Origin of the sequence: Fulvimarina manganoxydans, from assembly GCF_900176465.1 — a bacterium.
In the GTDB taxonomy this organism is placed as follows: domain Bacteria; phylum Pseudomonadota; class Alphaproteobacteria; order Rhizobiales; family Rhizobiaceae; genus Fulvimarina; species Fulvimarina manganoxydans.
Window position 1 is genome coordinate 519,045 of record NZ_FWXR01000001.1, and the last position, 50,322, is coordinate 569,366.

Below are 50,322 nucleotides of genomic sequence, written 5' to 3' on the forward strand. Positions count from 1 at the left end.
AAGCGCTATATCGCGACATCAATTAAGCGAGAGTATGCGAGCGAGAACGGTACGGAGTTGAACTCGATCCTGCCAAAAATGAGCCCCCTCAATCCGGACTATCTGACCAAGAAACGCGACGTGTTCCAGCGCATCTCTGCTTTCGTGGAGAAGTTTAAAGGTGTTGGTGGAAAAATCTAGTTGGTAGTAATCTTGGAGATGCCAGCCTTCGCCTGGGCATTTTGTGCCTGGTTTTAGGGGCCTGCGGCCCATCATCCATCAAGACCAAGCCCTTCGGGCGAGCCAGCGGTTTCCCCACCCTTCCGCTCCCGGATCAAGTCCGGGGTTGTGCAGGGCGGGTGATCCCCCTCCGCTGGCTGCGGTCTTGACGGCTTCCCCCGCTCATTGGCGCGGGCCTAGTCCGGTTGCAGGGCAACCGGCTGGCCAATTCATAGATGGGCAGAGGGGCAATGCGCGCACATCAACTGATATGCATGGCCGGGGCGAACCTGCTGAAATCGGCAATATGCGGCTGGCCGTCAGGCCAGCCGCACCGGCTTTAGAGCCGTGGAGCACGAGATGCCAGCTCATGCTCGATGTTGCGGATCGACTCCAGCGCATCGTGGCGCTCTTGCGAGCCGTAGACGGCGCGGGCGAAGGCGCGTTTTGCCTCTCCAAGCAGACCGTGCAATTCGGCGGTGCTGCGTGCTGCCGCTTCAAAACGTGAGACGAGTTTCATTGTATCCTCCTTCGTTTCAAGGAGGCCCCGAACCACTCAGGGCCTTTCGGCCCCGGCACACATCATCGGCCTGGGAAGGTCTGATGGTTCGGGATCGGATTGAGACGGATAGGAGGATGCAGAAAAGAGACGCCCTCACGTATTGAGGCGGTCAGCATCGCGGGCGGCAGGATTGTCAAAGGATGATGGGAGAGCGAGACGAGGCTTCGCCCGCGCTGGATGCGCGAGGCAGGAGCCACAGGAGCGAAGAGATCAGGCGTACATCAGTGGAGCTGTCGCGGCGAGACGGAAATCACGCGATCAAAGCCGGGATCGTCGACTATAACAACCCTCACATTTTCATCGACTTGGCGGCAATATTCGCCCATGAGGAAACGCCAGACTTCGGCCCACAGGTCGCGGCCAGATTGAGTCGGCCAGCTTGTCATGCGCCATTCCGCTTCGCCGATGGGTGAGGGCTTGCCTTCAGCATTTTCGCAGGCCGCTTCGAGGCGGCGGGCGGTGCGGTAAACGCGGCGCGGTACATAGGTCGTCCATACAAGCTCAGTCATCTTCGGCTCCTTTCTGCTTTGCTCATTCCATGCGGGGGCTGCGGGTTCGCCTGCGCCTGCCGGAGCGGCTGCGGCCCTCGCGTTCGGGTTTGTTGTCGTCGCGCTCCCGGTCCGGCGCCGCCATGTCGCGGTAGCGGCTGATGTCCTGGCGGAGCAGGAGCAGATCGGCCTGCTGCTGCTCGCGCTGGCCCTGTATTTCCTGTTCCAGGGCGCGGCGTTCATCGAGCTGCCGGATGATGAGGCTTTCGCGTTCGGCGCGGTCGCGCAGCGTGGCCTGCCAAGCTTCCTGCTCGTTTTGCTTTCTGATCCGGCCATAGCGGCCCGTGATCCGGTGCCAGATGCCGGAGAAGCCGCGCGGCAGGCGGGCGGCCCGCTCTTTGGTCTCAGCAAGCCAGCGCATTTCGTGCGCTTGTTTCAGCTCCTGCCGTTCATGACGGTGACGCCCGGTCATTTCGCTGCGGCGGAAAGCCAAGACCTTGAGGCCGCGCTCGGCCTCGCGTTCGGCGTCCTTGATGAAGCCCTGAAGCTGCTCGGTCATTTGCGCTGCCAGCGCGGCGCGGGCCTCATCGGCAGACGGCAGTTTCTTGGGGTCGCCAAGACGGGCGGCGACTTCCGTGGTTTTCGCGCCGGTCAGGCGGGTGAGGCTGTAGATTTCACCGCGATAATCGACGGCGACAAAGCCGCGCTGGTCGCCGCGCGCGAGCGTGAAGCCGCGTTCCTTGAGCGCATTCTGGAAGGCGACCCCGGAATCCGACTGCTTCCAGCATTTCTGGAAAAGCGCCTTGAGCTGTTTCGGGTCGAGCCCCACACGGCGGGCTTGCTGCCATTCGGCGCGCGTGAAGTTCAGCGGATCGCGCAGGCTGCGATCCTCAAGCCCGCGCGGCATGTCCCAGCCATGCTCGCGATAGAGCTGCTGCGACACGTCGCGCAGCTTGACCTTGTAATGCGCCATGTTCAGCGCGCGCATACGCTCGGCATCGATGCGCGACCAGACGACATGCGCGTGCCGCCGCCCGTCCTTTTCGTGGAAGACGATGGCGCGCGGCTGGTTCTCCAGGCCGAGCATTTCCTCAATCCGGGAAATCGCCTGCTCGAAGGCTTCGGCGCTGACATTCTCGCTCGCAGGCGGGTTGAGGCTCATCGAGAAGAGGTGCTTGCGGCAGCGCGTGCCGCTGGCGATGGCATCGGCCTCGTGGAAGGCCCCTAGCAGATCGTCGCTCGCAAAGCCGCGCACGTCATGCAGCTCGACGTGATCGTTGTCGCGCATGGCGAGCAGGTAGCGAGCGAGCTGCGGGCCGTCCCCGCGTTCCTTGGCCTTAAGGATCATGGCCCATCCCCCGGATTCTTGCCGAGGGCGCGCAGCAGATCGGCCCGCAGGGCGGATATGTCCCGGCAGGCTTGCTGGAGATCGGCTTCGGTTTCAGGGGTGACGGGCAGCGAGCCCGTATTCACGGCCTTAGCGAGTTGGTTCAGGTTCGAGGACAGGCGCGACTGGCCGAGCGCTGCCAGGACGCGCGCCAGCGCCTCGTGATCCTTGACTGGGCTGTTGCCTTGCCGCTTGCGCGGAACAGCATTCTGGCCGAACAGCCGCTCGCGGATATAGACGCCGAGCGGCTTGCGGCCTGCCTCCGCCAGCAACTGCGCTTTTTCGGCATAGGTCAGCCGCAGCGAGAAGGGCGAAGGATATTTCGCCGCTTTTTCAGCCTGTTGGTGAAACTCATGGCGAAGGATCGTCATGGCCGCACCTCAGACCCTTAGCCGGGTCTAGCTGTGCGAGATGACGCTCCCATTCATCCAGCACCTCAAAAAGAGTGTTCGAACTCTCTCCTTCGAGGTGCGCCATCAATTCTCAAAAAAACAGATTTTCGATTGGTGCGCAGAGGTGCTGCCCGATTACACGGGTCACTCCGCAATGCCTCTCGGCGTATGTTTGCGGACCACCGAACTTGCCTGCGAACGCTGCAGCTGCTTCGTGCTCTGTTCCTCAAACTCAATCGGTCTATCACTTCTGAGGCTCGGTTGGCGCGCTTCGGCCGCGATTCGTTTGAACACCTTCACCCAAACGAGCCCAAAGCAAAAAGCCCGGCGATCATCCTCATCGCCGGGCTTTTGTCATGTCTAACGGAGATGGCCAGGCGTCTCAGGCCGCGCCGTTGATCCAGGCTGCGAGCTTGGACTTCGATTGGGCGCCGACCAGCGTGTCCACATGCTGCCCGTCCTTGAACATCATCAGCGTCGGGATCGAGCGCACCCCGAACTTGACGGCGAGATCCTGATTCTCGTCGATATTCACCTTGGCGATTTCGACGCCGGAATTCTCTTCCGAAATCTCTTCGAGGCTTGGCGCGATCATCTTACAGGGACCGCACCATTCGGCCCAGAAATCCACGACGACCGGCTTGGACGAGCCGAGCACGTCGCTGTCAAAACTTGCAGTATCGACCTTTTTGGTGGCCATTGTCGTTCGGCTCCATTGTCTGAGTTCGCTTCTCAAGTAGACGCGGGGGCAGGCGAGTTCAAGCGCCGGCTCGACCCCCATCCTCGCCTGCTCGGACCGGCTCACGTCCGGCTAGGGTCTTGTCCATCAACTCCACCGGCAGTTCGATCCAATGCGGACCTTCCGTGAAATGGAGAACCGCGCGAACACGTCGCCCAGGATAGAGTGGTTCGAGCAAGGCTCTGTAGATTGCAAGCTGGGTCACATATTCGGCCGGGACAGCCTCGATCGTCGATGGCGGTGGGCGGTTCGTCTTGTAATCGACGATCAGCACCTCGTGCTCGCTGACGGCCAGGCGGTCGATGGTGCCGCTCACCTGATAGTCCGCCCCATGGAAACGCACCGTTCCGCCGATGGCGACCTCGGCGCGGCTCTGCGCTTTAAAGGCGATTGCAAAGCGCGGATCGTCCAGGACCTGCTCGACCGTGTCGCGGAGATAGGCCCGGTGATGGGCCGTGATATCGGACGCTGTGCGGGCGAGATATGCCTCGGCGACGCTGCGGCGCTCGTCGGGGTCGATATCCGGCAGATGCTGGAGAAGGCGGTGGACGATCAAGCCCCGCCGAATCGCGAAGGACGGCCCATCGACGCCGTCGAGGATGGGCGAAAGCGGCGGGGCGCCCTCCTGGCCGACTTCGCTGGCCGCCTCGCCGGCGCTGGCCAGATCGTCCGGCGTTTCGGTTTCCAGGCCCGCACCGGCCGAAGACGGCGTCAGAGGACGAGGGGGCAGATCTTCCGGCGCAAGCGGGGAAAGATCGAGCGCTGGCGCTACGTCGTCGAACTTCGAGAGAGGGCCGGCTGAAGGCGCGCTTTCTCTTCTGCCGCGTTCGCCGATCCGCCATGCGATCGGCTCTCCGTCCTGGTCCTCTATTGTGGTGGCGGTCTCTGCCAAGGCGTTCTCGACGCGGCTGCGCCAGACATCCGGTCCCGGTTTGCGCACGCCCCCCAGTCCGCAGACGACCAGCCGGTCGGCCGCGCGGGTCATGCCGACATAGAGAAGCCGGCGATATTCCTCCTCCGCCAGATGCCTTTCGCTTTCGCGCAGTTCTGTAAGAACAGCGGTCTCCACGTCCTTCGACGCGCGCCATAGAAAACCCGGCGCCTGGCCCGGATAAAGCGTGCCCGCCATGCCGTCCCAGCGCATCAGCCGGGCGCCATGGGTGTGGGAAAAGGGCGCCGAGCCCGGATCGACCAGAAATACGACCGGCGCCTCGAGGCCCTTCGAGGCATGGGCCGTCATGATCCGCACTTCGCGCCGACCTTGTTCCATCTCCCGCTTGATCTCTGGCGGTGCCGCTTCGAGATCGGCGAGGAAGCCGTCGAGACCGGAAACGCCAGCGGCTTCTTCCGCCAGCGCAAGATCGAGAAAGGCATCGACCACATCGGCCGTGTCGGGTCCAAGCCGCGCCATCAGCTGTCTGCGCCCGCCTTCGGGACCGAGAATGCGGGCATAGAAGGTAAAGACACTCTCGAATCCCGCGCGGTCGCGCAGGTCGTCGAGCCGCGCCATGGCCGCTCTGGCTTTCTCCAGGAGCTTGGCTGCCGGCGCGCCATCGGCGAACCATTCGGGAATGCGGGCAGAGCCTTCATCGCCCGCCAACCGGCGCAAGCCCAGCGACAGGTGTTCGCGCTCGCCACGCGACAGCGCTAGAGCCATGAGCTCGTCGTCGGTCAAGCCGAAAAGCGGGCTCTTGAGCACCGCCGCGAGCGAAAGATCGTCCTCGAAATTGGCAACGACGCGGCCGAGCGCCATGAGATCCTGGACCGCGATATGGTTGGTGATGACCAGCCGATCCGTGCCCGCGACGCCGATATGCTTGTCACGCAGGGCCGCTGCCATCGCCGAGACGAAGCCGGTCCGATTGCGAACGAGAATCAGAAAGTCGCCGGCATCCAGCGTCTTCGGTTCGCCGCGGTGAAGGATGGTGTCGCCGATCCAGTCGCCGATCTGATCGGCGATCCGCTTGGCCAGTCGGAAAGCGGGTGAGGATTTCGGCTCCTCGTCGATCGGCGTCGTCCAGTCCTCCGGCTCGACCTTCGATTCGGCCTGGATCACCGGCCAGACCTCGACGAGACCCGGCCCGTCGCGCCGGGCTGCATCATGGGTCGGCGCCTCGCCCGAGGCCGAAAGGCCGGCGCGGTTTTCCGGCACGGCAAAGACCGTGTCGACCGCCTGCAATATCGTCTCGACGGTTCGGAAGGACTGGTTGAGCGTGACGGTCGCAAAGCCGAGCCGGGCGTCTTCAGCCTTGGCCGCGACAGTGCGGCGCTCCTCGTCGAACATGTGCGGCGAGGCGCCCTGAAAGGAATAGATCGATTGCTTCTCGTCACCGACGGCAAAGACCGAACGCGGGCGATTGTGGCTGCCTTTTCCGGCGAAAAACTCGTCGATCAGCTGGCGCATCACCTGCCATTGGCGCGGGCTCGTATCCTGCGCCTCGTCGATGAGGATGTGATCGATGCCCTGGTCGAGCTTGTAATGGACCCAGGCCGAGGCTTCCGTTCGCAAGAGAAGGTCGGCGGTGCGGGCGATGAGGTCGGTGAAGTCGAGCTTGCCGCGGCGCCGCTTGAGCCGCGCATAATCGCGCTCGAAGGCATCGGCGATGACGAGGGCGGCGCGGCTGGCGCGAAAGAGGCGTAAGGTGGCGAGCCGGTCTTCGACGCGTTTCAGATGATCCTGCAGGGCTGACAGGCGCTCGTCGAAATCGGGAAATTTCGCTGCGACGGCCTTGGTCAGGACGCTGCTCGCCTTGCGCGGATCGCCTTTCTGGGTCTGGCAGAGGCGCTTTAGAAGCGCCAGCCGTTCATAGCCGTCCTGAGAATCGATCAGGCGCGACAGGATGTCGGCGGTCGTCTGATCGGTCTTCTTGTCGCTCGTTTCGGCCGCTGCCAGAACGGCGACGCGGAAGCTCGCATCGAAGCCGTCCGGTTCACCCAGATCGGACAGAAGCCGAGCCTCGTCGTCGCGCGGAGACAGGCCGAGCGCGCGGGTCAGAAGCGCGATCGCTCCGTCGAGACCGCCGCAGCTTTCCACATGGCGACGAATATCGTCACGCTTGGCGACGATCTCCTGAAGCAGGCGATCGAGCCCGAATTCCCCGCCAAGGCTCAAAGCCTCGCTGAATGCCGCCGTCAACTCGGCGGCAGCCTCTTCGCCGGCCGAGGCGGCAGCCGCGCCGGTAATGAGCCGGCGCCTCGCCTCGCCCAGCATCAGCCGGCTCTCGGCATCGTCGAGCACGTCGAAGTGGGCCGGAACATTGGCTTCCAGCGGGAACTGATGGAGGATCGCCTCGCAAAAGGCGTGGATCGTCTGGATTTTCAGCCCGCCGGGCGTCTCCAGCGCCTTGGCGAAGAGTTGCCGGGCGTCCGCGATCCGCTCGGGCGAGGGGGGGCGCTCTTCAAGCGTTTCCAACTCCTTCGCAAGCGCCTCTTGGCTTGCAATGGCCCAGGCGCCGAGCCGCTTGAACACCCGGTTCGCCATCTCCGCTGCCGCCGCCTTGGTGAAGGTCAGGCAGAGGATTTTGGATGGGTCGGAGCCGGAAAGGAGAAGGCGCACCACCCGCTCGGTCAGGACATGGGTCTTGCCGGAGCCGGCATTGGCGGAAACGAAGACCGACCGCGTCGGGTCGGTCGCAAGCCGCTGCTGCTCTTTCGTCCGCTCGCTGACGGAAAGCGCGCTCATTCCTCGCCTCCTTCGTCCTCGCCGCCGGCGATCACCCATTCACGAGCGCGGGAGAGATGATCGTAGGTGCCGGAGAAGTCGCCGGCATAAGCCGGCCGCGTTCGTGACGCGAAGGGGTGCTCCTCGCGCCGGAAGAGGGCGGCCAAGCCGATGAATTTGTCGATCGCCTGATCGGAGAGCTCGCCCGGATCGACGGGATCCTCGCCCTTGGTGCCGCCCGTCGCCAGCCCCTCTTCCACGACCTCACGTTCCTTCAGTCTGAGAAAGGCGAGATCGGCGATCGTCTCTCCGGCCTTGGTGTCCGCAAAACCGCCGCGCCGGGCGATGCCGCCCTCAAGGGCAAGTTGGGGGGCGAGCAGGATGCGCGCCTGTTTGACCGAGGGCGTGGCGCCGGTCTTGAAGTCTACGATATGCAGCGCTCCGTCCTTCAATCGGTCGATACGGTCGGCGCGGGCCGTCAGCCGCGTCTCGATCTCGGCAAGGTCGAGACCGCCGGAGATTTCGGCCGCCCGTGATGCGACACTGCCATGACGTGCCCGCTCCCAATCGAGATAGCCTGCGACCATGGTTTCCAGGCGGGGCCACCAGAGCGCCTCGATCTCAGGCGGCAGATCGGCTTCGGCAAAGAGACCGCGAGCGATTTCGATAAGGATATTCTGGGCATTCGGCGTGGCCGGATCATGACCGCCTGTGATGAAGTCCGAGAGGATCGCGTGATAGAGCGAGCCGCGCTCGGCCACATTGGGGGCCCGCATCAAAGGTGGCAAAGGCTCGAGATTCATGATGCGCGCGGCGTGGATCGTGTAAGGATCGCGGATCAGCGTTTCCACTTCCGTCACCGAATAACGGGTTGGGCGCTTCTCGACGGGCGGTTTGGGCCGCGGGCGTTCAGCCGGGGGCATGGTTTCAGCCCGCTCCAATCGGCGCGCCGCCTCGATGAAGACCTCGCCCCGGCGGCGAAGCTCCGATCCGCGTTCGTCTCCGGCGAGAGCCAGAACACGCTGCAGCCAGCGCGAGGCGATCGTCGGGGCGCCGTCCATGCGCCGCGAGCGGGTCATGACCACGGTCTTTGCGCCCATCGCCATCCAGAAGTCGTGGGCCGACAGACCGATGCGCCGTTCCGGAGGATCGAGCGTCAGATCCCGGCGCATCATCCGCGACAGAAAGGCGCCGGTCTTGGCGTTTGGCGGCCAGGTGGCTTCGTTCAATCCTCCGAGGATGGCCGTGTCGACGCTTTGGAGGCGTGCTTCCAATGTGCCCCAGACGAAGGCGCGGTTTGAAAGCCCGCCGCGCGGGCGGACCGTCGCGTCGGCCATCAAGGTGTCGGCGACATCGCCGAGTTCGCCAGATGGGAAGCCGAAACCGGTCTTTGGCGCGGCGGCGAGATTGGCCAGAAAGTCCTTCATGACGCGCCCAGGCTCTTCGGCATAGAGCTCGCGCGTATCGCGTTCCTCGTTACAGGCGAAGGCTTCCAAGCTGCGGATCAGGACGGATGCGTAGTCCGATAGTTCACGCTCCGTATCACCGCGCAGGGCGATCAAGGACGCGATCGCCTTGTCGAAGCGCGCCGCGAAATCGATGGCCCGTTCCAGCGCCTCGTCCGAGACGAGCCGCACCGGTCGGGCAAGGCGGATCGCCGTCGCCTCGCCGGAACGCGCCTTGCGGATTTCTCCAAGACGCGCCTCGACCATCGCCGACAGCCGCGCTCCATCGGCAATGTCGACCGTTCCACGGAGGACGAGAAGCTCGATCGTCCGCGCCGCGTTTCGGGCATCGCCCGCAGGAAGGCCGAGCCGGGTGAGAGGGTGCTTCAGCAGGGCAATGAGCGCGATCGGATCGCCAGGCTCGAAGGCGACGGACAGAAGCGTCGACAGAAGCGTGCCCGGCGCGGTGGCGCCGAGCGGGCGTCCGGCCGAATCGTTGGCAGTGATCCCGAAGCGCGCGAGCTCGACCACCACCCGGCGTGCGAGATTGCGGTCCGGAGTGATGAGGGCACAGCTTGCATTCGGATCGCTCAGCGCGGTCCGCATGGCGCAGGCGATCGCGAGCGCCTCCTCGCGGGGATCGGCTGCTTCGATGAGCGCAATCCCCTCCAGCGCGTCGCTTGGATGGGCGCCGGCGCTCGAACCCCAGCGATCTGTCGTCTCGGCGGGCCGCAGCGCATCGGAGAGGAAGCGCTCGCGTGCAGCAAGGCCGGCCTCGGTCGCCCCGAGCGCGATCACCGCGTCGCGGTCCGCAAGAAGGCCTTCCAGAATGCGCTTCAGCCCATATTGATGATGGCCCGGAGCCGCGATGGCCCGTTCTCTGTCAATCTTCGAAAAGCTCTCTTCGTCGAGATGGGTGTCGAGACCTGGCAGGATCACGGCGCCCTTTTCGAGATGGGCGATGACGCGCATCAAGGCGATGGTCTTCGGCGCGGTCGCAGTCGAGCCGGCGAGGATGACCGGTCCATTGGGCGGCGAGCGCGTCAGCCGGTCGGCCTCGGCCTGGAGCCACAGATTTTGCGCCCGGGCTTCGCTGATGCGATCCTGTTCGGACAGAACGGCCGGCCAGTGTTCCGTCACGATGGTCAGGAAAGTCAGTGTCAGCCGCCACCATTCGGCGAGAGCTTCCGGCGCGAGGCCCGCAAGCGCCGAGATCGTGACGTCTTCAGTCTCGATCTCGTCGAGAAGAGCGCCGAGATCGCGCGCCAGCGCCAAGGCATCGGCCGCCGAAGCTGGCAGCACCACATCTTCGCCGATGAGGGCGGTGAGTTCGGCCTCCCGGGTCATCGTTCGCCAACGCCGGGTTAGTTGGCCGAGCCTCAGCCGGCGTTCGAGCTCGCCCATGACCGGCTCCAGAACGGGCGTCGCGTTTCTCGCGGCGAGTATTTCCGCCTCGTCGCCCTCGCCGATCGGCCGGATCTGGGGCAGGATGGCCGATGCGCCGCCCAGAAGCTGCTGAAAGCTTCCTGCCAGGCTGCGGGCGGCGCGCCGGGTCGGGACGTAGATGAGCACGTCGGAGAGCGCGAGCGGGTCGCCATCATGGCGCCAGCCCTCGATCAAACGCCCTTCGAGGAGGCTTGCCGCGAGCGTCTTCGAAAACGCAATGCCGGGAGGAATCGAAAAAAGATGAGGCCGCATGGGGCGACCATAGACTGATCCATCCGCTCGCCACAGGGGGCGTGGCCTGCAAGCTCTGGACGGATCGGCCGGCAACCCTTGAAATGCCCTTCTTTTTGGCGAATGACGGGGCCCTGAAGTCGGCAGACGACCGCAACACGCGAGAAAGGAGCCCGAAGAGGGTTTCGCCATGAGTGATGAAACGATCCGCCAACGCCTTGTGCTGATCACGACACCGCTGTCCGACGATGGCGCGTTGGAAGCGCTACGCCGCGCGCTTTCCGGCGGCGACGTCGCATCCGTGCTGATCGACCCGGCGGGGCGGGAGAACGCCGCCTTCCAGGCCTATGCCGAGCCCCTCGTCGCTCTGGCACAAGAGGCGGGCGCGGCTGCCATCGTCATCGACGACACGCGCTGCGCCGGGCGACTGAAGGCCGATGGCGTTCATCTGACGCAAGGCGATGCGGCCGCCTTGGCCGAGGCGACGTCGTCCTATCAGCCGAAGCTGATTGTCGGCGCATCCGGTTTCGAGACCCGGCACGATGCCCTCGAAGCTGGCGAGGCGATGCCAGACTACATCCTCTTCGGACGCTTGGGCCAGGACGCCGACGAGGTGCCCCATGCCAAGACCTTGTCCATGGCTGAATGGTGGTCGGCGATGGTCGAAATTCCCTGCATCGCTCTTGGCGCGCGCGACGTGGAAAGCGTCGCCGACGTCGCGCAGACGGGCGCTGAGTTCGTCGCCCTTGGCGCGGCCATCTTTGCCGAACCGGGCAAGGAGGCCGAAAAGATCGCCCGAGCCAACGCCATTCTCGACGAATTCGAGGTTCCGGTGGAGGACGCGTGATGATCGGCTTGGTCCGCCCGCCGACTCGGCTGGTCCTTGCGGTCTGCGCCTTCGGACTGGCTTTCGATCTAGCCGGTCTGCCAGCTTTGGCGCAGACCGCACCCACGCCCGGCGAAGCAAGAGATGACGGCCCGACGCTTCCAATCCCTGAGTTGCGCACCGGCGATGGGGCGTTGGGCGCGCCCGAAGCGGCGGCCCGCGATGTGCCGCCAAGTGACGTCGCCTATGCCGCCTTTCAGCGCGGCTACTATCTGACCGCTCTGGATCTCGCTAAGCCTCTTGCCAATCTTGGCGATCCCGCCGCTCAGACGCTTCTTGGCGAAATCTATGAGCGTGGCCTGGCGGTTCCGCAGAACCCGGAAGAGGCGGCCCGCTGGTATAAGAGCGCTGCCGAAGCGGGCTTTCCCGAGGCCCAGTTTCGCTACGCTTTGATGCTGCTCGAAGGTATCGCGGTCACGCGGGACGCCGAGAAGGCGCGAGAGATGATGAAGAAGGCGGCCGAGGCTGGGCTGCCCATGGCCGAGTTCAACTATGCCCAGCTTCTCGTGGAAGCCTCTCCCGCCAGTGGTTTTCAGGAAGCGGTCAGCTATTTCCGATCGGCGGCCGAAGCCGGCATCGCCGATGCGCAATATGCGCTCGCCCAGCTCTATTCCGTGGGCCAGGGCGTCGAGAAGGATGAGGTTGAGGCGCGTAGATGGCTCCGGTCGGCCGCACTTGCGCGGTTCGATATCGCTGAAATCGAATATGGCATCTGGCTGATCAATGGCCGCGGCGGTCCGGCCCGTATGGACGAGGGTTTCCGCTTCCTCCTGCGGGCCGCGCGCAAGGGCAACGCCATCGCGGCCAACCGGGTCGCCCATCTGTTCAAGGATGGCTTGGGGACGACGCCCGATGTTGCGGAAGCCGCGAAATGGGCGATCATCGCCAAACGCATCGGCAACAGCGATCCGGTTCTCGATGACTTCTTCCGAGGACTTGACCCGGACCAGCAGAAGGCGGCGCTGGAAGCGGCCAATCGCTTCCGGCCGAGCTGATTTCAGCGCGGTTCGACTCGTTCAAGATGCCCGCATCCTCGGTGAAAGCCATGGTCGGTCGGATGTCCCGGCTTGAACAGGCGCGATAATTATGGTGTTGAGCGGGCCTATGAACGAGCCTGCTGCAATCGGTCGGCACCATTCCTCGCGCTTTCACCCCGCGTGACGGGACGGTGCCCCTGATCGGGCTCGCGTACGAATTCCTGACAATCGGCCACGGCGCCTCCTTTGCGAGTTGCGCCCGCTAGAGCGACGACGAAGAGACCCATGAAGATCAACGGCAACGAAATCCGCCCCGGCAACGTCATCGAGCACAATGGCGGTCTGTGGGCAGCGGTGAAGACCTCCCATGTGAAGCCTGGCAAAGGCGGCGCTTTTGCTCAGGTCGAATTGAAGAACCTCATCGACGGCACCAAGCTCAACGAGCGCTTCCGTGCTTCCGAGACTGTGGAGCGTGTGCGCCTGGAGCAAAAGGATTTCCAGTTCCTTTATGCCGAAGGGGAGATGCTGGTGTTCATGGACACCGAGACCTTCGAGCAGCTCGAACTCGCCAAGGATTTTGTCGGCGATCGCGCGGCCTTCCTCCAAGACGGGATGACGGTGACCGTCGAACTCCATGAAGAACGGCCGATCGGCATTCAGCTCCCCGATCAGGTCGTTCTGACCATCGTCGAGGCCGATCCGGTGGTGAAGGGCCAGACGGCGGCGTCGTCCTACAAGCCTGCGATGATGGAGAATGGTGTACGCGTGATGGTGCCGCCCTTCATCGAGTCGGGCGAGAAGATCCTCGTCGATACGAACGAGATCACCTATTTGCGCCGCGCCGACTGAGACGAACTGCATTCGAAAGGCGGCGGCCGACAGTATTTGGCTGCGCCAAAATCACGAGCTGTCCGGACGGGAGGCGGCAGCGCGAGGCTTTGAGCGGAAGGCGATGATTTGTCAGATCGCCGTTCCGCTCGACGTTCTTGTTTCGGCGCATGGTGAGATCGGAAAGGCCGCGCAGCTTTTCCGCATCATGCTTTAACATGGCATCAGAACCGAGACCGACATGGCACAATCTGCTCTTCTCAATGTGATGATCACGGCGGCCATGAAGGCCGGACGCATCCTGGCTCGCGATTTCGGAGAGGTGCAGAACCTGCAGGTCTCCATGAAGGGGCCGGCAGACTTCGTGTCGGCCGCTGACCGCCGTGCCGAGGAAACGGTTTATCGCGAGCTGTCGCGGGCCCGCCCCGACTGGGGTTTCCTGATGGAGGAGCGCGGCGCTGTCGAGGGACGCGACCCGCAGCACCGCTGGATCGTCGACCCGCTCGACGGAACGACGAATTTCCTGCACGGGCTTCCCATTTTCGCGGTATCGATCGCTTTGGAGCGGGACGGGGAGATCGTCGCGGGCGTGATCTTCAACCCGGCGATGGACGAGCTCTTCACCGCTGAAAAGGGCGGCGGCGCCTTCATGAATGATCGCCGCATTCGCGTTGCCGCGCGTCAGCGCATGCCCGAGGCTCTGTTCGGCACCGGTGTGCCCTTCCTTGGCAAGGGCGATCATCCCGGCTTCTTGTATGAATTGCGCCAGATCATGGGTGAGAGCGCGGGCATTCGCCGCTATGGCGCGGCCGCTCTGGACCTGGCTTATGTTGCCTCCGGGCGTCTCGACGGCTTCTGGGAGCGGGCGCTTCAGCCTTGGGACGTTGCGGCCGGCGCGATCCTCGTTCGCGAGGCCGGCGGTTTCCTGACCGGTATTGAGGGCGAGCCCTTCGATCACATTCGCGGCGACGTCGTCTGCGGCAACGAGTTCATGCACAAGGCGCTGGTCACCGAACTCGGCAAGGCCACGGCCAAGCGCAAGGCCGCGCGCAGCCCGGCGTCTTGAGCTCTGAGTGCCGTTGAATCCGACCTGCATCCGCCGCTCCATCGCGCAGGACGCTGTGCGGGGCGATTAACGGTAAATTAACACTTGCATTTTTGTGGATCGCCCGCGTGTTTCCAACCATGCGGCTACCCCCTATTGTTGCTGCGCAGGATCGGGCATTCGAATGACGCATGGCCGAAGACGTCGGGACGGACGCCGGCGACGACGGTGAAAGCAGCGGGGCAGTATGAAGGTCTTCAATTCGCGATCGGACACGAAGACGAGACCGGACCAGTATGACGCGATGCGGCTGTCGAGCCCGCTCGTCTTTCTCTGGTCCATGCTGGTCTTTCTCGCGCTGGCGGGCTTCGTCGCGGCGATCCTCGGCAGGCAGGTGTCCCAGGCCTTCGCCACCAATCCCGGCCTCAATGGCTTGATCGTCGGCGTCCTGACCGTGGGCATCGTCCTGGCGCTCCTGCAGGTCTGGCGTTTGTCGCGGGAAGTGCGCTGGGTGAATGCCTATCGCGACGGCGACGAGAGCTTTCAGCGCATGAAGGACCCGGTCCTCCTGGCGCCGATGCGCGCCATGATCGGCGGACGGCGAACGATCTCCCTTTCGACGACCTCCATGCGGTCGATCCTCGATTCGATCGCCACCCGGCTCGACGAGACGCGCGACATTGCCCGCTATCTCATCGGGCTTCTCGTCTTTCTGGGCCTTCTCGGCACCTTCTGGGGCCTCTTGCGGACGATCGGATCGATCGGCGCAACCATTCAGGGTCTCGATCCGACGGGCGGCGATACGGCGAGCGTGCTCGACGCGCTGAAGGCCGGTCTCGCCGCGCCGCTCGCCGGCATGGGCACCGCGTTTTCCTCTTCGCTCTTCGGCCTGTCGGGCTCGCTCGTTCTTGGTTTTCTCGACCTGCAGATCGGGCGCGCCCAGAACCGGTTCTACACCGAGCTTGAAAACTGGCTGTCCTCGGTGACCGATGTTGGCTCCGACATGGTTCTGCCGCCACATCAGGGTCAACAAGCCGCGATATCGGGGAGCGAGGAACTGAGGAAGCTCGCCGAACGGCTCGACCGCATGGTGCAGGATCAATCGGCCAATCCGCGCACCAGCGCTGCCATGGCCAATCTCGCCGAGAGCATTCAGGGCCTCGTCCAGCACATGCGCGGGGAACAGCAGATCATGCGCGACTTCGTGGAATCCCAGGCGAGCGAACAACGCGAATTGCGCAAAGTGCTGGAGCGGCTCGCGGCCAAGACCGACGACAGCTCCGGTCAGGGGAGTTGATCCATGGCGCTCGCCCGCAATCGCCGCGCCGAGCGTGGCGTCGATTACTGGCCCGGCTTCGTCGACGCTTTGTCGACGCTGCTTCTGGCGATCATGTTCCTCCTCTCGGTCTTCGTCTTGGCGCAGTTTCTTCTGAGCCGCGAAATTTCCGGCAAGGATGCCGTGCTTGATCGGTTGAACAGCCAGATCGCTGAATTGACCCAGCTTTTGGCGCTCGAACGCTCGGCCGGCCAGGATTACGAGGATCAGATCGTGACGCTGCGGGCCTCCTTGGCTGGTATTACGGATGAGCGTGACCAATTGCAGACGGCGCTGAACTCGGGCGCGGGTTCGGTGGCGGAGGCCAACCAGCAGCTGAGCGCGCTTCAGGAAAATCTGGAGGACGAACGCTCGATCTCCCAGCGGGCCCAGAGCCAGATCGAACTCCTCAACCAGCAGCTCGCCGCCTTGCGCCAGCAGATCGCCGCGTTGGAAGCAGCCCTTGAAGCCTCGGAAACCCGCGACCGGGAAAGCCAGACCAAGATCGCCGATCTCGGCCGGCGCTTGAACGTGGCGCTCGCCCAGCGGGTTCAGGAACTCTCGCGCTATCGCTCCGACTTCTTCGGTCGTCTGCGGGAAATCCTCGCGGGTCGCGACAATATCCGCATTGTCGGCGATCGCTTCGTCTTCCAGTCGGAGGTCCTCTTCTCCTCTGGTTCTGCTGATCTTCAAGCCGCCGGTACGGACGAACTCGACCAGATCGCTACGGCGATCAAGGAGATCGCCCGTGAGATTCCGTCCGACATCAATTGGATCATCCGTGTCGACGGCCACACGGACAATGTGCCGGTCTCGAGCAATCGCTTCGTCGACAATTGGGAGCTTTCGACCGCGCGTGCTGATGCCGTCGTTCGCTATCTCGTCGATCAGGGCGTGCCGGGTGAACATCTCGCCGCGGCCGGTTTCGGCGAGTTTCAGCCTCTGGAAGAGGGCGACAGCCCGGAGGCACGCTCGCGCAATCGCCGGATCGAGTTCAAGCTGACCGAGCGATGACGGCGTCTTTCACAGTTCGCTTCTGACATGGCTGGGATGTCGCGCGCGGCTCGTCTTCTCGATTTGATCGAGGCGCTGCGCCGCCATCGTCGCCCCGTGCGGGGCGTCGACCTGGCCGGAGACCTCGGCATCAGCCTGCGCACCCTTTACCGCGATATCGCAACGCTGCAGGGGCAGGGCGTGCCCGTTGAAGGGGAGGCGGGGCTCGGCTACGTGCTTCGTCCTGGCCTCACGCTTCCGCCGCTGAATTTCGATATCGACGAGATCGACGCCATGGTTCTTGGCCTGCGGCTCGTCGCAAGGCGTTTGCCCAAGACGCTCGGACGGGATGCGGAGAGCGCTCTCGCGAAGATCGAGGCGGTTCTTCCCAAGGGGCGATCGATCGACGACGTTCAGCTTCTCGTCGGCTCGCCCGCTGGCGAAACAGGCCCCGTGCTCGAGACGATCCGACGCGGCATTCGGGACGAAGCGGCGCTCGCCATCGACTACCGTGACAAGAATGGCGCTCCCAGCCGGCGGGTCGTCTGGCCCGTGCTTGTCGGCTTTTTCGACCAGGTCGAGGTGTTGGCGGCGTGGTGCGAACTGCGCGCGGGTTTCCGCTATTTTCGCCTCGACCGTATCGCCGCGATCGAGCCGGCCGGTCGGGGCATCGGCCGGCGGCACAGAATTCTTCTCGCGGATTGGAAGATTTATCGTGATCAGGAGGAGGCGAAAGGCGAAAAGGGACCGTCGCCTTTTCCGTCGACCCCCGCCAACGCTCCTGACAGAAGCTGACACTGGCTCGCGTTAGTCCTGTTTCGTCATCAACGACCAACGGGACGGAATGTCATGACTCTCAAGATCGCAGGTGCCCCTTATACGCTTCTCTATGTGGACGATGTCCCTGCCTCGGCAGCGAAGATCGCCACTTTCCTCGGCGTCGAGCCGGTCCACAACGAGGCGACCTTCGCGCTCTTCATCGTGGCGGGCGGCAAGCTCGGCCTCTGGCGGATCGGCGACGTCCTTCCTCTAGTGGCGGAGCGTCCCGGTTCTGCCGAGTTCGCACTCGCCATCGAAGGCGGCCCGGCAGCGGTGGACGCAGCTTTCGACAAGGCCAAGGAAATCGGGCTCATACCCCTCCAGGCCCCGACCGCAATGGATTTCGGCTACACCTTCACCGCCGCCTTCGAAGACGGCAATCGTATTCGGATCTTCGACACGGCAGACGATCCACGCTGATCGTTGCCATCCCACTGACACAAAACGAGCGGCGCGGGTCATCCGCGCCGCTCGATCAATCCATTCAAGTTCTTACTGGGCTGTGATCGTCTGGGTCACGAGGTTCCCATCGACGCGGATCGGACCGTCTTCCTTCGCGCCAAGCGTATATTCGAAGACGCCTTCCTCGTTGCCGCCAGCCTCGGAATGGACCATCAGCATCAGCATGTCGCCGCTTGCGACGTCCTCGTCGAGGGTCGCGGAGACGTTCTCATTCGTCCCGGCTTCAAGCGGCGCATGGCCGACGACGGGACCCGGTTTCATCTCGGAATCGGTGCGGTGGATCACCAGCCAACCCTTTTCGGGCGCGACCACCTGCTCGGCGGTGACGGAGCCGCCCGAAACGCTCTGGTCGGATGCGGTGACCGAGGGGGTCATGTCGCTTTGGGCGAAAGCCGGCACGGCGAGGCCGGCGGTCAGGAAGAGGGCGATCGTCGTTCTCGTCATGAAGTGTTCCTCTCAAGGCTCTTGAAGCTCGGACGGCTTGGCGCTCTTCATGTCGCCAAAAACCGCCTTGGGTTCACGATCGAATTCCGCCTGCCATTGATCGGCGGTATGACGGATTTCGGAGGAAGGTACGTCACCCGAGACAGACGGCTTCGTGCCTCGCCGTGACGTGATCGACGCAGTATCTTTACTCACGTCCACGTTATGCGCCCGTGATCAATCTGTTCTTCTGACTAAACGGCAATTGACGAAAACGAGCCTTGCGAGCAGCATAGCTGACGAACGGGGAGGACCGTTCGAAGCAAAAAGCCGCGCGTTTCGACGCGGCAAGGGAGGACAATCGCATGAAGACTTGGCTTCTGGCCTCGGTGGCGACGCTTGCCCTGGGACTGGCTTCGGCCGCAACTGCGCAGCAGCAACAGCTCGGCGACAACATGGAGAAGCTTCAGGCGTTCCAGGCGACCGGGACGTCCATGGACTTCCGCACGATCGAGCAGACGGGCGATTATGCCGATCAGCTGCGCAAGAACCTCCAAAGCATCGAGCTGCCCGACGGGTTCAAGATCGATCTTTACGCCGTCGTTCCCGATGCCCGACACATCGCAGTCGGTCCACAAGGGGTTGCGACCTTTGTCGGCACACGAAAGCAGAATGTCTGGGTCGTGACGGACCGAGATAAGAACCGCGTCGCGGATGAGGTCAAAGAGTTCGCGCCGTCGATCGAATTCGCGATCCCCAACGGCGTCTGCTTCTCCAAGGACGGGTTCCTCTACATCGCCGAACAGAACCGGGTCCTGGTCATGCCGGCGGCCGAATTCTTCTATGAAAGCCCCGACGTGGCGGTGGGTGTCGTCGTGCCCAAGGGCGAGCTGGTTCCGGCCTCGGAGGAATCGTTCAACCACACGGCGCGCGTCTGTCGCATCGGGCCGGACGACAAGCTCTATATCGCGCTTGGCCAGCCCTTCAATGTGCCGCCTCAGGAGAAGATGGACCTCTACAATCAGGAGGGGATCGGCGGCATCGTTCGCATGAATCGCGATGGAACGGGCCGCGAAGTCTTTGCGCGAGGGATCCGCAATTCGGTCGGCATGCAATTCAATCCCGCCAATGGCGATCTGTGGTTTACCGATAATCAGGTCGACGGCATGGGCGACGACATCCCACCCGGCGAGCTCAATCGCGCGACTGGGTCTGGCCAGAATTTCGGGTTTCCTTGGTATGGCGGCGGCTCGGTTCGCACAGCCGAATACAAAGATGAAGAGCCGGCTGCGGATGCCGTGATGCCGCAGGTCGAGTTCACCGCCCATGCGGCCGATCTCGGCATGGACTTCTACTCTGGCACCAGCTTTCCCCAAAAATACCGAGGCGGCATCTTCTCCGCCCAGCACGGCTCCTGGAATCGCACTGAGCCGGTCGGCGCTCGGGTGATGTTCACGCCGGTGAATGAGGACGGGACAGCTGGCGAAGCGGAAGTTTTTGCATCCGGCTGGCTGACCGAGAGCGGCGAATATATCGGCCGTCCGGTCGATGTCGAAGTGATGAAGGACGGCTCGCTTCTCGTCTCCGACGATCTCGCCGGCGCGGTCTATCGCATCTCCTACGAGAAATAGGACCACCGCATCAGACCGGCCGCAAGCTGATTGCGGCCGGCACTCGGTCTCAATCAATCGCCCGCCCGCGGCACACTTCTTTGAAGGTCCATCCCCCATGATCGTCTCGCCGCGCGCCGCACTTGCGGGTTTCTTCTTCGCTTGCGCTCTGACAAGCGCGACTGCCGCCGCAGATCTATCGGCAGGTCGCGAAAAGGCGGCCCAATGCGCGACCTGCCATGGGCTCGACGGGATCGCCACGGCGCCGGATGCGCCCAATATCGCAGGTGACAGCCGCTATTACTTGAAAGACCAACTCGAAGCCTTTCGCTCCGGCCGGCGCCAACACCAGCAGATGTCGATCATCGCGCAAGGGCTCTCGGACGAGGATATCGCTGACCTCGTCGCCTGGTATTCGGCGATCGAGGTGACCGCGACAATGCCGCAGTAGGACAATTGCCGCAGTCGGATGCGGACCTACTCCGCTGCTTCGCTGATGCGGCCGGCCTCGAATTGCAGTCTTGCCAAGCGCGCATACAGGCCGCCCTGAGCGATCAGGCTCTGATGGGTGCCTTCCTCGACGATGCGGCCGCCATCGAGCACCAGGATGCGGTCGGCTTTGAGCACCGTGGCGAGGCGATGGGCGATGACGAGGGTGGTTCGTCCGACCATCAATTCGTCGAGCGCCTTCTGAACGAGAACCTCGCTCTCGGCGTCGAGCGCCGATGTCGCCTCGTCGAGCAGCAGGATGGGGGCGTCGCGTAAGATCGCTCGCGCGATCGCGATCCGTTGGCGTTGGCCGCCGGAAAGCGTGACGCCGCGCTCGCCGAGGATCGTTTGATAGCCGTGTTCGAGCCTCTCGATGAACTCGCTAGCCAGCGCCGATTTTGCCGCCTGTCTCACGGCATCTTCGCTGGCGCCGGCCTCCCCGAAGGCGATATTCTCGAGAGCGGAAGCCGCGAAGACCACGGTGTCCTGGGGCACGAGGGCGAGACGCCGGCGCAGATCAGCAGGGTCGGCCTGTTTGAGATTGACGCCATCGACGCGGATCGTTCCTTTCATCGGATCGTAGAAGCGCTCGAGAAGGGCGAAGATCGTCGATTTGCCGGAGCCGGACGGCCCGACGATTGCGACCGTTTCGCCTTGCCCGATCGAGAAGCTGAGATCGTGGATCGCCGGAAGATCGGGCCGGGTCGGATAGGCGAAGGACACGTTCTGGAACGCGACTGTTCCGCGAGCCGGCGAGGGGAGGGCGATCGGTTTTGCTGGGCTGATCACCAACGGTTCCTCGGCAAGAAGTTCCGACAGACGCTCGGCCGCGCCGGCGGCAAGCGCCAATTCGCCCCAGACTTCCGACAATTGCCCGAGCGCTCCCGCCGCGAAGACGGCATATAGCAGGAATTGGCCGAGCGTGCCGGGCGACAGGGTGCCGATGGCGACCCGGCTGGCGCCGATCCAGAGGACGGCGACGACGGAGGCGAAGATCAGGAAGATCGCGAAGGCGGTCAGAAAAGCGCGCGCCTTGATCGACGAGCGTGCCGCGCCGAAGGCGGCATCGACCGCCCTGTCGTAGCGTCCCGAGATCGCTCGCTCGCTCGTAAAAGCCTGAACCGTGCGCATCGCGCCGATCGCCTCGGTGGCATAGGCGGTTGCCTCCGCCAGCGTGTCCTGGGCAATGCGCGAGCGGCGCCGCACTCCGCGCCCGAAGGCGACGAGCGGCAAGACGATGAAGGGGATCGCGGCGATGACGATGAGCGACAAGCCGGGGCTCGTCGCGACCATCATCGCCAGTGCCCCGAGAAACAGAATCGCGTTGCGCAGGAAGAGGGAGGCCGTCGCGCCGACCGCGGATTTCACCTGAGTCGTATCGGCCGCAAGGCGCGAGACGATCTCGCCCGAAAGTGACTTGTCGTAAAAGCTCGGCGAAAGCCGCGTCACATGCGCGAAAACGTCTTTGCGCAGATCCGCCACCACGCGCTCGCCGAGACTGATGACGAAGAAATAGCGCCCCGCGCTTGCGATCGCGAGAAGCGCAGCAAGGACGAGAAGCATGGCGAAATAGGTGTCGATGAAGCCGGTATCGGCCGCGCCGAATCCCTTGTCGATCACGCGGCGAACGGCGAGCGGGAGCGACAAGGTCGTCAAAGCGGCGAGGGCGAGAAAGATCACCGCCCCGACGACCATGCCCTTATGACGTTTGAGATAAGGTATGAGGCGGGCGAGGGGCTGCAGATTTCGGCGGCGTTTGGCCTCGTCCTGGGCGTCCGCTGTCCTCCGCGCCATGCCGCGTCTCCTACTATCTGCCTGTCTGACTGTGATCCGTCGTCGACATGTCATGCAATGCCGGCGGCGTCGGCCCTTGGGCCTTGTGCCGAATGCGTCGCTTGTGTATAGGCTCGCCCCTGAATTTGAAAGCTTTCAAGCTTTCTTGTCCCCGCGACATCGAGACGTGCCGGCAGCTTCTGCTGCAGCGTCTGCCTTTGCGGGACGCCTGGCATAGCGAAGGACAGGACCGATGAAGAAAGACATCCATCCCAAATACCACACCATCACCGTAGTGATGACCAACGGCACCGAGTACCAGACTCGTTCGACCTGGGGCTCCGAGGGCGACAAGCTCAATCTCGACATCGATCCGACGAGCCATCCGGCCTGGACCGGCGGCAATCAGCAGCTCATGGATCGCGGCGGCCGTGTCTCGCGCTTCAAGAAGCGCTACGAAGGCCTCGGCATCTAATTCGGCACTCTGCGGGCCGAGCGATCGGTTGCATGAGACTGAAGGCCCGGCTCGCGTCTTAGCGAGGCCGGGTTTTTCTCGTTGGCATTGAGAGTTCGGATAGGGGGCCTGGCCTCACCGCCCGAGTGAATGGAATTCCGCATTGGGGCGCATCGCCGTCGCATTCGCCATCCGGTTCGACAGAGCAAAAAAACTCGCGATCGCCGCCATGTCCCAGGCGTCTTCCAAACCCCAGCCATGGCTCTCGAGAGTCCGGTAATCCTCGTCACCGATCGCGTAAGCCTCGAAAGCGACCTTCATGGCGAAGTCCAGCATGGCCCGCTGCTTCTCGGTGATATCGGCTTTGCGATAATTGATTGCGACTTGATCGGCGATCAGCGGATCCTTGGCGCGAATGCGCAGGATCGCGCCATGGGCGATGACGCAATATTGGCACTGATTGGCGTTGCTCGTGGCGACCACGATCATTTCGCGCTCGGCCTTGGTGAGGCCGCCCGGCTTGTCCATCAGCGCGTCGTGATAGGCCATGAAGGCGCGGAACTCGTCCGGCCGATGGGCGAGGACGAGAAAGACATTTGGCACGAAGCCGCTTTTCTCCTGAACGCTCCGAATGCGTTCGCGGATATCCTCCGGCAGATCATCGATCTTCGGCACGTCGAATCGGCTGATCGGTTTGGCCGCATCGTCGCTCATCGGTCTTCCTCCCATAAAACCATCGCCTCGTTTCGGACGAGGACGGGCCGGAAGGCAAGAGCCATTGACGCGGACGCGCAGGAGTCTCGGTCGTGGCGCAGCACCGAGACGCGTTCGCGGCGACCGAGTTCTTCGTCCTCGGCAACCGATCGTGTCAGCGATCGAAGGCGGTCTTCAGAAGATTGATTTGCTCGCCGACCGGATTGGCCTGCTCGCGCTCGGTCCTCACCATGTCGTTGCCGTAGAGCTCGCGGTCCAGCAGCGCGATGCGCCTTTCGAGAAGCTTGGCCCTTTCGGCAAGATCACGAAAGGCTTCCGGCAAAGCGCCGTAATTCTCGGTCTCGCGTGAGGCGACGTGGGAATCGAGGCGTACCTTGCGCTTCTCCGCCTCGACCTGAGAGCGCGACATGTCGCCCTCGTTTACGGCCCGTTGGAGCAGCAGCCACGAGGCGACCTGCATCAGACGTGTCGTCAGGCGCATCGATTCGGCCGCATAGAGGGTGGCGATGGATTTCGGCAATTCGCGTGCGCTCTGCCGACCTTCTCCATCGAGATAGGTCGCCGTTTCATCGACAAGGGCCATGCCCTCGTTGAAAAGCGGCTGAAAAGCGCGCGAAAACGCTTTGTGCTCGGCAAGTCGCACCGGCGAGACGCTCTCGTCCGTATCGGTCGTCCTGTTATTCATGGACGCGGAGTCGCTCCAGCTCGGTCAAAGATATTGGAATCGATGCGAAATCTCGCACCCATCCGCTCAAAATGTCCGGTCCCGTCTGCCTTTGCAAGCGCGGCCGGAGTGACATGGTTAAGCTGGAGCAAGGCGCTTCGTTCCACATCGTTTGAAATGCCAACGACATCGGTGCCGCCGCTCTCCCATTGATGGCAAAAAAAAGAGCCGTCGAAACGGCTCTCAGGAGTCTCAACAGGGAGGCGTCAAACGGTGCGCGAGGCGCTCCGCCTATCCGGAAAATCCGAACTGGCTTCATTACACCTCATGAAGCTTAACTGAAGGTTACCGCCGCATGAAAGTTGCAACGCTTCCTCCACCTTGAGGGTGGCAATCGCTTTGTCACCAATGGACTGGCCGAGGCTTGCGGGCGCGACAGATAGTCGGGCAGCGCGGCGCAAATGCCCGCATAAATGACGATATGGAGGGACGCGGCATGACGGGGTCGAGCGAGATGCGGATCGTCGAAATCAAAGGATCGGGCGGTCCGGAGGTTCTGACGATCGCGAAGCGGCCACGGCCGGAGCCGGGACCTGGCGAAATCCGCATCAAGGTCGCCGCAGCGGGCGTCAATCGCCCGGATGTTTTCCAGAGGCAGGGCGCCTATCCGCCGCCACCCGGCGCGCCAGAGTGGCCGGGCCTGGAAGTTGCCGGCATCGTCGAAGCGGCAGGACCCGATGCGAACCGCTTTTCACCCGGCGATCGCGTTATGGCTCTCGTGCCTGGAGGCGGTTATGCCGAGGCCGTCTGCGTTCATGAGACCAACGCGCTCCACGTTCCGGCCAATCTCAGCTTCGTCGAAGCCGCCGCGATCCCGGAAACCTTCTTCACGGTCTGGAGCAATGTTTTCATGCGCGCAGGTCTGAGGAGCGGCGAGAGCTTTCTGGTCCATGGCGGGACGAGCGGCATCGGGACGACAGCGATCCAGCTCGCGCATCATTTCGGTGCGCGGGTCTTCGCGACGGCAGGCTCCGCCAACAAATGTCGAGCGGCGGAAAAGCTCGGCGCAGATGCCTGCATCAATTACCGCGACACCGATTTCGTCGAACCGCTGATGGAAGCGACCGGCAATCAGGGCGTCAACGTCATTCTCGACATGGTCGGCGGCGACTATGCGGCACGAAACGTCAAGCTGGCCGCTGTCGAAGGGCGCATAATCCAGATCGCAACCCTCAAGGGCGCGAAAGCCGAAATCAATCTCAGCCAGATCATGATGAAGCGTCTCGTCTATACGGGGTCGACGCTACGGGCGCGGCCGGTCGCCTTCAAGGCATCGATTGCCGAACAGCTGGACAAGCTTGTGGTCCCGCTTCTCGCCGACGGCAAAGTGCGCCCGATCATCGAGAAGACCTATTTGCTCGAAGAGGCTGCGAGCGCGCATCGGCATATGGACGAGGACCATATCGGCAAGATCGTCCTCACCACCTCGATGGCCGACTGAACCGGTGGCGGCGCGGCGTTCGCACGCTCCTATCATGGACGGCATTATGGCCTCTCTGGGCCTGCGATAAGACAGAGCCACGCTTCGCAACGGTTTCTCAGCGGAACGGATCGCCGCTTCGCTGTGTTGGGCCCACACGGCTGAACGCTGCGAAGGTGGCCTCGCAGCGCCCCAAATGCGGAACGCAGTCATCGAGAACCGTCGGAGGCTCCGGGCCCCGCGATAGAACCGGAGCCTTTTGTCGAATGCCTGATTTTTCCAGTCTGGGTCTGACTTTCAATATTGCGATCTTCCTCGCGGCGGCCGCCGCAATCGCTTTTGCAGGCGTCAAACTGTCGGTCATCGCGGACGAACTCGCCGACAGGACCGGAATGGGCGAGATCGTCGCAGGCGCTCTGTTCGTCGGCGCGTCCACTTCGCTCCCCGGAGCAATCACCTCGGTTTCGACCGCCTATCAGGGCTTTCCGGAGCTCGCGATCGGCAACGCTCTGGGCGGCCTCACGGCCCAGACGCTGTTCATAGCCGTCGCTGACGTCTTTTACCGCCGCGCCAATCTGGAACATGCTGCGGCAACGCCGGTCGGGCTCGTTCAGGGCATCCTTCTCAATGCCCTTCTTTGCCTCGCTTTGATCGGGTCCGTCACCACAGGCCTGACCGTCTTTGGGATGCATCCGGTCTCCGTCATTTTGCCGATCGCCTACATCTTCGGCCTTCTGATGCTCCGCACGATCCGCAAGGAGGAGATGTGGAAGGCGGTTGAGACGGACGAGACGAGGGAGGAGGAATCGGATCCGAGCGACAGCACGGACGAGCGGAGCGATAAGACGCTCTGGCTTCTTTTCCTCCTTTATGCGGCTATCACCGCTATCGCGGGCTATGCGATCGGCGAGAGCTCGATTGCCATCGTCGACGAGACGGGCGTCTCCCAGACCCTGTTCGGCACGACCTTCACGGCGATCGCCAACTCCTTGCCCGAGCTCGTCACAGCCGTCGCAGCCGTGCGCATCGGCGCGGTCAGCCTCGCCGTCGGCGACATTATCGGCGGCAATGCCTTCGAGGTCTTGTTCCTGTCGCTGGCCGACTTCGTGACGCCTCAGTCGATTTACGAGTCGGTCAAGCCGGACGATCAGGCGACGGCGCTCTTTGCCATGCTCATGGTGACGGTCGTGCTGCTCGGCATGATGAAGCGGGAAAAGCGCGGCTTCCTCAATATCGGCTTCGAATCGACGCTCGTCTTCGTTCTTTATGCCCTCTCCGTGGCGGTCATCGCGTTCTGAGGCCGGGCCGGCGCGCGCCGCGTTTCGCCTGTCCTATTGCGAGACGGTTGTTGCGACGGGCGGCACGAAGGCCTATAAGATGGGCGAATTCCCGGACACTTGTGGTTACATCCACGCCCCGCCCCTCCGGAGCGGGACATGAGAAGGATTGTATTCGTGGCCCAGCAACTTTTGATGCCGAAAGCGACGGCCGTCTGGCTCGTCGACAACACCTCGCTTTCCTTCGACCAGATTGCCGAATTCTGCTCGATGCACCCGCTGGAGATCAAGGCGATCGCCGATGGAGAGGCGGCACAAGGGATCAAGGGGCTCGATCCGTTGATGAACGGCCAGCTTTCGCGTGAGGAGATCGAACGGGCGGAAAAGAACCCGGCGCATAAGCTGAAGATCGCGCCGCCCAAGGTTCGCGTGCCGGAATCCAAGCGCAAGGGCCCGCGCTATACGCCAGTCTCCAAGCGCCAGGATCGGCCGAACGCCATTCTCTGGCTGGTGCGCAACCATCCCGAACTGGAAAACGCCGCGATCTCGCGTCTGGTCGGCACGACCAAGAACACGATCGAAGCGATCCGCGAGCGCACGCACTGGAACTCGGCCAATCTTGTGCCGATGGACCCGGTGACCCTCGGTCTCTGCACTCAGATCGATCTCGATCTCGAAGTCGAGAAGGCAACGCGCGGCCTGCCGCCCAAGCCCGAGGATCTGGCCGAGGAAGAGCGCCTGCTCTCGGCCTCCCAGACCCAGGAGTGGCTCTCTTCTGGTCCGAGCTTCGACCAGAAGCCCAAGGACGAGGACGAAGAACTCGACGCAGCCGCCGTCTTTGCCAAGCTCTCCTCCATGAAGAGCTCCACCGACGAGGACGAAGAGGGGCACTAGAGCGCCGGGCGAAAAAGGTGGATGCCGGTTTTTCGACAACCCGGCGCGTTATCAAAGAGTTATAGAGCGTCGGGCGATCTTGATTTATCGCACGACGCTCAAAGGCGCTGAACTCCTGGCGAACGAGATGAGGCCACCGGACGTGGATAGACCCTGAAGGTCCATCCCTACGTCTGGCGGTCTCATGCGTTCAAGCGTCGGACGCGGCGCGATTGCGTCGATCGATTATTCGGCGAGCTCGGCGATGATTGGCACGTGATCGGAGGGCTTCTCCCAACCGCGCACATGCTTGTCGATACCGACCGAGCGAAGCGCGATGCGCGCCTCTGGCGACAGGAGAAGATGGTCGATGCGAATGCCGTTGTTCTTCTGCCAGGCGCCGGCCTGATAATCCCAGAACGTATAGACCGCCTCGCTCTCATCGACTTCGCGCAAAGCGTCGACGAGGCCGAGATGGATGAGACGGCGCAAGGCGCCGCGGCTCTCGGGCTGGAAGAGCGCGTCGTTCACCCAGACGTCAGGTTTGGCAGCATCCGTCGGCTCGGGAATGACATTGTAGTCGCCGGCGAGGATCAATCGCTCCTCGCGTTCGAGGAGGCCGGCCGCATGTTTCTCCAGCCGCGCCATCCAGGCAAGCTTGTAGTCGAACTTCTCCGTGCCGAGCGGGTTGCCGTTCGGCAGATAGATCGAGGCGACCCGCAGCGGACCGGCCTCGGTCTGCCACAAGGCCTCGATATAGCGCGACTGCTCGTCGCTCTCGTCGCCGGGAAGACCGCGCAGGACGCTGCCCTCTTCGGGCGCCTTCAAGGACAGAAGCGCGACGCCGTTGAAGCCCTTCTGGCCGTGGGTCTCCACATGATAGCCGAGATCCTCGATCGCCTTTCGGGGAAAGCCCTCGTCGACGCTCTTGATCTCCTGGAGACAGGCAATGTCCGGCCGCCGTTCGGTCAGCCAGGCGGTGAGGGCGTCAAGGCGAGCCTTGACGCCGTTGATGTTCCAGGAGGCGATCAGCACGGAGGCGAAGAATCCATCAGATCGAGAAGCTGGTGCCGCAGCCGCAGGAGGCGACGGCGTTCGGATTGCGGATCTGGAAGGACTGGCCCATCAGATCGTCGACGAAATCGATGACCGAGCCTTCCAGATAGACGAGGGAGGTCGGATCGATCACCACCTTCGCCCCGTCGCGTTGGAGAACGAAGTCGTCCGCCTCGGTTTCGTCGCTGAGGTCGTATTTGTAGGAAAAGCCGGAACAACCGCCGCCTTCCACCGAGACGCGAAGATGCTTTGCATCCGGCGTCTTCGACAGGATCGCGGCGATACGACGGACAGCGCTGTCCGAGAGGGTCACAGGTGTTTCGAGAGTTTCGCTCATAAGCCGATCGATGCGCCGGTTCAAAGTCGGCGCCTCGCTCCTTGTTTGAGGGTCCCTCCACAGTTATGGATCGCGGCGGTTGGGGTCAATCGGCGGTGCAGCGCGATCATGGCAGCCATGAGGGGCGCGATGGACAGGATCGGAATGGGACGCGAAGCGCTGGCGCCTTATGCGGTCGATCACAGAAAGACCCGAGGCCGCTTCTACGCCGAGGCCGAGAGCCCCACACGAACCGCCTATCAGCGCGACCGCGACCGGATCGTCCACACGACGGCATTTCGGCGCCTCAAGCACAAGACCCAGGTCTTCGTCGCGACCGAAGCCGATCACTACCGCACGCGCCTGACCCATACGATCGAGGTCTCGCAGATTGCACGGGCCTTTGCGCGCGCGCTGCGGCTCGACGAGGATCTGACCGAGGCGATCGCCCTCGTTCACGATTTCGGGCATCCGCCCTTCGGCCATGCGGGCGAGCGCGCTCTCGACCGCGCCATGGCCGATTATGGCGGCTTCGACCACAATGCCCAATCCTTGCGGATCGTCACGGCACTGGAGCGCCGCTACGCCGAATTCGACGGGCTCAATCTTGCCTGGGAAACCCTGGAAGGCCTGGTGAAGCACAATGGACCGTTGACCGGTCCCCATGCGACAGAGCCGGATCTGCCGAAACCGATCGCCGATTTCGATGCCCTGTTCGCGCTCGACCTCGGCAGCTTCGCCAGCCTGGAAGCCCAGGCCGCAGCGATCTCCGACGACATAGCCTACAACACCCACGATCTCGATGACGGGCTGCGGGCCGGGCTCATCCGGCTCGATGATTTGCGGGAATTGTCGCTTGCCGGTTCGATCCTGACCGAGATCGAATCGCGCTATCCGGCGATCGAGGCCTCGCGTCTCGCCAATGAGATCATGCGCCGGCACATAACGCGGATGGTCGAGAACGTGATCGAGACCGCGCTGGCCAATATGGCCGAGGTCGGTATTGCCAGCGCCGACGACGTGCGCGGGGCAGGGCGCACCCTGATCGACTTTTCGCCCGCCATGCGCGAAGCCGTCGACGAGACGCGGCGTTTTCTCTTCTCGCGCGTCTACCGGGCCCCGAGCGTCATGGAGAAGATGCAGATGGCGGAGGACGTCGTCTCGCGGCTCTTCGAGCGCCTTCTCACTCATCCGCAGGATCTTCCGGCCGAGTGGGGCGCGCAGATGGATCGGCTCGGCCCTGATAAGCGGGCCCGCCGGGTGGCCGACTATCTGTCGGGCATGACCGACACCTATGCCTTGCGAGAATATGGCCGGCTGTTTGACGATTTGCCGGCTTTGGGCTAGCCGCCAAGCGACAGTTTCGCCAGGGAATGGCGCGTTCGCTTTTGTCCGCTCGGGGCTCTCATGCCTTGCTCGGCCGCGCTCCGTCTCCCGCAGAGCTTCTTTGGATTTGCCATGAACATCTTCGCCGAATTCGAAACGCGCGTTCGCCAAGCCGTCGAGGGGCTGCTTGCGAAAGATGGGCGAGAGGTGCCGGATCTGTCCCGCGTCACGGTCGAGCCGCCGCGCGATACGGCCCATGGTGATCTGGCCACCAATGCCGCGATGGTGCTCGCAAAGCCGCTCGGCCTGAAGCCGCGCGACTTTGCCGAGGCGATCGCGCAAGCGCTTCAGTCCGATGGCGATGTGGCGTCGGCGGAGGTCGCGGGCCCTGGCTTCATCAATCTGCGCCTTGAGACCCGCTTTTGGACCGCGCACCTGGCCTCGCTCCTCGAAGCGGGCGAAGCTTATGGGGGGGGCGAGGCGACCGGCAAGAAGATCAATGTCGAATATGTTTCGGCCAATCCGACCGGGCCCATGCATGTGGGCCATTGCCGGGGCGCGGTCGTGGGCGATGCGCTCGCCAAGCTTCTCGCCTTTGCGGGCGACGAGGTGACGACCGAATATTACATCAACGATGCCGGCGAGCAGATCGGTGTTCTGGCGCGGTCCGCCTTCCTGCGCTACCGCGAGGCGCTCGGCGAGACGATCGACGCGATTCCGGCAGGCCTTTATCCCGGCGACTATTTGAAGCCCCTCGGCGAAGCGCTGAAGACCGAATTCGGCGACGCGCTTTTGCATATGCCGGAAGCGGAATGGGAGCCCGTCGTTCGCGACCGGGCGATCGACGCCATGATGGCGATGATCCGGGACGATCTGAAGCGCCTCGGCATCGAGCAGGACGTCTTCTTCTCCGAGCGCACGCTCCATGCCGACAATGGCGGAAAGATCGCCAAGGCAATCGCCGATCTTCAGGAGCGGGGTTTCGTCTATCAGGGCACGCTGCCGCCGCCCAAGGGCAAGCTTCCCGAGGATTGGGAGGATCGCGAGCAGACGCTTCTGCGCTCGACGGATGTCGGCGACGATCAGGATCGGCCGCTGATCAAATCCAACGGGCTCTACACCTATTTCGCCGCCGACGTTGCCTATTTCCAAGACAAATATGCCCGCGGCTACGACGAGATGATCTATGTGCTCGGCGCCGACCATTCGGGCTATGTGAAGCGGCTCGAAGCGGTCGCGCGGGCGGTCTCGGGCGGCTCGGCCAAGGCGACGGTCATTCTCTGCCAATTGGTCAAGCTCTTCCGGGACGGCGAGCCGGTGAAGATGTCGAAGCGCTCGGGCGACTTCGTCACTTTGGCCGACGTCGTTGAGGAAGTCGGGCGCGATCCTGTTCGCTTCATGATGCTTTATCGCAAGAGTGACGCGCCGCTCGACTTCGATTTTCAGAAAGTCACGGAGCAGTCCAAGGACAATCCGGTCTTCTATGTCCAATATGCCCATGCCCGCGCCCATTCGGTCTTTCGCCAGGCAAGGGAGGCGGGAATCGCCTTTACTCCGGGCGAATCGGGGCGCGATGTGGACCTCTCCGTCCTGACGGACGAGGGCGAGATCGGGCTGATCCGCAAGCTCGCGGAATTTCCGCGCCTCGTCCAAGCTGCCGCTTCGGCACGCGAGCCGCACCGGCTGACCTTCTTCCTGTTCGACGTCGCCTCGGCGTTCCACGCTCAATATAATCGCGGTAAGGACCTGACGGACTTACGCTTTGTTAACCCTGACGCTCCAGAAATAACGAAGGCTCGGCTGTCTTTGGTCGATGCCGTCGCCATCGTGATCCGCTCCGGGCTCGCCGTCATCGGCGCCAGTTCTCCGGAGGAAATGCGATAGACGATCACGCTTTGGTCAATTTCATCTTCTAGCGCAAAGAAGAGGCGCGAGGGGTATTAGCGAAGAGGGATCGATGGGGGACACATCGGGGACCGATCGCCACATGGCTGGCGGAAACGATGCGTTTGACGACGATCCGTTCGCGGAGCTCGCGCGGCTGATCGACGAGCCATGGAATGCGCCTCAGGCGCAGCGGCCGGCGAAGTCGGATCGTTCGGTTGCCGCTGCGCCAGATCTGGCGACTGTGTCGGCCGAAGAAATAAGCGCGTCACGGGGCAGCCAATCGCAAGAGCCCTCCCTGGGCCAGGCGCCACAGCCTATTTTGAGCGAGACCTTCAAGCCTGGTCTAGAAGCGATCAGCGGCGCGAGGCGTGAAGCCTCGACGACCGACGTCGCTCAGCACTCGAACTGGTCGACGCCGTCTGTCCGTCCCGCCGCGCCGATCGAGCCATCGCAGCCTTCGAGCCAGTCTCGTTCCAACCATTTTATCGCGCCGCATGTGCCTATGCCGGCACAAGACAATGCGGTCGCCTCGACCAAAATTCAGTCCGAATCAGCAGGCGACGGATTCGACTTCGATTTCGCTTCCGATCTCGACAGCGTTCTTGCAAGCGAACTTGGGGCCGAACTCGCCAGTCTCGACGAAGCGGATCTTGTTGGCCCAAAGGTCGAAGCGCCCATCGCTTCGCCCGCGCCGGCATCGAAATCGCAGCCCAAACCGTCGAAACCCATCCAGCGCGGCAATCCCCAGCCGGCCGCCTTCAGCGCCGCCGCGCTTGAATCGGCAGGGACTGGCTCCAGCCGACCGCGCTCCGCTCCGACGGCGCCCAAGCCTGCCGCCCCTTCGTTCGAGGGGTTTGATTCGGCTGGTCCGGCCATGCGCCAGCCGGAGCAGAAGCCGGTTGGCCCGAAAGCCGCGGAGCCGAACCTTCCTGGCCCCCAGACCGCCACGGCTGCGGCATCGCCCGGCATCACCGCGAGCGCGACCGCCGAGGGTGGGAAGACGTCCGGCAAGCGGAAGAGCGAGACCACCTTCGAGCAGGAATTTGCCGAGGCTCTCGCCGGCCTCTCCGCCCCGGCCGATCCGCGCGCGGGGCATGTCAACAAGACGCATGCCTTTGCACCGGCCCGAGAGGAAGAGGTCGTCGAGGCACATCGCGGCGTCTCCTATGACGATTTCGATGCGCTTCTGGCGAGCGAGATGGCCGCGTTGAAGGCCGCCCAGCCGGTCCGAAAGGCGCCCGCCGCGCCGCAGAAGGCCGCAGCTGTAGCCGAGCTTCAGTCGGCGGAGGCGGACGACTCGGCGCCTCGTGCCGATCGCGTCCTTGGCGATTTCGCCGATGCGGCGGATAAGCAGCGTCCGGCCCCGGCCAACCGCAATATCTCGATCCGCCGTATCGCGGCTTCGGTCGCCATCGTTGCGCTGGCTTCCGGTGCGGGTTGGATGATGTTTTCGGGGTCGGGCGAGACCGTTGGTGATGGTGGTCCGCTGATCGTTAAGGCCGACACCGATCCGGTCAAGATCGTGCCGCCCAATCCCGGCGGTCGCAAGGTCGCAAATCAGGACAGTCCCACCTATCGAGCAGTCGCCTCGCGTTCCGAACAGCCCAAGGCACCGGAACAGGAGACGCTTGTCTCTTCAGCCGAAGAGCCGGTCGCGCTGCCCGAGCGGCAGGAGACCGATTACGAGAACCTGCCCGGCGTCGAGATGGCCGGTCTCGACAGCGCGCTTGATAGTGGTGAGAGCGTCGAAGTGGCGAGCGCCGAGCCCATATCCGAGCCGGTGTTGATGCCTCGCCGCGTGAAGAGCGTGAAGGTTCTGCCTGACGGAACGATTGTTACCGATGGACAGGCAGCCGCGGAGCCCGCGCTGATCGAGGCTGCGGCCCGGCCGATCGACGCGAATGGCGCTGCCGGCGATCTCGAAGCCGCCGCATCGGCGCTTGCCGGCGAACCTTCGGCGGAGGCGAGTGAATCCGACACGGAGATGGCCGGCGAAGCGCTTGGCCAGCCGGCGCCGAATGTGCCCGTGCCGTCGGCGAAGCCGCCCGTGCCGAGCCGCCGTGTTGCCGAGCCCGCCCGCCAGCCGGCAAGCTCCTGGCCCGACGAAATGCGAACCGCGAGCGTCGAGCCGGCGACCCCGGTTCAGAGCCCGGCTGCAGCCCCCGTCCAGACGAGTGCCGCATCGAGCCCGAGCGGCTGGTATGTCCAGATTTCCTCGCAACCCAGCGAAGAAGCCGCAAAGACCTCGGCCCGCAATATGAGCAGCCGCTATGCGAGCGTTCTCGGCGGTCGCAATCTGGTCATCCAGACAGCGCAGATCGAGGGGAAGGGCACCTATCACCGGGTGCGCCTGCCCGCCGGATCGAAGGACGAGGCCAACGCCCTGTGTTCGAGCCTGAAATCCGCCGGCGGCAGCTGCTTCGTCTCGCGCTAGCCGGCGTTGGCTTTGCCGGCGCCGCAGGCCTGGCTGGCCTCTTTGGCTCGTCGGACAGATCACGATCGACGAGCTCTCCCGTTTCTCGCCGCGATGAGAAAAGCGGCTTTCCGGAGCATTCGATGAGCGACGCCAAGTCTTGGATCGCCGCGCCTTTGGGCTATGCGCCCTCGCGCGACGAGCGGGCCTTTTTCGAGGGCGAGCGTCCGTGGGGCTTCATCCTCTTCGGTCGCAATCTCGCCAGCCCATCTCAGCTCGCGGAACTGGTCGAGGAGTTGAAGGAGATCGGTGGACGCGAAACGACACCGATCTTTATCGATCAAGAAGGCGGACGCATCCGGCGTCTGAAGCCGCCATTCGCGCCGCAAAGGCCAGCGCCTGGTGTCATCGGTCCGCTTTATCGCGAGGATCCCGAGCGCGCGATTCGCGCAGCTTTCCTCCATGGCCGGCTGCTCGCCGCCGATCTCGCCGCCTACGGCATCAACGCCAATTGCGTTCCTTGCCTCGACGTGCCGGTGGCGGGCGCCCACGACATCATCGGCGATCGGGCTCTTCATTCCGATCCGGAGGTGGTGGCCGTTCTCGGCCGCGCCATGGCCGAAGGAACCATGGCCGGCGCCGCCTTGCCGGTGATGAAGCATATGCCGGGCCACGGGCGAGGCCGCGCGGACAGCCATCATGAGCTTCCCGTCGTCTTCACCGAACATGGCGAACTCGCCGAAACGGATTTTCTGCCTTTCGCGCGCCTTGCCGATCTGCCTTGCGCGATGACCGCGCATATTCTCTACCATGCGATCGATCCAGAGCGTTGCGCGACCCTCTCCCCGCGCGTCGTTTCGGAGACTATCCGCGCGGAGATCGGTTTCGATGGTCTTTTGATGACCGACGACATCTCGATGAAAGCGCTCACCGGCAGCTTCCGGGACCTGTCGGCGCAGGCTCTCGCGGCCGGCTGTGATCTCGTGCTTCACTGCAATGGCGACATGGCGGAGATGCGCGAGGTGGCCAAGGCAACCCGCCACTTGACTGGGGACGCGGAACGGCGCGCCGCTCGTGCTGAAACGGTCATCTCAGGCGCAAGCGACAAGGTGGACGTCGAAGCGCTCTCCGAGGAATACGAATCGCTTCTTGCCATCGCGGCCTGAGGCCCTGACGACTTGCCTGTCGCTGCAAGCCCTTGCGGGCGCGCTGGCAGAGGGGTAACCGAGGTCAAGATCGACGCGATTGGGCGATAGGCAAGGGCAGCCGAGACGGGCGCCCACCGCTCGGACGCAAACTCGACGAGAGGGGTCGTTCCGCCGTGTTGTCGCGTATGATGAAGAGCGAGCCACTTGAACTATCCCCCCGCCGAAGCGCGGGCGTCAGCTTCGCCGCAAGCCTGTCTTACAACGGCATCCGCCACCATTTCGGCTCGAAACAGGTTCTGAACGGGATCGATCTGGTTGCCGAGCCTGGCGGCATCCTTTGCCTTCTCGGCCCGTCGGGATCGGGCAAAACCACCCTTCTACGGATTGCAGCCGGTATCGAAAGGCAGACGGACGGCCGGCTTTATCTGAACGAGCAGGAGATCGCGGGGCCGGACGTGTTCCTTCCGCCCGAGCAGCGCGGCGTCGGGCTGATGTTCCAGGACTACGCGCTGTTCCCCCATATGACGCTCGCGGAGAATGTGGCCTTCGGGCTGACCGGACTTTCAAGCCGGGCGCAGAAGGAAGCGGCTGGCACCGCGCTCGAGCGGGTGGGGCTCTCTGCTCGAGCAAGCCAATATCCCCATATGCTGTCGGGCGGCGAGCAGCAGCGCGTCGCTTTGGCCCGCGCGCTCGCGCCGCGCCCCTCGGTTCTTCTGATGGACGAGCCCTTCTCCGGTCTCGATTCGCGCCTGAAGGATACGGTTCGAAGCGACACGCTGCAGATCCTGCGCGAGACGCGCGCAACTGCCATCGTCGTCACCCATGACGCGGAAGAGGCGATGCGCATGGCCGATCGAATCGCACTTCTGCGCGATGGCCGGCTCGTGCAGGTCGGAACGGCCGGCGATCTCTATCGCCGACCGGCCGATCTTTTTGCCGCCGGCTTTTTTTCCGAGCTCAATGTGGTCGAAGGCGAGGCAAGGGGCGGGCGCGTGATCACGCCGCTCGGACCCGTCGCTGAGACGAATCGGCCCGACGGCACCGATTTGACGGTCGCGGTCCGCCTCACCGGGCTTCGGCTCAACGAGGCGCAGGACGGAATCATCGGGCGGATCGTCACACGCAGATTCCTCGGGGGTGTCGATCTATTCACGGTGGTTGTGGAAGGGATCGACGAACCGTTGCGTTCGCGCATGCGGGCTGGGACGATTTCGCCCGAAATGCGCGATGTCGTCGTTTCAGTCGACCCTCAAGACGTGATCGTGTTTGAAAAAGCCGGAAATGATCGCTAGTTAGCAGTGGTTATTCAGGCGATGCCGCGCCGCGACGGTCCGGCTGAGTGGAGAAGATCATGGGTAGCTTCAGCATCTGGCACTGGTTGATCGTGCTGGCGGTCGTTCTTCTGTTGTTTGGTCGCGGCAAGATCCCCGAATTGATGGGTGATGTCGCCAAGGGCATCAAGAACTTCAAGAAGGGCATGTCTGACGACGATCAGCAGCAGGCGACGCAGGAGCGCCGTGAGATCGACAACCAGCCTGGCCAAACTGTGAATCACGAGACCAAGAGCGAGAAGTCGACGGTCTGAGGACCAAGTCGATTTCTTCGACGGAATCACGATGCGGCGCGGCGAACGATCGTCGCGCCGAAACGCGGCGGGTGAGGGCGTCTTGCCGAACCGCGCGACTTCGAAGAATGGAAACGGATGCCGGTCTGGGGCGACCCGGACCAGGGGCCGTAGGTCCGAGGGCTGACAATGTTCGATATCGGCTGGGCCGAGCTTATGGTCGTGGCGGTCATCTTGATCGTCGTGGTCGGCCCGAAGGACTTGCCGCGCATGCTGCGCACATTCGGTCGGGTCACGTCGCAAATGCGCTCGATGGCTTCCGATTTCCGCAAGCAGTTCGACGAAGCCTTGAAGGACGCAGAACTCGACGAGGTCCGAAAGACGGCCTCGGATATGCGTAAGCTCGATCCGCGTCAGCAGATGCGTGACGCGCTCAATCCCATGCGCCAGATCGGCGATGATATCCGCTCCTCTCTCAACTCCGCGACCGAGGCGCCGCCGCCGCGCACCGAGGCTCGAAGCGAGGGCGCCGTGCCGGAACAGCCGGTGAAGACGGGGGCGACAGCCGCAGTGAGCCCCGAAGCGTCCGCGGGCCATTCTGATAGCACCTCTGAGAAGGCGTCCCGCGGCGATGCTGCCGACACGAATTCTGAGACCGAGCGCAAGAGCCAAGCCGTGGAGCGACAGGCATGAGCGGCACCGAGCGTGACACGAGCGAAATCGACGCGTCCTCCGCGCCGCTGATCGAGCATCTGATCGAGCTTCGCAAACGGCTTATCTGGTCGATCCTCGGCTTCTTTATCGCTTTCGTCTTCTGCTTCTTCTTCGCCAAGGGGATCTTCAATCTCCTGGTGATCCCCTATCAGCAGGCGACCGAATGGGCCGGAATCACGGGGCGCCAAGTCGAGCTGATCTATACGGCACCGCAGGAGTTTTTCTTCACCCAGGTGAAGATCGCCGCCTTTGGCGGCTTCTTCCTCGCCTTTCCGCTGATCGCCGGACAAGTCTACAAATTCGTAGCACCGGGCCTTTACCGCAATGAGCGGGCGGCCTTTCTGCCGTTCCTCATTGCAACGCCACTTTTGTTTCTTCTCGGCGCGGCGCTCGTCTATTTCTTCTTCACGCCGATGGTGATGTGGTTCTTCCTGTCGATGGAACAGCAGGGAACCGGCGGGCAGGCCGCGATTCAGCTTTTGCCGCGTGTGTCGGAATATCTGTCGCTGATTATGACGCTGATCTTCGCCTTCGGACTGGTTTTTCAGCTGCCCGTCGTCGCGACGCTTCTCGTTCGCGCTGGCATCACGTCGTCCGAGGGGCTCGCCTCCAAGCGCAAATATGCAATCGTCATTGCCTTCATCGCGGCGGCGATCCTGACGCCGCCAGATCCCTTGTCTCAGATCGGTCTTGCGGTGCCGACGATCCTTCTCTACGAGGTCTCCATTATCGCGGCGCGGATGATCGAGAAGAAGCGCGCCGAACAGCTCGACGGGGCCGACGCTCAGACCGGAAGTTGAGCCGGTCGCACCGTCTTCCCCGTCCGTTCGCGATGGGGAATCATGCTCGATATCAAGTGGATACGTGACAATCCTGCTAAGCTGGATGAGGCGCTCGCCGCGCGCGGTGCCCCGCCTGCGGCTATGGATCTCATCAAGCTCGACGAGCGTCGCCGCGACCACCTGAAGGTGCTTCAGGACCTTCAGAGCCGGCGCAACGAAGCGTCCAAGGAAATCGGCAAGGCCAAGGGCTCCGGCGACCATGAGCGAGCGCAATCGCTGATCGACGAGGTCGCCTCGATCAAGGCCTCGATCCAGAGCGGCGAAGACCTCGAACGGCGTATCGATGCCGAGCTCGAGGAGAAGCTCGCTCGGCTTCCCAATATTCCACTTGCCGACGTGCCCCAAGGCGCTGACGAAGCCGATAATCTCGAGGTCCGGCTGATCGGAGAAAAGCCGGCTCTCGGCTTCGACGCGAAAGAGCATTACGAGCTCGGCGAAGCGCTCGGGATGATGGATTTCGAGACGGCGGGGCGGATTTCCGGCTCGCGATTCACGATCTTGCGCGGTCAGCTGGCGCGTTTGGAGCGAGCGATCGGCCAATTCATGATCGATCTCCATACGAACGAGCACGGCTATGAGGAGGTTCAACCACCGCTTCTGGTTCGCAACGATGCCATGTATGGCACGTCGCAGCTGCCGAAATTCGGTGAGGACCTGTTCATCGGCGCGTCGATGACCGGCCGTTCCGAGCAGACCAACCGGATCCTCGGCGAGCTCACGAGTGAGGCGGATCTCGAACGGTTGAAGTCGGGCGAGGTGAGCTTTCAGGATCTTGTCGCCGAAGTTCTGGAACGGGCTCCTACCGAGGAAGAATATTGGCTGATCCCGACCGCCGAGGTGCCGCTGACCAATATGGTTCGCGAGACGACGCTGACGCAGGATCGTCTGCCGATGCGCCTGACGGCACTGACGCCCTGCTTTCGCTCGGAGGCGGGGTCTGCCGGGCGTGATACACGTGGCATGTTGCGGCAGCACCAATTCGACAAGGTCGAGATGGTCTCGATCACCGATGATCAGACCTCGCTCGACGAGTTGGAGCGGATGACCGGCTGCGCCGAGGAAGTGCTGAAGCGTCTCGGCCTTCACTACCGGGTGGTCATGCTGTGTACCGGCGACATGGGCTTTGCCGCCCGCAAGACCTACGACATCGAGGTCTGGCTTCCCGGTCAGAAGGCCTATCGCGAGATTTCCTCCTGCTCGGTCTGCGGCGATTTCCAGGCGCGGCGCATGGGCGCCCGTTACAAGGTGGAGGGCGAGAAGCAGCCGCGCTTCGTTCATACGCTCAACGGGTCGGGCGTCGCGGTCGGTCGCGCGCTGATTGCCGTGATGGAGAACTATCAGAACGAGGATGGCTCGATCACCGTCCCCGACGTGCTTCGGCCCTATATGGGCGGCCTTGAGCGCATTGGCGGACCGAGCTGATGCGCATCCTCATCACCAATGACGACGGCATCTATTCCGATGGCCTCGAGGCCCTGGAACGCATCGCCGCGCAGCTTTCGGACGATGTCTGGGTGGTTGCCCCGCAGACCGATCAGAGCGGCCTTGCCCATTCCTTGACCCTTTCGTCCCCGCTGCGGCTCCGGACGCTTGGCGAGAAGCGCTTTGCCTTGAGCGGAACGCCGACGGATTGCGTCATCATGGCGACCCGGCGGCTCATGAACTCACCGCCCGATCTCATTCTGTCCGGCATCAATGTCGGCCAGAACGTCGCGGATGACGTCACCTATTCAGGCACCGTCGCCGGGGCGATGGAAGGAACGATGCTCGGCATTCGTTCGATTGCCCTGAGCCAGGCTTTTGATCGCTCCAAACCGCTGAAGTCGCCTTGGGCGACGGCCGAGGCCCATGCGGTTGCGGTCCTCGACAAGCTTCTCAAGGTGGATCTGCCGCGTGGCCATCTTCTGAACGTCAATTTTCCGGCGGTCGAGCCGGAGGCGGTGAAGGGCATCAGGGCGACCCGGCAGGGTGTGCTCGATTACGCACTCGCTTTGGAAGAGCGCCATGATGGTCGCGGATTCCCATACTATTGGCTGAAATTCGGCAGGCAAACCGGGCCGGCCGTCGAGGCGTCCGATCTGGCCGCACTGGCCGATGGCTATATCTCGGTGACGCCGCTGCACCTCGATCTCACCGCTCACCGGCTGCGCGAGACGCTTGAGGAGACCTTCGCGGGATGACCCAGCCGCTCGCCCCACGCGGTCGCGCCGAGTTTCTCGATTGGGTGGATGCCAGCGGTCTCGTCATCACTGAGGCCATGAGAGAGGCGATCGAAGTTGTCCAACGCGACCGCTTCGTTCCCGCCTATTGGGGCGACCCTTATGGACGCGGCAGCATACCGATCGACTGCGGGGAGACTATGCTGGACCCAGAACAGGCGATCCGGCTGTTTGCGGCGACCGAGCCCGAGCCCCATCACCGGGTTTTGGAGGTGGGAACCGGCAGCGGCTATCTCACCGCGCTTCTGGCGAAATCCGTTCTCCATGTGACTTCGCTGGAACGCTACCGCCGCCTTCTAAAAAGCGCGGAAGCCGCTCTTCAGCGTTCATCGATCACGAATGTCTCGCTTTTCGTTGCCGATGGTTCGGAAGGCTATCGGGACGGTGCGCCTTACGACCGGATCGTGGTTCATTCGGCTTTTCCTACCGTCCCGCGGCTCTTCGTCGATCAACTGGTTGCGCAAGGTGCGTTGATCTGCGCTATCGGGCCGGGCGACGGGGAGCAGATGCTGGTTCGGATGCAGAAAGTGGGCAGCCGCTTCGAGCGGCAGAACCTTTGGCCCGTTCGCTATCAGCCGATCGCTTTCGGCACGGCAGAGGTGCTCTGAAGGCCGGGCGGGGGAAGGCTTCCCAAGCCGATCACGCGAATGTGCATTAAGAGGCCGAGTACGGTCGGTCATCTTCTTGAATGATTTATAATTTCCCGGCTCTGACTTTAACCGGGTGGTAAGATTAACGCGGTCTACTGGGTGGCGATTTCCTGCCGCTTAAGGGACAGCAATGCGTATCCGAGTGCTGAGACCGATTACCTACCGCCAGGGGCTGACAAGCGCCATCATCGTCGCGGCCGGGCTGTCGGCCGGATGCTCGAGCGACGTCGCCCGCTTCGACGACGGCTTTTATACAGGAGCCGTGCCGCAGGCGAGCGCACCGAGCCAGGTCGCATCCAACGACATGTACGGGGCCGGCGGAACGACAAATTATCCGGCCAATATCGACCGCACCACGACGGGCTCGATCACGCCGGCTGGCGGCCAGATGGCCGGCGCGAATGCCGGCTATGGTGGATACCCCGCGCCGACGGCGAATGCCGCGCCGGCCGGACAGGTCCAATCGAGCCAGTTGCCTCTGCCGCCCGGCAATCAGCGCACGGCGCCGAGTGACGTCTTCGGCGCGACGTCGACAGCAAGCGCGCCTCAACAGGGTGGGTACCCGGCGAACCCGGCAGAGATGGCAGCCCAGGCCAATAACACCCAGCGTGGCGCGCCGCCGACCACTCTTCAGGCGCAGGCGCGCCATCTGGCGATGCCTAGCCAGCGGCCGAGCCAGCCTACCTCCAATTCGCCTTCAGCATCGCCCCAGGTCGCATCCAATTCGTCCGGTCGGACGGTGCAGGTGGAAAGCGGTGACACGCTGAGCGCGATCGCTCGGCGTTCGGGCGTCTCGGCGTCGGCGATCCGAGAGGCGAATGGGCTCTCTGGTGACACGATCCGGCTCGGACAGAAGCTCGTCATTCCGACGGGCCGGCCGGGTAGCGCTGTGGCGCCAAGCGGCCAGACGAGCGTCGCATCGAATGCGCCCAAGCCTTACACGAAGCCCGAAAGCGGCCCCGCCGCCAAGAGCCCCCAAGCCATCGACGAGCGGCAGACGGCCAGCGTAACGACGCCCGAAGCCTCCAGCGGCAAGTCGGGGCGGCCTCATGCCGCGACCGCGCAGAGTTCACCCGCGCAGGAGACGCGCGTGGCCAATGTCGCACCGAAAGAGACAGTTAGCGCTGCCGCGAAGGAGGGTAGCGGCGCGTCGGCGCCCGCCGAGAGCGGCATTTCGCGCTTCCGCTGGCCGGTGCAGGGCCGTGTTTTGGCGCGGTATGGCGACAAGGTCGGCTCGCGCCGCAATGACGGTCTGAACATCTCCGTTCCGCGCGGAACGCCCGTCAAGGCTGCAGAGAACGGTGTCGTCATTTATGCTGGCGACGGCCTCAAGGAGTTCGGCAACACCGTCCTCGTCAAGCATTCCGACGGTCTCGTGACGGTCTATGGCCATGCCGACAAGCTGAACGTCAAGCGCGGCGACAAGGTTCAGCGGGGTCAGGAAATCGCGCTCTCCGGCATGTCGGGCGACACCGATACGCCGCAGCTTCATTTCGAGGTGCGCAAGGATTCCGCTCCGGTCGATCCGTCGAAATTCCTGAATTGATTCGGGACGAAGAGGTTTGTCCTCTTCGGCGCCAGAGCTTCGTCAGCACATCGTCTGACGAAAACGTGACCTCCATGTCCTGACGGAGGAAACCCGGCCGGTCCATCGCAAGATGGGCCGGCCGATCGCTTTTCAGAAGCTGGTCGCCGCCTTCAGTCGATATGTTGGCCGAGCCGACCCGCCAAATCCTGAATGAATTGATGGGCCACCCGGCCCGATCGGCTGCCGCGCGTGACCTGCCATTCCAGCGCTTCGCGTCGCAATTCGTCTTCTCCGACCGTCAGCCCATAGGCTTCTGCATAGGCATCGACCATGGCGAGATAGTCGTCCTGGCTGCAATTGTGGAAGCCGATCCAGAGACCAAACCGGTCCGACAGGGAGACCTTTTCTTCCACCGCTTCGCCGGGATGGATCGCCGTCGCCCGTTCGTTCTCCATCATATCGCGAGGCAACAGATGACGGCGGTTTGAGGTCGCGTAGAAGAGAACGTTGCGCGGCCGTCCTTCGACGCCGCCCTCCAGCACCGCCTTCAGCGACTTGTAGCTCGAATCACCAATGTCGAAGGAGAGGTCGTCGCAAAACAGCAAGATCTGGAAAGGGGCCTGCCGCATGGCGCCCATCAGCTGCGGCAAATGATCAATGTCTTCGCGCGCGATCTCGACGAGCTTCAAGGGCTTGCGACCCGCCTGACGAGCACCCTCGTTGACCGCTGCGTGAGCGGCTTTGACGAGGGATGATTTGCCCATGCCGCGCGCGCCCCAAAGAAGGGCGTTATTGGCCGGCAGAGCGGCGGCAAACCGCTTTGTATTGTCGAGTAGCAGTTCGCGCGAGCGCTCAATGCCCTGGAGAAGGCCGATCGGTACACGGTTCACCTTCTCGACGGGATGAAGCCGCATAGGCGGCTCGAACACGAAGCAATCCGCCGCCTCGAAATCGAGCGTCGCATCCCCTTTCGGCGCCATGGCCTCAAGCGCCTCTGCGATCCGTTCGAGAAGCGGGCCGAGGCCGGAAAATTCATCCGCTGTCATAGGCGATGAGATCCTTGGGTCGCGTCTATCGTCGGGGCCGGCCAGCCAGCGATCTTGCCGGCCGGAAACGGCATTGGCGGGCTGTCGCACCAACCGGTGTGCCGGGTCAATTCACCAAGGAGCCTTCCGGTCGATCATCGACAGATGAAGCGCCGTCAAACGCAAAAGGCGCCGAATTGTTGCATTCGCATCGGGCGATCGTATATTCCGCCCGCATCCAGCCAAGCGGCTTAGACCGCCCTTTCGCCAACGAGGTATCTTGATGTTCGTCACCGAAGCTTTCGCCCAGGGCGCGGCAACCGCGGCCGGGGGAAGCGAATTGCTCATCAGCATTCTCCCCTTCGTCGCCGTCTTCGCGATCATGTATTTCCTCATCATTCGTCCCCAGCGGTCGCAGATGAAGAAGCGCGAGGAGATGCTGAAGAATATCCGGCGCGGCGACACCGTCGTCACCGGTGGCGGCATCATCGGTAAAGTGACCAAGGTTCTGGAGAATGGCGAATTGGAGGTTCAGATCTCCGAGCAGACGCGCGTTCGCCTCGTTCAGGCCATGGTCAGCGACGTCCGGGTCAAGGGCGAGCCGGCAGCCGCCAATCAGAAGTGACCTCAAAGGGTCAGAAATTACGGCAGGCCGAGCTTTAAGCGCTTTCGTCCTGCCATGATCTTGCGTTAATCGAACACCCTAAAAGACGGCCGGGTCCGCAGGACTTTGGCCGTCGTTTCGGCATTTTGGAAGCCTTCGATGCTCTATTTTTCGCGCTGGAAGACGATCCTCATCTGGCTGGTCGTGGCGGCTGGCGCTTTGTTCGCCGCCCCCAATCTCGTCTCACGCGATACGCTCGCCGGTCTTCCCGACTTCCTGCCGAAAGAGCAGATCACGCTGGGGCTCGATCTGCAGGGCGGCTCCTACATCCTGCTGGGTGTCGATCGCCAGTCGCTCATCAATGAGCGCCTCCAATCGCTTCAGGACGACGCCCGCCAGCAGCTACGCGATGCGCGGATCGGCTATGGCAGCATTTCCGCCAACGGGACGACCGTGACGGTCCGCCTGCGCGATCCAAGCCAAGCAGAAGCCGCACGCGAGGCGCTATCGGATCTGACGGCGCCGATCTCGTCCGGCATGCTAACCGGCGGATCCATCAGCGAAGTGGCCATCACTTCGCCCTCGGACGGTGTCCTGACCCTCTCCTTGACGAATGAGGGGGTCGACTACCGCGTCCGCAGCGCCGTGACGCAATCGATCGAAGTCGTCCGCCGGCGTGTGGACGAGCTTGGCACGACGGAGCCGATCATTCAGCGTCAGGGCGATGATCGGATCATGGTTCAGGTGCCGGGTCTCGGTGACCCTGAGCGGCTGAAGAGCCTTCTCAACCAGACAGCCAAGCTCTCCTTCCGCTTAGTCGATCTCAGCGCCTCGGCCGACGCCGTGGCAAGCGGCGGCGCGCGTCCCCCGGCAGGCTCGGAACTCCTCTACACCACCGACCAGCCGCCCCAGCCGATCTTGGTGCAGCGGCAGGTGATGGTGTCGGGCGAGAATCTCGTCGACGCCCAGCCCGGCTTCGACCAGCAGACCAATCAGCCCGTCGTGAATATCCGCTTCGACAGCCAGGGCGCCCAACGTTTTGGTCGCGTGACCCAGGCCAATGTCGGCAAGCCCTTCGCCATCGTGCTCGACGACAAGGTGCTGTCAGCCCCGAACATTCGCGAACCGATTTTGGGTGGTCAGGCGCAGATTAGCGGCAATTTCACGGTCCAGTCCGCCAACGACCTTGCCGTTCTCCTCCGTGCCGGCGCGCTGCCGGCGACGCTGAACATTCTGGAAGAGCGCACGGTCGGACCAGGCCTTGGCGCCGACTCGATCGCCGCTGGCGAGATCGCGGGCGTCATCGGCGCCGTGCTCGTCGTCGTCTTCATGATCGCCGCCTATGGCTTTCTCGGCATCATTGCCAATGTGGCGCTGGCGGCGAACGTCATTCTTCTTTTCGCGGTGCTGACGGTTCTCGGCGCGACGCTGACGCTGCCCGGCATTGCCGGTATCGTTCTGACCGTCGGTATGGCGGTCGATTCCAACGTGCTCATCTATGAGCGCATTCGAGAAGAACGGCGGCTCGGCCGCTCGGTCGTCCAGGCGATCGATATTGGCTTCCAAAAGGCGCTCGCGACCATCGTGGACGCCAACATCACGACGCTGATCGCCGCCGTCATCCTGTTTTTCCTCGGCTCCGGCCCGGTGCGCGGCTTCGCCGTCACGCTCGCCGTCGGCATCGTGACCACCGTCTTCACAGCCTACACGCTGACGCGTTGGCTCGTCGCCTATTGGGTGAAGACCCGCCGTCCGAAAGCGCTTCCCGACGGCCCGCTGCGGCTGGTTCGCGAGGTCACGCGCATCCGCTTCATGCTGTTCCGCCTGAAAGCCTTCTATCTGTCCATGGTTCTCGTGGCCGCCTCGCTTGTCGCGCTCCCGACGGTCGGCCTGAATTTCGGCATCGATTTCACCGGCGGCTCGGTCCTTGAACTGCGTGCCAATGATGGCGAGGCTGATATCGGCGGTATCCGCGAACGGCTTGCGGAAGCCGGGATCACCGACGTCCAGGTGCAGGAATTCGGCTCGCCGGCCGAGGCACTGGTGCGGATCGGAACGGATCCATCCGCCGGCGACGGGGCGCAGCAGGCGACAATTCAGAAGGCACAGACCGCGCTGCAGTCCGATTATGAATTCCGCCGCACGGAAGTCGTCGGGCCGACCGTGTCGGGCGAACTTGCCTTAGCCGCGATCCTCGGGGTTCTTGCCTCGCTCTTCGGCATCTTGCTCTATATCTGGATCCGCTTCGAGTGGCAGTTCGCCATCGGCTCGATCATCGCCACCGTCAACGATGTCTGCCTGACGCTCGGCTTCATGGTTCTGACCCAGATCGAGTTCAATCTCGCGACCGTCGCGGCGATCCTCACAATCGTGGGCTATTCACTGAACGACACGGTCGTCATCTACGACCGCGTTCGCGAAAATCTGCGGCGTTTCAAGCAGAAGAATCTTGGCGATCTGCTCGACCTGTCCGACAACGAGATGCTGTCACGCACCTTGACCACGTCCTTGACCACGCTGCTGGCTCTAACGGCGCTCTACATCTTCGGTGGCGAGGTCATTCAGAACTTCGTCGCGCCGATGATCTTCGGCGTCGTCATCGGCACCTTCTCATCGATCTTCGTCGCCGCGCCAGTCCTCTATTTCTTCAATCTCCGACCATCGGAGTTCGAGGCCCATAAACGCGACGATCATCAGATCGAAGGGGCAGGAACAGGCCAGGCCAGGTAAAAGGCGCGACGGGTTTTAGCGGCGACGAGCGGCGTTCCTCGAAATTTCATCGGCGGCTCCTTCATGATCCGCCGATGAAACCGTTTGGTGCCCCCGGCCATTAGGCTCGGGGGTGCGAGGCCTCCATCGATGGCGACGTCGACACCGCCACAATGCCCGGCAACGAAAAGGATCGCCGCAAGGACTCATGGCCAAGGGAATCGAGATCAGGCAAGCGCATTTCCCCGGTCGGGCACCGATCGAAGCCTATGGCAATGGCGGATTCCGCTTCGCCGACATGTCCCATCGCGGCTCGATCCTTTGCTTGCCGTCCGGCATCTATGGCTGGAGCGCGACCGCGGACAATCCATTCTCCGGGGACCGTTTCGATCTGATTTTAAAGGAGGCTGAGGATTATCGCTTCCTTCTGTTCGGGACCGGCCCGAATATTCAGTTCTTGCCGCCGGCTCTCAAGGAGCGCCTGAAAAGGCTGAGCATTTCTTGCGATCCGATGTCGACCGGCGCGGCGGTCAGAACTTACAATGTTATGCTCGCCGAACAGCGTCCCGTGGCCGCCGCGCTGATTGCGGTGGATTGAGCGACCGCGGTTGATGGTGTCTTCGAGCGATACGCAAGATGAGAGGAACGCTCTCTTCTCGTTTCTCGAACGGGAGGATCGGGATCGCTCTCTCTCCTTACCCTTCGTGCCTGCTGATCGCCGGACTGCCCTCGCAGCGCTCTATGCGTTCAACGCCGAGACGGCCCGCATCCGTGACCTCGTTAGCCAACCTATGCCCGGAGAAATCCGGCTGCAGTGGTGGCGCGATCTGATCGCTTCGGGCGCGTTCGGTGGATCGGGACATCCGACCGGCGATGCCCTTCTCGAGACGATCTCCCATTACGATCTGCCGCGATCGGCCTTCGATCGCTTTCTCGAAGCGCGCATCTTCGATCTTTATGACGATCCGATGTCGTCGCGAACGGCGTTCGAAGCCTATGCGGGCGAGACTCAGTCGACCTTGATTATGCTGGCCGCAATGGTTCTCTCGCGCCCCGATGCGGGCCAGATCAGCGATGCCGCCGGCCATGCCGGAGTTGCCCAGACGGTCGGAGCCGTTATCCGCGCCTTGCCGCTTCATCGCCGACGCGGTCAGATTTATGTGCCGGCCGACATCCTGTCGGCGTCGGGCTGTACGCCAGAGGCCTTTCTGAAAGCCGAGCCGGAACCTGCATCACGCGCTCTCGCGGCCCTAATCGCCTTCGGCCGGGACCATGACACGCGTTGGCGAGAGCGCGTTGCGGCCGTCCCGAAAGCACTCCGCCCAGCCTTCCTGCCCGCAACCCTGGCGTCGGGCATTTTTCAAGCCGCTGAGAAAGTCGGCATCGGCGCATTCTCCGAACCGATCACGATCGGCCCTCTTCGCAAGAGTTGGCGATTCTGGCGCGCAATGCGCAGCTGAATTCAAGCTTTCGCGCCTTGTTCCAATACCGGGACGCGCGTCAGGCGAGGCGGCTTCGAGAAATTTGGTCCGCGGACATCAGCGGGATATGTACGTGGAGACGGCGAAAATGGCCGCCGCTGTGACAGGCCTTGCGAGAGCTCAGTGTGGCAATGGGGCGTTTGCGGGACCTAGCCTTTGATCCGGAAATGCAGCCGTGACTTATCCGTCCGCTGGTAGGCGACGTAATATTCCACCGGCAGATCGTCCTGATCGAAGCTGATGGATTCGATCTTGACCAAGGCTTCTCCCGGCGCAACGTGCAGAAGATCGGCAATCGCTTCGTCGGCTCTGACCGCCTCGATCCAGCGCTCGGCATGCTTGAAGATAATGCCGTATTGGTGACGCAGGGTCTCGTAGAGCGAACGGTTTTCGAGAGCGATCGTCTCGAGGCTCGGCGCCGCGACAGGCAGGATCGCGGTCGAGACCCAGAGTCGGGGCAGGCGATCGACCACCAGGAGACGTTCGATCGCCACGATCGGCGCATCGATCGCGATGCGCATGAATTTTGCCTCGCGGGCCGTGGCCGGTCGCAGCTTCTGGTCAAGAACATGCCGGCTGATATGGCGATCGGTGCCGCGAAAATCGCTGGAGAAACCGATCGTCGTCCCGACGAAGTCGTGGTCTTCGCGCCCGCCGGCCACGAAGGTGCCCTTGCCCTGGATCCGATAGACCTGACCTTCGACGACGAGCTGGTTCAGAGCCTCTCGGACGACGGTCCGCGAGACGGAAAAGAGATCGCAGAGCTCGGGCTCGGAGGGAAGGCGCGTATGGGCTAGTAACCCTTCGTCGGCGATATAGTCGATGAGAGCTTCGCGCAATTGCGCCCAGAGAGACCCGCTTTCGGCGCTGCGTTGAAGGGGTTTGGCCTGGACGAATGCGGGAGCGGGCTCGTTGCGCATCTGCGCCGCTCCCGAACTCACCGGCTCAGACGGGGATGGCGTCCTCGACGTCTTTGATCGCATGGGCCCCGACATCCACTCTGTAGCGCCGCTCGAGGCATTGGAGACTGGTCTCGATCTCGGCGTCAATCTGGGGTCGCGGCCAATCAAGGGTCTCACCCACGATCCCGCCGACCTCTTCAACGACGTCTCTTCTAGAGCGGGATGACATCGAACTGAGTCGCTGAGGATTCCGCTTTTCTCTGGGCTGTGATTCAACATGCTGGCTGGAAGGAGGCCAGCATGAATG

Annotated in this window: 47 protein-coding genes (1 of these 47 cut by a window edge); 32 read left to right on the plus strand and 15 right to left on the minus strand. The window is 63.1% G+C overall.

What is annotated here, in order from left to right; all coding sequences use genetic code 11:
* Window positions 1-180, plus strand: partial view of a type I restriction endonuclease subunit R gene (locus B9A15_RS02340; RefSeq protein ID WP_084408333.1) — the 3' portion only. The gene continues 2,937 nt to the left of window position 1, outside the view; only the last 180 of its 3,117 coding nucleotides appear in the window; the start codon falls outside the window, past its left edge; its stop codon occupies window positions 178-180.
* Between the two features lie 358 nt (window positions 181-538).
* Here the strand turns inward: B9A15_RS02340 and B9A15_RS02345 are convergent, their stop codons facing one another.
* From B9A15_RS02345 to addB, 7 genes are all read right to left on the minus strand, one after another.
* Window positions 539-718 (minus strand): hypothetical protein, encoded by a 180-nt coding sequence (locus tag B9A15_RS02345; RefSeq protein WP_084408334.1) that lies wholly within the window; start codon window positions 716-718, stop codon window positions 539-541.
* Between the two features lie 263 nt (window positions 719-981).
* Entirely contained in the window at window positions 982-1,269 is a 288-nt protein-coding gene (locus tag B9A15_RS02350; protein ID WP_084408335.1) for a hypothetical protein, read from the minus strand.
* Window positions 1,270-1,291: 22 nt separating this feature from the next.
* Window positions 1,292-2,596 (minus strand): relaxase/mobilization nuclease domain-containing protein, encoded by a 1,305-nt coding sequence (locus B9A15_RS02355; RefSeq protein ID WP_084408336.1) that lies wholly within the window; start codon window positions 2,594-2,596, stop codon window positions 1,292-1,294.
* A complete protein-coding gene (locus B9A15_RS02360) occupies window positions 2,593-3,006 on the minus strand; it encodes a hypothetical protein (protein ID WP_084408337.1) in 414 nt (137 codons plus the stop codon). Before B9A15_RS02360 ends, B9A15_RS02355 begins: the two co-directional genes overlap by 4 nt.
* Before the next feature lie 403 nt (window positions 3,007-3,409).
* Window positions 3,410-3,727 (minus strand): thioredoxin, encoded by a 318-nt coding sequence (trxA, locus tag B9A15_RS02365; protein ID WP_084408338.1) that lies wholly within the window; start codon window positions 3,725-3,727, stop codon window positions 3,410-3,412.
* Between the two features lie 58 nt (window positions 3,728-3,785).
* Window positions 3,786-7,448 (minus strand): double-strand break repair helicase AddA, encoded by a 3,663-nt coding sequence (gene addA, locus B9A15_RS02370; RefSeq protein ID WP_084408339.1) that lies wholly within the window; start codon window positions 7,446-7,448, stop codon window positions 3,786-3,788.
* On the minus strand, window positions 7,445-10,570 hold the full coding sequence (addB, locus tag B9A15_RS02375; RefSeq protein WP_084408340.1) for a double-strand break repair protein AddB: 3,126 nt from the start codon (window positions 10,568-10,570) through the stop codon (window positions 7,445-7,447). Before addB ends, addA begins: the two co-directional genes overlap by 4 nt.
* A gap of 169 nt (window positions 10,571-10,739) precedes the next feature.
* Here addB and B9A15_RS02380 point away from each other — a divergent pair, with 169 nt between their 5' ends.
* The 8 genes from B9A15_RS02380 to B9A15_RS02415 all read left to right on the plus strand — a co-directional run bounded on the left by B9A15_RS02380 (window position 10,740) and on the right by B9A15_RS02415 (window position 17,832).
* The gene (locus tag B9A15_RS02380) at window positions 10,740-11,396 is read left to right on the plus strand and encodes a thiamine phosphate synthase (protein ID WP_084408341.1); all 657 of its coding nucleotides are present in this window, start codon (window positions 10,740-10,742) and stop codon (window positions 11,394-11,396) included.
* Window positions 11,396-12,430: a tetratricopeptide repeat protein gene (locus tag B9A15_RS02385; protein WP_084408342.1), complete on the plus strand. Its 1,035-nt coding sequence runs from the start codon at window positions 11,396-11,398 to the stop codon at window positions 12,428-12,430. The genes B9A15_RS02380 and B9A15_RS02385 overlap by 1 nt, the downstream gene beginning before the upstream one ends.
* A 267-nt stretch (window positions 12,431-12,697) precedes the next feature.
* A complete protein-coding gene (gene efp, locus B9A15_RS02390; RefSeq protein ID WP_084408343.1) occupies window positions 12,698-13,261 on the plus strand; it encodes an elongation factor P in 564 nt (187 codons plus the stop codon).
* A 220-nt stretch (window positions 13,262-13,481) separates the two neighbouring features.
* Window positions 13,482-14,306 (plus strand): inositol monophosphatase family protein, encoded by an 825-nt coding sequence (locus B9A15_RS02395; RefSeq protein WP_084408344.1) that lies wholly within the window; start codon window positions 13,482-13,484, stop codon window positions 14,304-14,306.
* Between the two features lie 226 nt (window positions 14,307-14,532).
* Window positions 14,533-15,582, plus strand: coding sequence for a MotA/TolQ/ExbB proton channel family protein (locus B9A15_RS02400; RefSeq protein WP_084408345.1), 1,050 nt, complete (start codon window positions 14,533-14,535; stop codon window positions 15,580-15,582).
* A 3-nt stretch (window positions 15,583-15,585) separates the two neighbouring features.
* Window positions 15,586-16,614 (plus strand): peptidoglycan -binding protein, encoded by a 1,029-nt coding sequence (locus B9A15_RS02405; protein ID WP_084408346.1) that lies wholly within the window; start codon window positions 15,586-15,588, stop codon window positions 16,612-16,614.
* A 27-nt stretch (window positions 16,615-16,641) separates the two neighbouring features.
* Window positions 16,642-17,388, plus strand: coding sequence for a helix-turn-helix transcriptional regulator (locus B9A15_RS02410; RefSeq protein ID WP_244556757.1), 747 nt, complete (start codon window positions 16,642-16,644; stop codon window positions 17,386-17,388).
* 54 nt (window positions 17,389-17,442) lie between these two features.
* A complete protein-coding gene (locus B9A15_RS02415) occupies window positions 17,443-17,832 on the plus strand; it encodes a VOC family protein (protein ID WP_084408347.1) in 390 nt (129 codons plus the stop codon).
* Between the two features lie 72 nt (window positions 17,833-17,904).
* Here B9A15_RS02415 and B9A15_RS02420 read toward each other — a convergent pair whose 3' ends face one another.
* Window positions 17,905-18,318 (minus strand): DUF7282 domain-containing protein, encoded by a 414-nt coding sequence (locus tag B9A15_RS02420; RefSeq protein WP_084408348.1) that lies wholly within the window; start codon window positions 18,316-18,318, stop codon window positions 17,905-17,907.
* A 344-nt stretch (window positions 18,319-18,662) separates the two neighbouring features.
* On the opposite strand from B9A15_RS02420, the gene B9A15_RS02425 reads away from it, so the two are divergent.
* Window positions 18,663-19,928 (plus strand): PQQ-dependent sugar dehydrogenase, encoded by a 1,266-nt coding sequence (locus tag B9A15_RS02425; protein ID WP_084408349.1) that lies wholly within the window; start codon window positions 18,663-18,665, stop codon window positions 19,926-19,928.
* Between the two features lie 97 nt (window positions 19,929-20,025).
* Entirely contained in the window at window positions 20,026-20,358 is a 333-nt protein-coding gene (locus B9A15_RS02430; RefSeq protein WP_084408350.1) for a c-type cytochrome, read from the plus strand.
* Window positions 20,359-20,384: 26 nt separating this feature from the next.
* Here the strand turns inward: B9A15_RS02430 and B9A15_RS02435 are convergent, their stop codons facing one another.
* Window positions 20,385-22,190, minus strand: coding sequence for an ABC transporter transmembrane domain-containing protein (locus B9A15_RS02435; protein WP_084408351.1), 1,806 nt, complete (start codon window positions 22,188-22,190; stop codon window positions 20,385-20,387).
* 232 nt (window positions 22,191-22,422) lie between these two features.
* On the opposite strand from B9A15_RS02435, the gene rpmE reads away from it, so the two are divergent.
* Window positions 22,423-22,644 (plus strand): 50S ribosomal protein L31, encoded by a 222-nt coding sequence (gene rpmE / locus B9A15_RS02440; RefSeq protein WP_084408352.1) that lies wholly within the window; start codon window positions 22,423-22,425, stop codon window positions 22,642-22,644.
* A gap of 114 nt (window positions 22,645-22,758) precedes the next feature.
* Here rpmE and B9A15_RS02445 read toward each other — a convergent pair whose 3' ends face one another.
* Window positions 22,759-23,337, minus strand: coding sequence for a peroxidase-related enzyme (locus B9A15_RS02445; RefSeq protein ID WP_084408353.1), 579 nt, complete (start codon window positions 23,335-23,337; stop codon window positions 22,759-22,761).
* 154 nt (window positions 23,338-23,491) lie between these two features.
* Entirely contained in the window at window positions 23,492-24,022 is a 531-nt protein-coding gene (rcdA, locus tag B9A15_RS02450) for a protease adaptor protein RcdA (protein ID WP_084408354.1), read from the minus strand.
* Between the two features lie 475 nt (window positions 24,023-24,497).
* On the opposite strand from rcdA, the gene B9A15_RS02455 reads away from it, so the two are divergent.
* The 3 genes from B9A15_RS02455 to B9A15_RS02465 all read left to right on the plus strand — a co-directional run bounded on the left by B9A15_RS02455 (window position 24,498) and on the right by B9A15_RS02465 (window position 27,652).
* Window positions 24,498-25,502 (plus strand): NAD(P)H-quinone oxidoreductase, encoded by a 1,005-nt coding sequence (locus B9A15_RS02455; protein WP_084408467.1) that lies wholly within the window; start codon window positions 24,498-24,500, stop codon window positions 25,500-25,502.
* A 245-nt stretch (window positions 25,503-25,747) separates the two neighbouring features.
* A complete protein-coding gene (locus B9A15_RS02460; RefSeq protein ID WP_084408355.1) occupies window positions 25,748-26,779 on the plus strand; it encodes a sodium:calcium antiporter in 1,032 nt (343 codons plus the stop codon).
* A gap of 156 nt (window positions 26,780-26,935) precedes the next feature.
* The gene (locus tag B9A15_RS02465) at window positions 26,936-27,652 is read left to right on the plus strand and encodes a DUF1013 domain-containing protein (RefSeq protein WP_084408356.1); all 717 of its coding nucleotides are present in this window, start codon (window positions 26,936-26,938) and stop codon (window positions 27,650-27,652) included.
* 225 nt (window positions 27,653-27,877) lie between these two features.
* Here the strand turns inward: B9A15_RS02465 and xth are convergent, their stop codons facing one another.
* Window positions 27,878-28,666 (minus strand): exodeoxyribonuclease III, encoded by a 789-nt coding sequence (gene xth, locus B9A15_RS02470; protein ID WP_084408357.1) that lies wholly within the window; start codon window positions 28,664-28,666, stop codon window positions 27,878-27,880.
* Between the two features lie 16 nt (window positions 28,667-28,682).
* Window positions 28,683-29,024 (minus strand): iron-sulfur cluster insertion protein ErpA, encoded by a 342-nt coding sequence (erpA, locus tag B9A15_RS02475; protein WP_084408468.1) that lies wholly within the window; start codon window positions 29,022-29,024, stop codon window positions 28,683-28,685.
* Between the two features lie 117 nt (window positions 29,025-29,141).
* Here erpA and B9A15_RS02480 point away from each other — a divergent pair, with 117 nt between their 5' ends.
* The 12 genes from B9A15_RS02480 to B9A15_RS02535 all read left to right on the plus strand — a co-directional run bounded on the left by B9A15_RS02480 (window position 29,142) and on the right by B9A15_RS02535 (window position 43,312).
* A complete protein-coding gene (locus tag B9A15_RS02480; protein WP_084408358.1) occupies window positions 29,142-30,350 on the plus strand; it encodes a deoxyguanosinetriphosphate triphosphohydrolase in 1,209 nt (402 codons plus the stop codon).
* Between the two features lie 111 nt (window positions 30,351-30,461).
* A complete protein-coding gene (argS, locus tag B9A15_RS02485; protein WP_084408470.1) occupies window positions 30,462-32,213 on the plus strand; it encodes an arginine--tRNA ligase in 1,752 nt (583 codons plus the stop codon).
* A 505-nt stretch (window positions 32,214-32,718) separates the two neighbouring features.
* Window positions 32,719-34,650 (plus strand): SPOR domain-containing protein, encoded by a 1,932-nt coding sequence (locus B9A15_RS02490; RefSeq protein ID WP_170923134.1) that lies wholly within the window; start codon window positions 32,719-32,721, stop codon window positions 34,648-34,650.
* Between the two features lie 122 nt (window positions 34,651-34,772).
* Window positions 34,773-35,795: a beta-N-acetylhexosaminidase gene (nagZ, locus tag B9A15_RS02495; RefSeq protein WP_084408360.1), complete on the plus strand. Its 1,023-nt coding sequence runs from the start codon at window positions 34,773-34,775 to the stop codon at window positions 35,793-35,795.
* A gap of 167 nt (window positions 35,796-35,962) precedes the next feature.
* Window positions 35,963-37,069 (plus strand): ABC transporter ATP-binding protein, encoded by a 1,107-nt coding sequence (locus B9A15_RS02500; RefSeq protein WP_425292942.1) that lies wholly within the window; start codon window positions 35,963-35,965, stop codon window positions 37,067-37,069.
* A gap of 59 nt (window positions 37,070-37,128) precedes the next feature.
* Window positions 37,129-37,362: a twin-arginine translocase TatA/TatE family subunit gene (locus tag B9A15_RS02505; protein ID WP_084408361.1), complete on the plus strand. Its 234-nt coding sequence runs from the start codon at window positions 37,129-37,131 to the stop codon at window positions 37,360-37,362.
* Between the two features lie 168 nt (window positions 37,363-37,530).
* Window positions 37,531-38,034, plus strand: coding sequence for a Sec-independent protein translocase protein TatB (tatB, locus tag B9A15_RS02510; RefSeq protein WP_084408362.1), 504 nt, complete (start codon window positions 37,531-37,533; stop codon window positions 38,032-38,034).
* Entirely contained in the window at window positions 38,031-38,855 is an 825-nt protein-coding gene (gene tatC / locus B9A15_RS02515) for a twin-arginine translocase subunit TatC (protein ID WP_084408363.1), read from the plus strand. The genes tatB and tatC overlap by 4 nt, the downstream gene beginning before the upstream one ends.
* Before the next feature lie 42 nt (window positions 38,856-38,897).
* A complete protein-coding gene (gene serS, locus B9A15_RS02520) occupies window positions 38,898-40,319 on the plus strand; it encodes a serine--tRNA ligase (protein WP_084408364.1) in 1,422 nt (473 codons plus the stop codon).
* Window positions 40,319-41,077 carry a 5'/3'-nucleotidase SurE gene (gene surE / locus B9A15_RS02525; protein WP_084408365.1) on the plus strand — a complete coding sequence of 253 codons (759 nt, stop codon included), beginning with the start codon at window positions 40,319-40,321 and terminating at the stop codon, window positions 41,075-41,077. The genes serS and surE overlap by 1 nt, the downstream gene beginning before the upstream one ends.
* Complete coding sequence (locus B9A15_RS02530) at window positions 41,074-41,724, plus strand: rRNA adenine N-6-methyltransferase family protein (RefSeq protein ID WP_084408366.1); 651 nt, start codon at window positions 41,074-41,076, stop codon at window positions 41,722-41,724. The genes surE and B9A15_RS02530 overlap by 4 nt, the downstream gene beginning before the upstream one ends.
* 172 nt (window positions 41,725-41,896) lie before the next feature.
* Window positions 41,897-43,312 (plus strand): peptidoglycan DD-metalloendopeptidase family protein, encoded by a 1,416-nt coding sequence (locus tag B9A15_RS02535; protein WP_084408367.1) that lies wholly within the window; start codon window positions 41,897-41,899, stop codon window positions 43,310-43,312.
* 152 nt (window positions 43,313-43,464) lie between these two features.
* On the opposite strand, the gene B9A15_RS02540 is transcribed toward B9A15_RS02535, so the two are convergent.
* Window positions 43,465-44,340, minus strand: a complete 876-nt coding sequence (locus B9A15_RS02540) for an ATP-binding protein (protein ID WP_084408368.1) — start codon at window positions 44,338-44,340, stop codon at window positions 43,465-43,467.
* A gap of 262 nt (window positions 44,341-44,602) precedes the next feature.
* On the opposite strand from B9A15_RS02540, the gene yajC reads away from it, so the two are divergent.
* From yajC to B9A15_RS02560, 4 genes are all read left to right on the plus strand, one after another.
* Window positions 44,603-44,944 (plus strand): preprotein translocase subunit YajC, encoded by a 342-nt coding sequence (yajC, locus tag B9A15_RS02545; protein WP_084408370.1) that lies wholly within the window; start codon window positions 44,603-44,605, stop codon window positions 44,942-44,944.
* Window positions 44,945-45,082: 138 nt separating this feature from the next.
* Entirely contained in the window at window positions 45,083-47,653 is a 2,571-nt protein-coding gene (gene secDF, locus B9A15_RS02550; protein ID WP_084408474.1) for a protein translocase subunit SecDF, read from the plus strand.
* Window positions 47,654-47,840: 187 nt separating this feature from the next.
* Window positions 47,841-48,230, plus strand: a complete 390-nt coding sequence (locus B9A15_RS02555; protein ID WP_084408372.1) for an Mth938-like domain-containing protein — start codon at window positions 47,841-47,843, stop codon at window positions 48,228-48,230.
* A 13-nt stretch (window positions 48,231-48,243) separates the two neighbouring features.
* A complete protein-coding gene (locus B9A15_RS02560; protein ID WP_084408374.1) occupies window positions 48,244-49,092 on the plus strand; it encodes a phytoene/squalene synthase family protein in 849 nt (282 codons plus the stop codon).
* Window positions 49,093-49,262: 170 nt separating this feature from the next.
* Here B9A15_RS02560 and B9A15_RS02565 read toward each other — a convergent pair whose 3' ends face one another.
* Window positions 49,263-50,033: a GntR family transcriptional regulator gene (locus B9A15_RS02565; RefSeq protein WP_170923135.1), complete on the minus strand. Its 771-nt coding sequence runs from the start codon at window positions 50,031-50,033 to the stop codon at window positions 49,263-49,265.
* Here B9A15_RS02565 and B9A15_RS22805 point away from each other — a divergent pair.
* A complete protein-coding gene (locus B9A15_RS22805) occupies window positions 50,026-50,241 on the plus strand; it encodes a hypothetical protein (RefSeq protein WP_170923136.1) in 216 nt (71 codons plus the stop codon). The genes B9A15_RS02565 and B9A15_RS22805 overlap by 8 nt on opposite strands.
* Window positions 50,242-50,322 lie beyond the last annotated feature (81 nt).

Coding starts and splice junctions, on each gene's coding strand:
- B9A15_RS02505 (WP_084408361.1), top strand. CDS start 37,129: ATGGGTAGCTTCAGCATCTGGCACTGGTTGATCGTGCTGGCGGTCGTT.
- addA (WP_084408339.1), bottom strand. CDS start 7,448: ATGAGCGCGCTTTCCGTCAGCGAGCGGACGAAAGAGCAGCAGCGGCTT.
- yajC (WP_084408370.1), top strand. CDS start 44,603: ATGTTCGTCACCGAAGCTTTCGCCCAGGGCGCGGCAACCGCGGCCGGG.
- erpA (WP_084408468.1), bottom strand. CDS start 29,024: ATGAGCGAAACTCTCGAAACACCTGTGACCCTCTCGGACAGCGCTGTC.
- B9A15_RS02500 (WP_425292942.1), top strand. CDS start 35,963: ATGATGAAGAGCGAGCCACTTGAACTATCCCCCCGCCGAAGCGCGGGC.
- B9A15_RS02385 (WP_084408342.1), top strand. CDS start 11,396: ATGATCGGCTTGGTCCGCCCGCCGACTCGGCTGGTCCTTGCGGTCTGC.
- B9A15_RS02355 (WP_084408336.1), bottom strand. CDS start 2,596: ATGATCCTTAAGGCCAAGGAACGCGGGGACGGCCCGCAGCTCGCTCGC.
- B9A15_RS02350 (WP_084408335.1), bottom strand. CDS start 1,269: ATGACTGAGCTTGTATGGACGACCTATGTACCGCGCCGCGTTTACCGC.
- surE (WP_084408365.1), top strand. CDS start 40,319: ATGCGCATCCTCATCACCAATGACGACGGCATCTATTCCGATGGCCTC.
- B9A15_RS02400 (WP_084408345.1), top strand. CDS start 14,533: ATGAAGGTCTTCAATTCGCGATCGGACACGAAGACGAGACCGGACCAG.
- B9A15_RS02430 (WP_084408350.1), top strand. CDS start 20,026: ATGATCGTCTCGCCGCGCGCCGCACTTGCGGGTTTCTTCTTCGCTTGC.
- B9A15_RS02420 (WP_084408348.1), bottom strand. CDS start 18,318: ATGACGAGAACGACGATCGCCCTCTTCCTGACCGCCGGCCTCGCCGTG.
- B9A15_RS02455 (WP_084408467.1), top strand. CDS start 24,498: ATGACGGGGTCGAGCGAGATGCGGATCGTCGAAATCAAAGGATCGGGC.
- B9A15_RS02345 (WP_084408334.1), bottom strand. CDS start 718: ATGAAACTCGTCTCACGTTTTGAAGCGGCAGCACGCAGCACCGCCGAA.
- B9A15_RS02555 (WP_084408372.1), top strand. CDS start 47,841: ATGGCCAAGGGAATCGAGATCAGGCAAGCGCATTTCCCCGGTCGGGCA.
- secDF (WP_084408474.1), top strand. CDS start 45,083: ATGCTCTATTTTTCGCGCTGGAAGACGATCCTCATCTGGCTGGTCGTG.
- B9A15_RS02535 (WP_084408367.1), top strand. CDS start 41,897: ATGCGTATCCGAGTGCTGAGACCGATTACCTACCGCCAGGGGCTGACA.
- trxA (WP_084408338.1), bottom strand. CDS start 3,727: ATGGCCACCAAAAAGGTCGATACTGCAAGTTTTGACAGCGACGTGCTC.
- B9A15_RS02360 (WP_084408337.1), bottom strand. CDS start 3,006: ATGACGATCCTTCGCCATGAGTTTCACCAACAGGCTGAAAAAGCGGCG.
- B9A15_RS02480 (WP_084408358.1), top strand. CDS start 29,142: ATGAGGGGCGCGATGGACAGGATCGGAATGGGACGCGAAGCGCTGGCG.
- B9A15_RS02405 (WP_084408346.1), top strand. CDS start 15,586: ATGGCGCTCGCCCGCAATCGCCGCGCCGAGCGTGGCGTCGATTACTGG.
- B9A15_RS02540 (WP_084408368.1), bottom strand. CDS start 44,340: ATGACAGCGGATGAATTTTCCGGCCTCGGCCCGCTTCTCGAACGGATC.
- rcdA (WP_084408354.1), bottom strand. CDS start 24,022: ATGAATAACAGGACGACCGATACGGACGAGAGCGTCTCGCCGGTGCGA.
- B9A15_RS02380 (WP_084408341.1), top strand. CDS start 10,740: ATGAGTGATGAAACGATCCGCCAACGCCTTGTGCTGATCACGACACCG.
- tatC (WP_084408363.1), top strand. CDS start 38,031: ATGAGCGGCACCGAGCGTGACACGAGCGAAATCGACGCGTCCTCCGCG.
- B9A15_RS02445 (WP_084408353.1), bottom strand. CDS start 23,337: ATGAGCGACGATGCGGCCAAACCGATCAGCCGATTCGACGTGCCGAAG.
- rpmE (WP_084408352.1), top strand. CDS start 22,423: ATGAAGAAAGACATCCATCCCAAATACCACACCATCACCGTAGTGATG.
- B9A15_RS02565 (WP_170923135.1), bottom strand. CDS start 50,033: ATGCGCAACGAGCCCGCTCCCGCATTCGTCCAGGCCAAACCCCTTCAA.
- B9A15_RS02435 (WP_084408351.1), bottom strand. CDS start 22,190: ATGGCGCGGAGGACAGCGGACGCCCAGGACGAGGCCAAACGCCGCCGA.
- tatB (WP_084408362.1), top strand. CDS start 37,531: ATGTTCGATATCGGCTGGGCCGAGCTTATGGTCGTGGCGGTCATCTTG.
- B9A15_RS02460 (WP_084408355.1), top strand. CDS start 25,748: ATGCCTGATTTTTCCAGTCTGGGTCTGACTTTCAATATTGCGATCTTC.
- B9A15_RS02530 (WP_084408366.1), top strand. CDS start 41,074: ATGACCCAGCCGCTCGCCCCACGCGGTCGCGCCGAGTTTCTCGATTGG.
- nagZ (WP_084408360.1), top strand. CDS start 34,773: ATGAGCGACGCCAAGTCTTGGATCGCCGCGCCTTTGGGCTATGCGCCC.
- argS (WP_084408470.1), top strand. CDS start 30,462: ATGAACATCTTCGCCGAATTCGAAACGCGCGTTCGCCAAGCCGTCGAG.
- B9A15_RS02395 (WP_084408344.1), top strand. CDS start 13,482: ATGGCACAATCTGCTCTTCTCAATGTGATGATCACGGCGGCCATGAAG.
- efp (WP_084408343.1), top strand. CDS start 12,698: ATGAAGATCAACGGCAACGAAATCCGCCCCGGCAACGTCATCGAGCAC.
- B9A15_RS02410 (WP_244556757.1), top strand. CDS start 16,642: ATGGCTGGGATGTCGCGCGCGGCTCGTCTTCTCGATTTGATCGAGGCG.
- B9A15_RS02490 (WP_170923134.1), top strand. CDS start 32,719: ATGCCGGCACAAGACAATGCGGTCGCCTCGACCAAAATTCAGTCCGAA.
- addB (WP_084408340.1), bottom strand. CDS start 10,570: ATGCGGCCTCATCTTTTTTCGATTCCTCCCGGCATTGCGTTTTCGAAG.
- B9A15_RS02415 (WP_084408347.1), top strand. CDS start 17,443: ATGACTCTCAAGATCGCAGGTGCCCCTTATACGCTTCTCTATGTGGAC.
- serS (WP_084408364.1), top strand. CDS start 38,898: ATGCTCGATATCAAGTGGATACGTGACAATCCTGCTAAGCTGGATGAG.
- B9A15_RS02425 (WP_084408349.1), top strand. CDS start 18,663: ATGAAGACTTGGCTTCTGGCCTCGGTGGCGACGCTTGCCCTGGGACTG.
- B9A15_RS02560 (WP_084408374.1), top strand. CDS start 48,244: ATGGTGTCTTCGAGCGATACGCAAGATGAGAGGAACGCTCTCTTCTCG.